General features: G+C 64.0%; 46 protein-coding genes and 1 pseudogene (1 of these 47 running past the window's edge). 24 read left to right on the top strand and 23 right to left on the bottom strand.

Annotation, left to right across the window (positions count from 1 at the left end; genetic code table 11):
• The 4 genes in view from D4765_RS19425 to D4765_RS06075 are tightly spaced (at most 47 nt apart) and all read right to left on the bottom strand, a layout consistent with a single transcriptional unit that may run on beyond the window.
• A protein-coding gene (locus D4765_RS19425; RefSeq protein WP_201799242.1) for an alpha-galactosidase crosses the window boundary here: on the bottom strand, nt 1-1,122 show its 5' portion. Its footprint begins 3,465 nt before the window's first position; only the first 1,122 of its 4,587 coding nucleotides appear in the window; the start codon lies at nt 1,120-1,122; its stop codon lies beyond the left edge, outside the window.
• 47 nt (nt 1,123-1,169) lie between these two features.
• The gene (locus D4765_RS06085) at nt 1,170-2,006 is read right to left on the bottom strand and encodes a carbohydrate ABC transporter permease (RefSeq protein WP_136641401.1); all 837 of its coding nucleotides are present in this window, start codon (nt 2,004-2,006) and stop codon (nt 1,170-1,172) included.
• Nucleotides 2,003-2,965, bottom strand: coding sequence for a carbohydrate ABC transporter permease (locus D4765_RS06080; protein WP_136641400.1), 963 nt, complete (start codon nt 2,963-2,965; stop codon nt 2,003-2,005). Before D4765_RS06080 ends, D4765_RS06085 begins: the two co-directional genes overlap by 4 nt.
• A 46-nt stretch (nt 2,966-3,011) precedes the next feature.
• Nucleotides 3,012-4,328 carry an ABC transporter substrate-binding protein gene (locus tag D4765_RS06075; RefSeq protein WP_136641399.1) on the bottom strand — a complete coding sequence of 439 codons (1,317 nt, stop codon included), beginning with the start codon at nt 4,326-4,328 and terminating at the stop codon, nt 3,012-3,014.
• Nucleotides 4,329-4,729: 401 nt separating this feature from the next.
• Here D4765_RS06075 and D4765_RS06070 point away from each other — a divergent pair, with 401 nt between their 5' ends.
• From D4765_RS06070 to D4765_RS06055, 4 genes and pseudogenes are all read left to right on the top strand, one after another.
• The gene (locus tag D4765_RS06070; RefSeq protein WP_136641398.1) at nt 4,730-5,086 is read left to right on the top strand and encodes a PRC-barrel domain-containing protein; all 357 of its coding nucleotides are present in this window, start codon (nt 4,730-4,732) and stop codon (nt 5,084-5,086) included.
• Nucleotides 4,998-5,963 carry an IclR family transcriptional regulator domain-containing protein gene (locus D4765_RS06065; RefSeq protein WP_136641397.1) on the top strand — a complete coding sequence of 322 codons (966 nt, stop codon included), beginning with the start codon at nt 4,998-5,000 and terminating at the stop codon, nt 5,961-5,963. Before D4765_RS06070 ends, D4765_RS06065 begins: the two co-directional genes overlap by 89 nt.
• Before the next feature lie 136 nt (nt 5,964-6,099).
• A complete protein-coding gene (locus D4765_RS06060; RefSeq protein ID WP_136641396.1) occupies nt 6,100-6,465 on the top strand; it encodes a hypothetical protein in 366 nt (121 codons plus the stop codon).
• Between the two features lie 201 nt (nt 6,466-6,666).
• Nucleotides 6,667-7,800: pseudogene (locus D4765_RS06055) on the top strand (IS256 family transposase); the annotation flags it as partial.
• A gap of 314 nt (nt 7,801-8,114) precedes the next feature.
• Here D4765_RS06055 and D4765_RS06050 read toward each other — a convergent pair.
• Together D4765_RS06050 and D4765_RS20110 are read right to left on the bottom strand one after the other, a co-directional pair.
• Nucleotides 8,115-8,675: a suppressor of fused domain protein gene (locus D4765_RS06050; RefSeq protein ID WP_136641395.1), complete on the bottom strand. Its 561-nt coding sequence runs from the start codon at nt 8,673-8,675 to the stop codon at nt 8,115-8,117.
• Nucleotides 8,672-8,998 (bottom strand): GH-E family nuclease, encoded by a 327-nt coding sequence (locus D4765_RS20110; protein WP_420824527.1) that lies wholly within the window; start codon nt 8,996-8,998, stop codon nt 8,672-8,674. The genes D4765_RS06050 and D4765_RS20110 overlap by 4 nt, the downstream gene beginning before the upstream one ends.
• A 100-nt stretch (nt 8,999-9,098) precedes the next feature.
• Here D4765_RS20110 and D4765_RS06040 point away from each other — a divergent pair, with 100 nt between their 5' ends.
• A complete protein-coding gene (locus D4765_RS06040) occupies nt 9,099-9,497 on the top strand; it encodes an IclR family transcriptional regulator domain-containing protein (RefSeq protein WP_136641394.1) in 399 nt (132 codons plus the stop codon).
• 100 nt (nt 9,498-9,597) lie between these two features.
• On the opposite strand, the gene D4765_RS06035 is transcribed toward D4765_RS06040, so the two are convergent.
• Complete coding sequence (locus D4765_RS06035) at nt 9,598-10,122, bottom strand: hypothetical protein (protein ID WP_136641393.1); 525 nt, start codon at nt 10,120-10,122, stop codon at nt 9,598-9,600.
• A 60-nt stretch (nt 10,123-10,182) separates the two neighbouring features.
• On the opposite strand from D4765_RS06035, the gene D4765_RS06030 reads away from it, so the two are divergent.
• On the top strand, nt 10,183-10,512 hold the full coding sequence (locus tag D4765_RS06030; RefSeq protein ID WP_136641392.1) for a hypothetical protein: 330 nt from the start codon (nt 10,183-10,185) through the stop codon (nt 10,510-10,512).
• A gap of 815 nt (nt 10,513-11,327) precedes the next feature.
• Here D4765_RS06030 and D4765_RS06025 read toward each other — a convergent pair.
• Both D4765_RS06025 and D4765_RS06020 read right to left on the bottom strand, forming a co-directional pair.
• Entirely contained in the window at nt 11,328-17,696 is a 6,369-nt protein-coding gene (locus D4765_RS06025; RefSeq protein WP_161580367.1) for an RHS repeat protein, read from the bottom strand.
• 32 nt (nt 17,697-17,728) lie between these two features.
• Nucleotides 17,729-21,118 carry a LamG domain-containing protein gene (locus tag D4765_RS06020; RefSeq protein WP_136641390.1) on the bottom strand — a complete coding sequence of 1,130 codons (3,390 nt, stop codon included), beginning with the start codon at nt 21,116-21,118 and terminating at the stop codon, nt 17,729-17,731.
• Between the two features lie 414 nt (nt 21,119-21,532).
• Between D4765_RS06020 and D4765_RS06015 the strand changes: the two genes are divergently transcribed.
• From D4765_RS06015 to D4765_RS05995, 5 genes are all read left to right on the top strand, one after another.
• Nucleotides 21,533-22,726 (top strand): CaiB/BaiF CoA transferase family protein, encoded by a 1,194-nt coding sequence (locus D4765_RS06015; protein WP_136641389.1) that lies wholly within the window; start codon nt 21,533-21,535, stop codon nt 22,724-22,726.
• Nucleotides 22,723-23,556, top strand: coding sequence for a citryl-CoA lyase (locus tag D4765_RS06010; RefSeq protein ID WP_136641388.1), 834 nt, complete (start codon nt 22,723-22,725; stop codon nt 23,554-23,556). The genes D4765_RS06015 and D4765_RS06010 overlap by 4 nt, the downstream gene beginning before the upstream one ends.
• 2 nt (nt 23,557-23,558) lie before the next feature.
• Nucleotides 23,559-24,419 (top strand): DODA-type extradiol aromatic ring-opening family dioxygenase, encoded by an 861-nt coding sequence (locus tag D4765_RS06005; protein ID WP_136641387.1) that lies wholly within the window; start codon nt 23,559-23,561, stop codon nt 24,417-24,419.
• Complete coding sequence (locus D4765_RS06000; protein ID WP_136641386.1) at nt 24,416-24,790, top strand: hypothetical protein; 375 nt, start codon at nt 24,416-24,418, stop codon at nt 24,788-24,790. The genes D4765_RS06005 and D4765_RS06000 overlap by 4 nt, the downstream gene beginning before the upstream one ends.
• A gap of 68 nt (nt 24,791-24,858) precedes the next feature.
• Nucleotides 24,859-26,343, top strand: coding sequence for an amidohydrolase family protein (locus D4765_RS05995; protein WP_136641385.1), 1,485 nt, complete (start codon nt 24,859-24,861; stop codon nt 26,341-26,343).
• Between the two features lie 31 nt (nt 26,344-26,374).
• Here D4765_RS05995 and D4765_RS05990 read toward each other — a convergent pair whose 3' ends face one another.
• Nucleotides 26,375-27,433: a ketopantoate reductase family protein gene (locus D4765_RS05990; protein ID WP_136641384.1), complete on the bottom strand. Its 1,059-nt coding sequence runs from the start codon at nt 27,431-27,433 to the stop codon at nt 26,375-26,377.
• Nucleotides 27,434-27,521: 88 nt separating this feature from the next.
• Here D4765_RS05990 and D4765_RS05985 point away from each other — a divergent pair, with 88 nt between their 5' ends.
• A complete protein-coding gene (locus tag D4765_RS05985) occupies nt 27,522-28,583 on the top strand; it encodes a ketopantoate reductase family protein (protein ID WP_136641383.1) in 1,062 nt (353 codons plus the stop codon).
• Complete coding sequence (locus tag D4765_RS05980; RefSeq protein ID WP_136641382.1) at nt 28,580-29,359, top strand: SDR family NAD(P)-dependent oxidoreductase; 780 nt, start codon at nt 28,580-28,582, stop codon at nt 29,357-29,359. The genes D4765_RS05985 and D4765_RS05980 overlap by 4 nt, the downstream gene beginning before the upstream one ends.
• Here the strand turns inward: D4765_RS05980 and D4765_RS05975 are convergent.
• Genes D4765_RS05975 through D4765_RS05965 form a run of 3 tightly spaced genes read right to left on the bottom strand, consistent with a single transcriptional unit; the run spans nt 29,356 to nt 32,649 of the window.
• On the bottom strand, nt 29,356-30,351 hold the full coding sequence (locus D4765_RS05975) for a zinc-dependent alcohol dehydrogenase (RefSeq protein WP_136641381.1): 996 nt from the start codon (nt 30,349-30,351) through the stop codon (nt 29,356-29,358). The genes D4765_RS05980 and D4765_RS05975 overlap by 4 nt on opposite strands.
• Before the next feature lie 5 nt (nt 30,352-30,356).
• Entirely contained in the window at nt 30,357-31,262 is a 906-nt protein-coding gene (locus D4765_RS05970; RefSeq protein ID WP_136641380.1) for an NAD(P)-dependent oxidoreductase, read from the bottom strand.
• A gap of 1 nt (nt 31,263) precedes the next feature.
• A complete protein-coding gene (locus D4765_RS05965) occupies nt 31,264-32,649 on the bottom strand; it encodes a M24 family metallopeptidase (RefSeq protein ID WP_136641379.1) in 1,386 nt (461 codons plus the stop codon).
• Between the two features lie 286 nt (nt 32,650-32,935).
• Here D4765_RS05965 and D4765_RS05960 point away from each other — a divergent pair, with 286 nt between their 5' ends.
• From D4765_RS05960 to D4765_RS05940, 5 genes are all read left to right on the top strand, one after another.
• On the top strand, nt 32,936-33,676 hold the full coding sequence (locus tag D4765_RS05960; RefSeq protein WP_338054626.1) for a helix-turn-helix domain-containing protein: 741 nt from the start codon (nt 32,936-32,938) through the stop codon (nt 33,674-33,676).
• 44 nt (nt 33,677-33,720) lie between these two features.
• Nucleotides 33,721-34,098, top strand: coding sequence for a nuclear transport factor 2 family protein (locus D4765_RS05955; RefSeq protein ID WP_136641377.1), 378 nt, complete (start codon nt 33,721-33,723; stop codon nt 34,096-34,098).
• Complete coding sequence (locus D4765_RS05950; RefSeq protein WP_136641376.1) at nt 34,095-35,120, top strand: ketopantoate reductase family protein; 1,026 nt, start codon at nt 34,095-34,097, stop codon at nt 35,118-35,120. The genes D4765_RS05955 and D4765_RS05950 overlap by 4 nt, the downstream gene beginning before the upstream one ends.
• A gap of 1 nt (nt 35,121) precedes the next feature.
• Nucleotides 35,122-35,646 carry a VOC family protein gene (locus D4765_RS05945; protein ID WP_136641375.1) on the top strand — a complete coding sequence of 175 codons (525 nt, stop codon included), beginning with the start codon at nt 35,122-35,124 and terminating at the stop codon, nt 35,644-35,646.
• Nucleotides 35,647-35,709: 63 nt separating this feature from the next.
• Nucleotides 35,710-36,792, top strand: coding sequence for an SDR family oxidoreductase (locus D4765_RS05940; protein ID WP_136641374.1), 1,083 nt, complete (start codon nt 35,710-35,712; stop codon nt 36,790-36,792).
• A 70-nt stretch (nt 36,793-36,862) separates the two neighbouring features.
• Here D4765_RS05940 and D4765_RS05935 read toward each other — a convergent pair whose 3' ends face one another.
• The 7 genes from D4765_RS05935 to D4765_RS05905 form a co-directional block, all read right to left on the bottom strand.
• Nucleotides 36,863-37,921, bottom strand: coding sequence for a 2,3-butanediol dehydrogenase (locus D4765_RS05935; protein WP_136641373.1), 1,059 nt, complete (start codon nt 37,919-37,921; stop codon nt 36,863-36,865).
• Entirely contained in the window at nt 37,918-39,006 is a 1,089-nt protein-coding gene (locus D4765_RS05930) for a zinc-dependent alcohol dehydrogenase (protein ID WP_201799241.1), read from the bottom strand. Before D4765_RS05930 ends, D4765_RS05935 begins: the two co-directional genes overlap by 4 nt.
• Before the next feature lie 32 nt (nt 39,007-39,038).
• Nucleotides 39,039-41,552 (bottom strand): ATP-binding cassette domain-containing protein, encoded by a 2,514-nt coding sequence (locus tag D4765_RS05925; protein ID WP_237280285.1) that lies wholly within the window; start codon nt 41,550-41,552, stop codon nt 39,039-39,041.
• 75 nt (nt 41,553-41,627) lie between these two features.
• A complete protein-coding gene (locus D4765_RS05920) occupies nt 41,628-42,746 on the bottom strand; it encodes a substrate-binding domain-containing protein (protein ID WP_136641371.1) in 1,119 nt (372 codons plus the stop codon).
• Nucleotides 42,747-42,811: 65 nt separating this feature from the next.
• The gene (locus D4765_RS05915) at nt 42,812-43,897 is read right to left on the bottom strand and encodes an ABC transporter permease (protein ID WP_136641370.1); all 1,086 of its coding nucleotides are present in this window, start codon (nt 43,895-43,897) and stop codon (nt 42,812-42,814) included.
• A 161-nt stretch (nt 43,898-44,058) separates the two neighbouring features.
• A complete protein-coding gene (locus tag D4765_RS05910) occupies nt 44,059-45,435 on the bottom strand; it encodes a dihydrolipoamide acetyltransferase family protein (RefSeq protein ID WP_136641369.1) in 1,377 nt (458 codons plus the stop codon).
• Nucleotides 45,435-47,621 carry an alpha-ketoacid dehydrogenase subunit alpha/beta gene (locus D4765_RS05905; RefSeq protein ID WP_136641368.1) on the bottom strand — a complete coding sequence of 729 codons (2,187 nt, stop codon included), beginning with the start codon at nt 47,619-47,621 and terminating at the stop codon, nt 45,435-45,437. The genes D4765_RS05910 and D4765_RS05905 overlap by 1 nt, the downstream gene beginning before the upstream one ends.
• A 166-nt stretch (nt 47,622-47,787) precedes the next feature.
• On the opposite strand from D4765_RS05905, the gene D4765_RS05900 reads away from it, so the two are divergent.
• The 3 genes from D4765_RS05900 to D4765_RS05890 are packed head-to-tail and all read left to right on the top strand — an operon-like array spanning nt 47,788 to nt 50,427.
• Entirely contained in the window at nt 47,788-48,333 is a 546-nt protein-coding gene (locus D4765_RS05900) for a VOC family protein (protein ID WP_237280284.1), read from the top strand.
• 17 nt (nt 48,334-48,350) lie between these two features.
• Nucleotides 48,351-49,013, top strand: a complete 663-nt coding sequence (locus D4765_RS05895; protein WP_136641367.1) for a GntR family transcriptional regulator — start codon at nt 48,351-48,353, stop codon at nt 49,011-49,013.
• 37 nt (nt 49,014-49,050) lie between these two features.
• Entirely contained in the window at nt 49,051-50,427 is a 1,377-nt protein-coding gene (locus D4765_RS05890; RefSeq protein ID WP_136641366.1) for an NADP-dependent succinic semialdehyde dehydrogenase, read from the top strand.
• Nucleotides 50,428-50,459: 32 nt separating this feature from the next.
• Here D4765_RS05890 and D4765_RS05885 read toward each other — a convergent pair whose 3' ends face one another.
• Complete coding sequence (locus D4765_RS05885) at nt 50,460-51,746, bottom strand: ATP-binding protein (RefSeq protein WP_136641365.1); 1,287 nt, start codon at nt 51,744-51,746, stop codon at nt 50,460-50,462.
• Nucleotides 51,747-51,759: 13 nt separating this feature from the next.
• On the bottom strand, nt 51,760-52,161 hold the full coding sequence (locus D4765_RS05880) for a DoxX family protein (protein WP_136641364.1): 402 nt from the start codon (nt 52,159-52,161) through the stop codon (nt 51,760-51,762).
• 88 nt (nt 52,162-52,249) lie between these two features.
• Here D4765_RS05880 and D4765_RS05875 point away from each other — a divergent pair, with 88 nt between their 5' ends.
• Nucleotides 52,250-53,407, top strand: a complete 1,158-nt coding sequence (locus tag D4765_RS05875) for a DNA alkylation repair protein (protein ID WP_136641363.1) — start codon at nt 52,250-52,252, stop codon at nt 53,405-53,407.
• Between the two features lie 63 nt (nt 53,408-53,470).
• Here D4765_RS05875 and D4765_RS05870 read toward each other — a convergent pair whose 3' ends face one another.
• Complete coding sequence (locus tag D4765_RS05870) at nt 53,471-54,208, bottom strand: FadR/GntR family transcriptional regulator (protein ID WP_136641362.1); 738 nt, start codon at nt 54,206-54,208, stop codon at nt 53,471-53,473.
• A 218-nt stretch (nt 54,209-54,426) separates the two neighbouring features.
• On the opposite strand from D4765_RS05870, the gene D4765_RS05865 reads away from it, so the two are divergent.
• Nucleotides 54,427-55,818 (top strand): MFS transporter, encoded by a 1,392-nt coding sequence (locus D4765_RS05865; RefSeq protein WP_420824526.1) that lies wholly within the window; start codon nt 54,427-54,429, stop codon nt 55,816-55,818.
• A 31-nt stretch (nt 55,819-55,849) separates the two neighbouring features.
• Nucleotides 55,850-57,646 carry a dihydroxyacetone kinase family protein gene (locus D4765_RS05860; protein ID WP_136641361.1) on the top strand — a complete coding sequence of 599 codons (1,797 nt, stop codon included), beginning with the start codon at nt 55,850-55,852 and terminating at the stop codon, nt 57,644-57,646.
• Nucleotides 57,647-57,671 lie beyond the last annotated feature (25 nt).

The raw sequence follows: 57,671 nt of genomic DNA, 5'->3' as shown, positions 1-57,671 counted from the left end.
GTCGATGCAGAAGACTTCGGCTCCGGCTTCTGCGGCCGCGTCGATCAGGGGCAGCAGCCGGGCGGTGGTCGGGTCGCCCATCAGCGTGTTCATATAGTCGTTGAAGACGACAGGCAGTGCCCGGGCATCCGGATGCCCACGCCTGGCCGCACGTCGATAGTCGGTCAGTGCCGCGAAGGCCGATTCGAGGTCGGTGCCTGCTGCGAGTGTCACGGGCACGGTGGTGAAGCTGTCGCCGGGCTCGAGTACGGCAAGCCACTGGTGGTCGTCGTCGGTGGGCCCGCTGAGGGCCAGGTAGCTGCCTTCGTGGTTCTCGCCGAGCTCGTAACGCCAACCGCCATTGTGCTCGATCTGCCAGGCCAAGGCGCCTCCACCGGCCGCGTCAAGAGCACCGGCGCCGACGCCAGCGCCAGCGCCGTCAACATTCGTTCTGTTTCGGGAGGCCAGAGCGCCCGTCGGCACGACCTGGCCAGACGACCACGATCCGCTCGACGCGAATGACAGGCAGCCCCGCGCATCGCTGTTCTCGTGCGACGCCAGTTCGAGTTCGACGAGGCCCGCCTGCTCGAGGCTCTCGGTCTGCCAGCGCGACTCGCCGATCCAGTCGCTCTTCGCCCACGAGAAGTCGAGGTCACGGGGCGCCGTCGCGAGATCGGTGCCGAGGCCCACCCGCAGGGCGAGCGACGTCACCGAACGCAGCACCCGCGCCTGGCCGCCGCCATTGGTCACCGTGACGACGACGCGAGCCGCCGCGGCGTGCAGCGGCACCTCGATGCTCGCCACCACAGACAGACCGGCCTCGAGCGGGTCGCCATCGCCCGTCCAACCCACGGCAGCACGCTGTTCGGCGAGTTCGACGCTCAGGATGCTCCACCCCGGTCGTTCGCTCACACTGTGGCCCACGTACCGCAGCCGCGAGCCCACCGCCGTACCCACGAGCCTCGGAGTCGAGGGCACGTGCCCGGCGTCGACGGTCAGTATCTCGACCAGCGGCTGGCCGCCGGCTACGTCGGCCGTCGCGCCGCGGAGGCCCCAGCGGGCGATGCGCAGAGGGGTATCGCCTGAGTGAACAAGAACGATCTCCAGCCGGTCGTTTCCGGTTTCGATTCGTACGTCGGGCATGAAGATCTCCAAAAGAAAGGGAAGGCGCGGATCAGGTGGGGGCGGTGTTACTTCACTGCGCCCGCCGTGATTCCCGAGACGATTCGTCGCTGGCCGATGATGAACACGACCAGCATCGGCAGACTCATCAGCACCACGTACGCGAAGATCAGGTTCCAGTTCTTGACGTACGTCGACGCGGAGGCCACAGAGAAGAGGTTCAGGGGCAGCGTCGAGGTGCCACTGCCGCCGAGCACGAAGAACGCGTAGAAGACTTCGTTCCACACCGAGAGCGTCACCAGAATGGTGGCCGTGGCGATCACCGGGCCGAGCAGCGGCAAGATGATGCGCACGTACACCTGCAACGGTTTGGCACCGTCGATGCGGGCCGCTTCTTCGAGTTCGACAGGGATGCTCCGAACGAACCCGGTCACGAAGAAGATCACCGTGGCCATGAACATGCCCATGTAGACACCGATCATGCCCACCGCGGTGCCGTTCAGGCCGATGTTCTTCAGCGTCAGCACGATCGTGATCACAGCGGGCGGCAGAACGATGCCGCTGATGCCGATCGAGTAGAGCACCGCGTTGAGCCGTGACGTGCGGCGCGCCAGCACCCACGAGGCGGCCGAGCCGAGAACCAGCACGCCGATGACGGCCGGGATAGTGACGAGCAGGCTGCCGAGAAGGCCCCCCACCACGTCACCGTCGGTGATGGCCTGTGTGTAGTTCTGCACGAGCTGAAACGTGTGCGGCAGGGTCAGGTCGGGCGATTGGGCTTCGCCGTCTGACTTCGCCGAGGTGATGAGCACCAGCCAGAGAGGGATGCCGATGACGATCAGCGTGATGATGACGACAGCGAGGGCGTGAACGCCCTTGAGCGTGGAACGGTGTGCGCGCGTCACAGTACGTCCTCCCTCTTTCTGAGATACCGGATGACCGGGAATGCGATGATCACGACGATCAGGAACAAGATGAGGCTCATCGTCGTGGCCTGGGCGTAGAGCCCCTGCCCGAAGGTTCGGTAGATGAAGATGTTGACGACCTCGGTGGTCTGGGCCGGCCCGCCGGCCGTGGCCGCCTGCACCACGTCGAACCCGTTCAGCGACCCCAGTAGGGCTGTCGCCACGTTGAACGTGAGGGCCGGGGCGAGCAACGGGAAGCGAACCGAGGTGAGCGTGCGCCACCACGAGGCGCCGTCGATTCGGGCGGCTTCGAGAACGTCTTCTGGCATCGTCTTGAGGCCAGCCAGGTAGATGAGCATGGTCAGCCCCATCCACTTCCACGACTGGATCAGCGCCACCACCACGATCGTCCAGGTGGTGTCACCGAGCCAGGGAATGGTCACGGCGCCGCCGGCGAACAGCCCGAGAATGCCGTTCAGGGCGCCCTCCGGCTTCAGCAGGGCCTGAAAGATGTACCCTACCGCCAACGGTGACAGCAGCACGGGCACGAAGAACAGCACGCGCGCCACTCGGTTCAGTCGAGTGTCGCGCTCGAGAAACAGAGCGAGCGCGAACCCGAACAGGTTCTGAAAGAGCGCCACGAGCACCGCGTAGACGAGCGTCACCCGAACGGCCTTCAGCAGCGACCCGTCAGACAGCAGAGACACGAAGTTGTCGATGCCGGCGAATGAGATACCGGAGTGGAACGCCGACCAGTTGGTGAAGGCGTAGACGAAGTTCAGAATCGTCGGAACGAAGAAGAAGATCGCCAGCACCGCGAACGCTGGAAACAAGAACCACGAAGGATACGAGCGTGCCTCGGCGACCTGGCGCCTGCCTCGCTTGGGCCGCTGGGGTGCCTGGCGGAGGCCCGGTGGCCGGGCTCCCCGCTCGGCGTCGGGGCGCGTGAGTGTGCTCATGGTTTTCGTTTCTCTCAGTGTTCGCGGTGCGGCATCCGGAGCGCGGCTAGAAGCCGGCAGCCCCTTGCGCCTTGGCGAGCTGTGCGAACTGGTTCTGCGTGGTCTCTGCCACCTGCACTGGCGTGACGGTGCCCTGGATCATGTTCGCCAGGTTGATGTAGAGGTCGGGGTTGGCGATCGCCTGCGACTGCATCGAGCCCACCGAATCGGCGAGCGAAGCCGAGATGGTCTTGGCGAGCTGCGGCACACCACTCGGGGTCGGAACCGACGGCTCGATCGACACCGAGTTCGACGCCGCGATGAAGTCGGCGTAGTCGGTCGTCATCCAGAAAGTCAGAAACTGCCGTGCGGCGGCCTCACGCTTGGGGTCGCCCGATTTGAAGGCCACGATGCCGTTCTTGTTGTCGGGAATCGAGGTCGCGGTGACGCCATCGGCTGAGATGGGAAACCAGCCCAGCTTCGCGTCGAGTTCGGCAGAGGTCGCCTTCAGCTGCAGCTGCTCGAGCAGGGCGTTCACCTGCAGAACGATGCCCGTCGATCCGGCGAGCAGGGCGGTGCTCTGGTCGTCGAACGTCGCAGTCTTGATGTCGGGGTTGAACAGACCCTGGTTGATCAGGGTGTTGTAGTTGTCGATCGCGGTCTGAACATCCGGGCTCGTGAACTGCTTCTTGTTGGTGTTGATGTCATCCCAGAGCCCGGCCTTGGCCTTCTCTGCGAGCTGCACCTGAACCCACCACTGAGTCGGCCACTGCGAACCGCCGGCCTCGAAGAACGGCGTCGTGCCGGTGGCCTTGATCTTCGACGCGTCGGCGACGAACTCGCTCCAGTTCTTCGGCGCTGCCGTGATGCCGGCCTTCGCGAACACGTCTTTGTTGTAGTAGACGCCCATCACAGAAGGTGACGTGACGAGGGCGGCGTAGCGGGTGTTGTCGAGGATGCCCGTCACATCTTTCAGCGCGGGGTCGAGCTTGTCGAGCCAGGGTGCGCCGTCGAGGCTGAGCAGGTTCGTCGAGGCCTGCAGCGCGGTGAGCTCGCTCGCGGTCGGCTGCCACGCGGCGAGGTCGGGCTTGTCACCCACGGCGACCTTTGTCAGAAGGCTCTGCTCGTACGGGTCAGGGTAGGTCACGCGCTTGATGGTCACACCGGTCTTGGCTTCGAAGGCCGTGATGACCTGATCGATCGGGCCCTTCACCGTGCCGCCGCCGAAGTTGAGGGTCACACCGGCCAGCGAACCAGTGGGGTCATTCCAGACGGCATCGCTGGTAGCGCTGCCGTTCGCGAGGTTTCCCGATGCGCAGCCGGTGAAGACGAGGGTTGCGCCGAGGGCGAGCCCGGCGGCTTTGACGAGCAAAGATTTTTTCATCGAAATTCATTTCTCTTGAAAGCGTTGTGCACGAAAGTGGCGCGGCGAAGTGCGCCGTCAGAGCTGTACGAGACGGTGGAGAAGGGTGATGCGTGGGCGCGGCGCGTGTGGCCGCGCCCAGTTCACGGTGTTGCGGGAAGAGTGTGCATAACTACCTCACTTCGTTGTGATGTGACCGCTGTGTGGTCAGGCTGAGCTGCTGGGTCAGTGCCGTGGCCTGACTTTTGAAAACGTTATCATGCGAACTGTGAAATCGCTATCATTTTTTCCCGCTGGCGCACCGGGGCGTTCAGATTCAACCGATCGGATGCCCAGCGCCGTGCCTTTCGGCTACACACCGCCGCCACCGGCTAGCGTTAGGGCAACACACCGGGAGCTCCCCGGCGAGAAAGAAGGCTGGCATGTTCGAGGCAGAGAACCTGCGTGACTGGATCGGCCTCTCGGTCGTCGACCAGAACGAAGACAAAGTCGGCTCGCTCGAGAGCATCTATTTCGACACCGCGACAGACCAGCCCTCGTTCGCGTCAGTGCACATCGGCATTCTCAACGGCCAGAAGCTCGTCTTCGTGCCGCTCGCCGGAGCAGTCGTCGCGCCCAAGTTCGTCAAAGTCATGTATGCCAAGAAACTCATCAAAGACGCCCCCTTCATTGCGACCGACGGCGAACTCGATGCGGCCAGCGAACCAGCCGTCTTCGCGCACTACGAGCTGCCCTACGAGACCGGTTCGGGCGGCGAGCGGCGCCTCGGGCGGCGCTGAGCGCCCTCGCCGCGCTACGCCCCCGCACCCACGCCCCGCCCCAGAAGGGCCCATTCGCGAAAGGAACCAGCCAATAGCCGGTCGCGGTGCCTCCGCCAACTTCGTCGAAGCCCTCGCGCGCGGGCTCGACGTCATCGGCGCGTTCGGCGATAGCCACACCAGCATGTCGCTCGCCGAGATCGCCGCAGCCACCAACCTCGCGCGCCCCACTACGCACCGCCTCCTGGCGACCCTGATCGAACTCGGCTTCGTACGGCAGAGCGGTTCGCTCTTCGAGCTGACCCCGCGCATACTCGACCTCGGCTACGCCTTCGTCAGCTCGCAAGGGCTCTGGCAGGTGGCCCGCCCGCACCTCGAAGCACTCGTCGGGCGCACCGGCGAGTCGTCGTCGATGGCCCAGCTGAGCGGAAGCGACATCGTCTACACCGCCCGCGTTGCCGTTCCGAAGATCATCGCCCTGCGGGTGGAGATCGGCACCCGGTTCCCGGCTCAGGTCACCTCGCAGGGCAAAGTTCTGCTCGCTGCGCTGGCTCCGGATGCCCTGCGGCGCACCCTCGCCGAACCCAGTTCATCACGCGTCGTCATCGCTGCCCGCGACCCCGCCGACCTGGCGCGCGAGCTCGACGGGGTTCGCGCCCGCGGCTGGGCTCTCGCCGACGAAGAACTGGCGCCCGGCGTCAGGTCGATCGCCGCCCCCGTCTCTGACAGCACCGGAACCGTACTCGCCGCCGTCAACGTCACCGTGCACGCCGCCGAGACCCCCACCGCCCTGCTCCTCGAGCGCCACCTCCCCGAGCTGCTCGCAACAGCTGCCGCCATCTCCGCAGACTGGGGCCGGCTGGATGCCCGCCCCTACGTCGAGGTGCCCGAGCACTGAGCCTTCATAGCCGAGTATCACTCGTGTTTCTGGCAAGATGGTGAAAACAAAACCCCGGCCGTGTGATCGGCCCTCCAGAGAGGGCTACAGGGACGCATCCGGGGTGTTCTTACTCATCATAAAGGGAGCCCGAAACGTGGTCAACCTCGCGACTTGGTCGTTCTACGCGCGGCACTTCGCAGAAGCGCGCCTCAGGCACTACCTCACCGAATGCGACGGTGACCATGACGCAGCAATGCAACTGTACGAATGGAACACCGCCATTTCTGCCGCGTTCTGGGAGTCACTGAGCTTTCTCGAGGTAGCTCTTCGCAACGCGGTTGACCGGCAGATGACCATCATTCATGCCAAGAAGAAGCGGCCCGGGCATTGGATCTTCGACGATGCGGCAGAACTCGGGCGAGACACGACGGGGGCAAATCGCCACAAACAGCCGTACAGCGACATCGCGACCGCGATGTTCCGGGTGCGCTCGAAGGTTGCATCCCTGGGTGTGGTGTAGTTTCTCGGGCTTGAGTGTCGCTTCGTCGACGTGATGAGCCATCGTGTGATGGTCAGTGAGAACCGATCAAAGCTACTCACAGAAAGACACAAACACACGATGGCTCTGGACAAGTCTGCCCTGCTCGAACTCCTCGCTCACCTCAAACTCACCGACGTGCCCGACCGGATCCGGACGGAGACCGAGACGCTGTATTAGCAGCTCATCGGCGCGGAAGCGACCGCGTTCATCGGGGCCGCCCCGCTCGAACGTACTGACACCCGTACCGCGCAACGAAACGGCACCCGACCGCGGACGTTAACGACGACCGCGGGGGATTCGAGTTTGTCTATCCCGAAGCTGCGCTAGGGGTCGTTCTTCCCCGCACTGCTTGAGCGCCGCCGCCGGGTGGATCAGGCGTTGTACGCGGTCGTGATGGAGGCGTACCTGCACGGCGTATCGACCCGGAAGGTCGACGACCTCGTCAAAGCGCTCGGCGCTGACACCGGCATTTCGAAGTCCGAGGTGTCGCGGATTTGGGCGGGTCTTGATCAGGAGATCGGGCAGTTCCGAAACCGTGGCCTCAACGCGTTGTCATACCCGTACGTGTTCCTCGATGCCACATATTGCAAAGCCCGCGTCAACCATCTGGTCGTGTCGCAGGCTGTCGTTGTCGCGTTCGGTGTCGCAGCTGACGGACGCCGGGAGGTCCTTGGCTTCGACGTCGGCGACAGCGAAAACGAGGCCTTCTGGACCGAGTTCCTGCGCACGTTGAAGGCCCGCGGGCTCGGTGGGGTGCGGCTGGTGATCTCTGACGCGCACTCCGGGTTGAAGAAAGCCATCGGGGTCGTGTTCCAGGGCGCGTCGTGGCAACGCTGCCGAGTGCATTTCATGCGCAACGTGCTCGCTGTCGTGCCACGGGCGTCGAAGAAGATGGTCGCCTCGATCATCCGGACCGCGTTCGCGCAACCCGACAAAGCACACGTCAACGCCCAGTTCGACGAGGTCGCCACGATGCTGGCGAAATCGCACCCGAAAGTCGCCAGCATGCTCCACGACGCCCGATCCGACCTGCTCGCTTTCGCCGACTTCCCGCCACGACACTGGCGACAGATCTGGTCAATCAACCCCATGGAACGCATGAACAAAGAGATCAAACGCCGCACCGACGTCGTCGGCGTGTTCCCGAACCCCGCCGCGTTGCTCCGCCTCGCCGGCGCCGTGCTCGTCGATCAACACGACAAATGGGAAGCCGGCGACCGCCGCTACCTATCCGAAGCCTCCATGGCCCAGCTCAACACCATCGACGACCCCATCGAACAGGAGGTTGCACTCCCCGAACTCATCGCCGCATAATCAAACAACTGAACCCCGCATGGTATCGAGAAACTCCACCACACAGCGGGACGTGACCTGGGCACCTGGCAGCCTGGCTAAGATTTCATCATCTGTCGCCATGGCGCGCTGAGGGGGCGAGACAGCGTCTATGACCAGGAATTTTCCGCGGGGGTCGTAAGCTCGTGCCCCGATTTGGGTGAGCCCGGTCAACGACGAGGTGGGATCGTCGAGGTACCCGATTTGGGAGGACCTGCAATGCTTGTGTAATCGATGCGCACGCCGAGCAGAACGTCGGGACGGGTCGCGGAGAAATGGTGTCCGAGCAAGACGGCCTATATTGCCAGCGGCTCGCGAAATAGGTCGGTTAGAAGAGGATCGAATTTCAAAAGCTGGTCTTCAAACTTGCGCCAACCATGTTTTTGAACAAAGTCTGCCTCATTCCTGGCGATCGGAACTAGCCACGCTATTACCGTCTGAAACGATCCGCCCGAGTAGGTCGCGAAAGCGTCAGGAAAATACACAGGAGATGCGGTGTAAAACGCCTCCATCGGTGAGTTTTTTACTAGCGGGCCAAGCGGGCCCACTACCTCGCCTCGAAGCAACGCGTGCTTGCTTCGAGCGACTGTGCTGACGACGTACTCAAGCACCGACAGTAACGAAACGTCCGCACTCCCAACATTTAGAGTGAGGATCAACTCTTCGTGAATTTCTTTACCAGACACGGATGAGTGCAAAGGCGTGTGGGATAGCCCCAGAGTGGCGAAGCTAGTCTGGCCATTCGACAACTCATATTTGGTAATTTGAACCGGTGCCTCGAGCGTAGGAATGTCAGTTTTCCAACCCCCGACCATCGTTCCGAGGTACTGCTCAAAATGATTCACGAGAGTGATCACTGGCCGCCAAATCTCGAATCATTGTTTCCCGCTGACCGGTTGCATTGCGGACATTCGAGCATAACGCCTTCGTTATAGTCGTCGATCACAGCGCTTCGAACAATGTCAGGCTCGAAGGTTCGGTTAGTCCAAGAGGGATTATGGGACATATCCCAGTCACGCGCGATCCCCGATTTTGGCGCTACATTAACCGTCGTGCCGCAGGATGGGCAAAACTTGCCACCCTGGGGGGCGTCAACCGCTTGGTCCCATGCGCCCTGAACCGTTTGGTCACGCCAACTCGATCGGGAGGCAAGCTGACCTCTCGCGTTCGTGCCGCTGATACTTTCGGGGTGGTCGAGAATCCACTCTTCCGCATGAGTTGCGGCGCCGTCAGAGAAAACTTCGAGCGAACCGGGTTTCGTTGGCCTGCCGAGGTGAAGATTGAACCCGGCTCAGGTCACCTCGCAGGGCAAAGTTCTGCTCGCTGCCCTGGCTCCGGATGCCCTGCGGCGCACCCTCGCCGAACCCAGTTCATCACGCGTCGTCATCGCTGCCCGCGACCCCGCCGACCTGGCGCGCGAGCTCGATGAGGTTCGCGCCCGCGGCTGGGCTCTCGCCGACGAAGAACTGGCGCCCGGCGTCAGGTCGATCGCCGCCCCCGTCTCTGACAGCACCGGAACCGTACCCGCCGCCGTCAACGTCACCGTGCACGCCGCCGAGACCCCCACCGCCCTGCTCCTCGAGCGCCACCTGCCCGAGCTGCTCGCAACAGCTGCCGCCATCTCCGCAGACTGGAGCCGGCTGGATGCCCACCCCTACGTCGAGGTGCTTGAGCGATAGCCGTTCAAACCTGGCTCGTCTGAAGCACGGTTGGTTCGATCGCGACCCGCACCGGAGCGGCAGAAAGCCTCGGGCGATTCACCGTCCGCCGCGCACATAACTACTCGAGCAACTCATTCGTCGTGTCAGGGAATCGGAAGTCCCTGTCTACGTCAACGTCACCGGTCGAGCCGAGATTGAATATCTCGACCCCTCGCTTCGATACATACGATGGCCGGCCGCGCAGAACGAGCAATCCGGTGTCGGTCGCATCGATCCAGTTCTCGACGAACGGATGATCGTCGGTCGCTGTCTCTTGAGCGTCGAGACTGTCCGTCGACTCATATCGCCACCAGCTACCGGCATCCCCGGCGACTTCCAACGCTTCCGGCTGGCTTAAGGTTTCGAAACCTCCGACGCGGTCTCGCCGGCGGATAACTATCAGAGAATTGCCGATGAGCTTGGCTGTTGCTAATTGGACAGATGGCACATATTTAAATTTGCGGTTCCAGTAGGGCCCATCCTCTGTCGGTCCTGAGACAGCATTCAGAACATCTACGAACGTGACGTCATCTGCAGACTCTCGCAGAATGATCTGCTCGATTAGGCCGAGACTGCCCCAGTGCGGTGTGGAAGTTTTATCCATCCGATCCCCCCTTCTGCTGCTCCGCTATCTCTCGTGCAGTTTTTCCCCTGTCACCTCTCCGTGCAGCCGACCCAAGCGAACCGGCAGGTCTACTTCCAGGGCTACCAGGTCTCCCTACCGACAACGTACGCCGACCGCACGTTCTATCGGACGATCACCGACGACGCGTTCTTGCTCACCGACCCCGTCACCGCTGAGATCGTGTTCTCATTCCCGCTGCCGATGGTCGCGCTGAATGTCCGAGGTCGATACGTCGCCTCGTACTCCATCCAGGGCGTCGACGTGACCCACCCGACGAAGCCCTGGACACTCAAGAAAGCGGAATATCAGACCCAATTCGCCCAACGCCAGATTGACCTCCCCGCAGTTCGCGGTCAGGCAGCACGGTAGCTGTGCACGAAGCCATGAGACCCAGCGTCCACGAAGCAATGAGATTCACTGTCCACGAAGTCACGAGATAACACACCAACTACATAGACCCCCAGTACCAAGAACGGCTACCCGCCACCCTACGACTGTTGGTGTCGGAATGAATGCGCGCCGAACAGTGTGACTGGAGGTTGATTTCCGGGATCTTTCCTCTAACCGTCACTTCTTTCGCCGCGTCGCCGATCATCAAGAACTACTAGGAGTAGGCCCACTGGTTTACTGTCGATCTCCATGACGGGGGGCCGATGCTTCCACGAAATAAAGTCGTTTGAATTCATCCATGCTGGGGGGTCCAGGTGAACGTCTAGCTCTGGCTACTTCGCGAGGATTTCTTCCTTTGAGCGAGCACGGATACCACCCCAAAGACCGCCCATGCCGTAATCGTAACCAACAAGGATCAGGTGCTTAGCGTCGGAATTCATTCGCCGAAACTCACGAATCCGAGTCCCCGAACGGTCGATCGGGCCTTGGGTAGCTCAGCGGACCATGACCAGTGGGGTATCGATAGCCTGAAATGATTCGCAAGTAACTCGTATGACGTCTCCTGACTGCATCTCGACCTGAAGCTGCTTCTCATTTGGTGAGTCCGTTACAGCAATTGAATTTATCGATACGCTGCGACCCCAAGGATATTCAACGGGAACAGCTAATGCTTTGACATTTTTTGCAAGTATCGATAGATGCAAATTCCCTGACTTTGCGGTTATCACTACTGTCCTCGTCGCCCAGGTTAGGACGATATCAATAAGGGTCGAATCGTGAAAATCGTCGAGCATCTATTTTCCAATCGGTAGGTGTGCGTCTGGGGAATCCGCGTTCACGGGGTTGCCGTCGATGTCCAGACGCTGGCCGTTGGGGTCATTCACGTGCGCGTGGCCGCCATCAGAAGAATTGGGATGCGACAACACTCGTTGTTCTCCCGTAATTGGATCAATATACGCTCCCTTACCATTCATCGGATCAGGGCCTCGGGCGAGCAGACCGGACTCCCTCGCGATCGCGTCGATTTCCGCGGGCGAGCGATCAGCGATCCGTGCGGGTTCGATTAGAGGGCTTGTTCCGCTCGCGTCGGCCGCGACGCTGACATCCGCCTCCAAGCCTGTCAGTCCGCCCACAGTGCCGGGTCCATCCGGGGTGGATTCGGCGGCGACAATTCCCAATTGGATGAAGATCGTCGCAACAAACGCATCTACCGCATTTTGCTGGTAGATCGAACACACCATCAACCCTTCCGCTTCACATTGTGAGTCGGTTTGGTTATCCCCTGCTGGATTATTAGCGAGCGACGGACTTGATGCGAAGACGGGTGCATTGCGGAATTGGACCACTGCACGAAAAGAGGACCCGTTCTTTGACTTGCTACCCGCGCTACCACCCGCAGCCGAGGGAGCTGGGTCGGCACGCCCAGCCGCGCTACCACCACTTGCGTCAGAGTTCGCCCAATTCACGTTAGTTCCGTGGGCGCCCACATGGTCTGCGGAATTGTCTCCTCCGTTCTGATCGGTGTTGCCCTGCCAGTCGTTATCGTTCTCTCCAACGGGTCTGAGGCCGGTGGGGTCGGCGAGGGTGACGGGACTGTTATGGGAGTAGTCGTACCCGTTGTTTTGTTGCGGCTGGAATGGCGAGAGCACCGAGTCGACGGTGAGGAATTTGCCGATCGTGGGGTCGTACGCGCGGGCCCCGACCTGGGTGAGCCCCGTCAACGATGAGGTGGGGTCATCGAGATAACGGTTCTGCGACGACCACGTAACGGCGGCGCCGCGGTTGTTACCGTACGGGTCCTGATACCGGTGGGTGCTCGTGCCGGTAGTGGCATCGGTTTCGAGGTCAGGGGTACCGTCTATATCGTTACCGAGCCAGAACAGGGCGCTGGTCGATGATCCTGCAGCACTGGTGCGTTCCGCAACAGGGGTACCGTTCAGCGAGTACGTACGCACCACCGACTGGGCTGCCGCGCCGGCCGCGACCCGGATCTGAGTGTCACCGAGATACAGGGTCGCACCGCTCGCGGGATCCTTTTGAAGCAGCAACGTACCCGACGCGTCGTACACATCAGTCAGTACCGATGACCCGACAGTGTCAGTCGCAACCTTCCCCGTGGGCGTGTACGTCAGCGCCTGGCCAGGCCGGGCGGTTGTGTCACCCCCAGCATCGTAACCGTAGACACTGTTCGTAGTCGTACCCGTAGTAGTGGCTGAAACCTTTGACACGGCATGTGGATGCGCCGCACCTGCGACAGGGTACGTGAACGCCTTGGCGGTGTCTGCGCCGGTACCGGAAGTTGCGTGATCGACGGCCGCGGTACGGTTCCCCGTAGCCGGATCAACCACGTAACTCTTCCAAAACGGCGCCGCACCCCCGACAGTAGTGCTCGTCGGGGCCGCAGCGCACGAAGCGCTCGTTGGCGTCCAGACAGCGGTGAGGTTCTGCAGATAATCGTACGTATAGCACTGAGTGTCGGATGCAGTGCCCGTGGTTTTGTCGGAGGTGACGTTCCCGGCGTTGTCATGGCTGTACACGCGCTGGGACTGCATCGCGTCGATGCCACCGGTGACGGTGTCGTCTGCGATGTTCGCGATCGCGCCGGTTGCGGGGTCATACCCGTATCCGGTGTATGCCGTGGTGGTGCCGTGTTTTTCGTATTGGGAGACTTGGCCAAGGGCGGTGTATGAGGTGAGACCGTAGGAGGTCAGGCCCCATGTGCCGAGGAGGTTGCCGAGACTGTCGTAGCTGTATTGAAGCGCTTCGTCGGTGATGCCACCGGCCGCGGGGTAGTCCTTTTCAGCGAGGGCGCCGTCTGGGTAGTAGTACATGTTGGTGCTGTACGTGGTGCCAGAGAATGCGGGCGCTCCGGTGGGGATGCTGATGGTTTCACCAGCGGGATCGCTGAGGCCGTCGTAGCCAGTGATGGTATCGGTGTACGCGAGGCCGGGGTGTCCGGCGGTAGAGCCGGTGTAGCTGGCCGAGCTTGCGAGTTGGCCTTTTCCTCCGGCGGCGGTGTCGTAGGTCCAGGAGGCTAGCTCGAGTCCTGTTGCGTCAGCAGCGTTTTGGTATTGCGCTATTTTGCGGTTGAGAGCGTCGTATGAGTACGCGAGAGTGATTCCCCGGCTGTCGGTCGTTGTCAGCGGGTAACCGGCGAGGGTGTAGGTGCTGTTCGTGGTGCCGGTGTCGGGGTCGACGGCTTGAGTTTGATGACCGAGAACATCGAATGTCCAGCCCCAGGCATTGGCGGCGGGGTCGGTCATCGAGGTCATGTTTCCACGGACGTCGTATCCGTAGCTGGTCGTCTCGGTAGTGCCGCTGATGGTGGGGGCGAGGTACTGCACGAGTTTTGTTTTCTCGCCGAGGGTGTTGGTGTATGTGCTAGTCGGGGTGCCTCCGGCGGGAGGTATGGTGTCGGTTCTGTCTGCTCCGGGGTAACTGACGCTGGTTCGGTACCGCTCGGTGAGGTTCTGGTTCAGCACAGTGGATGTTGCGCGGCCGGCACCGTCGTAGTTGGTGAGCACTTCAGAGGCGATGTTCTGCTCGCTGTAGCCCACGAACAACGAAGCGGACATGGTTGTCGTCGTTTCGTAGTACGGGTTGTTCGTCATGTAGACGCGGCCGGCGGGGTCATAGGCCGTGTCGGTGATGAGGGTTCCGCCGTAGGTCGCGGCTTGGGTTTGGATTTGTCGGCCGAGCCCGTCGTAGAGGGTGAATTGTTCTACGTTTTGTCCGGCTTTGATGGTTGTTGTCGAGACGGCGTTCGGTGAGCTTTGGGAGAGGGTGTACCCGTAACCAATGGACGGCGAGCCGGGGTTATCGGATTGCGACCAATTCGGCAGCCATACTTTGGTGCGATGCCCGAGGGGGTCGTAGACGGCAGTGGTGAGGTTTCCGTTCTGGTCGGTCGCGCTGGTTTCTGCGCCTCGAGACGGGTCGAGCGTTTCGGTGTTCGTCCAGCCGAGCGGGTTTGTTGTCACGACTGTGGTCAGCGCACCCGACCCGGCCGTTGCGGTTGCCGGGGTGTACGCCGTGGTGGTGGTGTGGCTCATGATGTCGGTCGTTGATGTGGCCCTGCCGAGTGTGTCGTAGGCCGCTTTCCCAGATTGGGTCCAAACGGCGGTAGCTGCCGTCGATCCGGCATACGAAGACACGACCTGCGTCGTCGTTGCGTCACCCTTCGCTGGAGCTACCGCCCAGGCGAGAGAGTCGTAGACGGTTCGGGTGTCGGAGATTGCGGCGGCCGGGTAGACGGCGGCGGCAACGTTGGCACAAGCAGTACCGATCTTGGCGGTTTCGTCGGGCAGACCGACCAGCCAGGCGGCGGTGTTCGCGGGTGTGTAGCTGGTCGTCGTGCAGGTGCTTCCTGCATCAGAGGTGGCAGTGTTGACCGCTACCGGCAGGCCGTAAGTGCTGTCGTAGCTTGTTGTTGTGTCGGTGGTGCGGTTGCCTCCGGTCGAGACGGGTTGGCTGAGCACGGATTCCTGCTGGCCCGTCATCCGAGCAGTGTTTGTGTTGTCGTTTGCAGTTACACCGCCGGCCCAGGGTGTATTGACGGTGTCGGAGATGGCGGCGCCGCCGACGCCGTTCAGGACTTTCACCTCGCGGGCACTGCCGGCGAACCATCTCGAATCTGCGAGGGTGCTGCTGCCGGTGACTTTCGCCGTCTTGGTTCCGCCGGATGCGGCAGCTCGGTCGCCGTCCATGCCTTGATAGAAGGTGTAGTCGGTTGCCGTGTTGCCGTTCCTAATTTCGACAGCGTTGTAGCCGGCGTACTGCGACCACGTTTTCTGAGCGTCGGGAGTGAGCGGTGACGTGTCGTATCGCCATGCCGGAGTTCCGGTGTAGACGTAGTCGGTTTCCTGTGGGCGATCATTGCCGCCACCGGTCTTCGGGTTGGAGATGACCGAGGTGACAACGTATTTGTGAAAAAGGTCCTCGGTTGTCGCGGCGGCGGGCACGACTTGAGGTGTCCACCATTGGGGGAAGCACCGACTGGTATTTGTCTGCGGCGATGCCTCTATGGCGGCCGCGCCAGAGGGGGTGCATTGCTGGGCCGAGTAGTTCACAGAAATGACGGCCCCAGCCGATGTCTGAATCGAGGCGATACGCCATTTGTCCAGAGGCGCGAGGCCATTGATCACCCACACCCGGTTCTGCATGGTTGTGCCGGCGAACGTGGTGGTGGGTTCTGCGAGTGAGGTTGCTCCGTCGTAACCGGTGTGGGCGACCTGGGTCAGCCAGAGAGCTGCATTGGTGAGATCGCCGGGGTCAGGGAAAGAGTGTCCGAGTGTCCACACGTCGACGTTCGTATAAGCACCTGATTTCAGGGCGCTGGTGGTGACGGTATTGAGCATTCCGGTGGTCCAGAATGTCGGCGAGAGAAGGTTCGGGCAGGTGGCGCCGTTGCAGAACTGGTCAAACGGTACGTCTGGATACGAGGTGGGGTGCGCCGCCGCGACGGCGGGCGATGTGATGGTCTCGGTTGTGCAGTTCGCATGCGTCGAGTCGGAACAGCGGCCGTACTGGTCGTATCCGTAGGCAACTTTGTCTGAAGCGGCGTTCGCTGCGTAGATCGTTGCTGACGTCATACCGTAGTCGATGTGGTCCAGCTGCCCACCACGTATGTAGGAGGTAGCGGCAGAACCGTTTTGGGCGTACTTGTTGGTCTCGGCGGCGTAGTAAAGCGCTTCGGCGTTACTGTGCACGTCGACGACGTAGTCGAGGTTCCACCGCCATGCCTGATTACAGGAGGAGGCGGCGAAGGTGGAGGCATGGCACGGTTCTCCGGCGTCATTGCCGAACACCGGAACGGTCCACGCAGAATTCGTTGTTGCTTTGCCGCTGGCCCAGCCGGGGAGCTGGTTCAGGCCGAAGAAGTACTGTGTGCCATCACGGGTGGTGAGTCGCCAGCAGTCGGTGTCGTACGTTCCGTTGGCGGCACAGCCCTGGCCGGTACCGACGAGGTGGTCGATGCGGGAACCGTCATCGGATTGGAGTTTCCACACCCCGGTAGAGGCATCTTTCACGAGTTGCCCAGTGTGTCCACCGAGCGAAAGTGTCGCGTTGTCGGTTTTCCAGCACAGGTCACCCGAGGTCGCGACAGCACCTGACGCACCGTTGTCTTGGGAACAGGAGACGTACGTGCGTTCGATGAACCCGCTGCCGCCAATCGACCAGCCGTCCCCGACCGCAGAAGGCTGGTTGTTGCTAGAACCGGTCTCACCGTCAACAGACTGCGAGTCGTATGTCAGGCCGATGCTCGGTGCGGGCCCGGCCGCTGCCGGTGGAACGGTCATGGGGTAAGACCAGGAGAAATCACCTGTCTGAGCCGACACATCCCACGACGACGCAGGCTTCAGCGATGTCGCCGAGAACGACCCTGTCCCGCTCGATGACACCGGGGCGGACATCGGGGTGAGCATCACAGCGGTCGAAGAAATCCGAGGGGTGAGAATGATCGCATTGTGATCGGTGTCGGGTGTTGCCGCGACGGCAGTTTCTGCATTCTGATCCCCGGGGGTCGCTCCGTCTGGGAGCTGCACCCATCGAGTTCGGGAAGCGAAGTCAGCTCCATACAATCCGGCCAGGACGCTGTTCGGGATGCGCACACCGACAGGTGCCGCGCCAGCGGCGTTGTCCGCGCGCACCAGTTTCAGCACCAAACCAGTGAGACCGTGTTTTGCTGCCGTGTTTTGGTCGAGCACGGTGGCTGTGACTGATTGCACGGAAGGCGTCAACGAATCGGTGACGGCTCTGGCGGTCGCCGACGTCGGCGCCACGGCTGCAGGCGCCGCAGGGGCGATGCTCAGCCCAGTCGATCCCAGCGGCGACCAGTCCCCGTTCGTCACTGCGGGCGTACCGCCGCCAGCTGCACGGGATGCGAGAAGCGTGGCAGAGGCCTTTGCCGGGGTCGAGACAGTGTAAGAGCCAGCGCTTGGCAGGGCAGACGCCGAGATGGGGGCGTTCGCCGATGACGAGGGCGGCTCAGCGGCGCTCAATGCGGGGGCGGAAGCGCCGGGCACCGCGATACCGATGAAGGGAGCCGGATGGGCAAACGCTTCTGCCGAAAGGGCACCGACCCCGGTCATCGTCACGGCCACCACCGCGATCGAGACCCCCAGCGCAGTCGGTCGCATGAACGGGCGTGTGCGGTGTGACATGGTGGTGCCTTTTCCTGGTCGAGGGTAACGGGTCACGGAAGCGGGTTCAGCCCGGCGAGTGAAGCCAGTTGGAAGCCGTCGAGCACACCTTGGAACGCCACCGGATTCGAGATTTCGCCATCCCATTGGTTGCCCGTGCTGCCGTCGGACACAGCCGACCCGACGACCAACGGCGAGGTTGCAGAGATTTCACTGGATGGAGGCACATGGCTGACGACAGACGTACTGTCTGCCGGAGTCGGACTAGCGCTGGTCAGCACCCTTACCTCCTGGTTGGTTGCATCCCAGATGCCCGTCACCATCGTCCAAGTGTTCGCAAGCGCGGGAGCTGTCACGGAGGCACAGTCCACAATGTCGATACCGGATTGCGTTCGCACACAGAAGCGCCAGTGCCCGCCGTTTGCTTTTTGGAGGTAGAACGCGGAGTTCGCGTTCGTTCCAGAACCGGATTCGCTCATCGCCGTGTAATTGCCACCGGCTAGGTTCGCGGCATCCAATTTCACCCACGCAGATACGGTGAAACTCTTCGTAGTGTCGATCGCCTGTGCCGGGGCCAATACTGCGGGGGATCCTGACGTGTTCGCGGTGACCGTCGGCGCTATGCCAGCCAGATAGCCCAGCACGATGCCGGTACCGAATCCCAGGCAGCCAACATCAGGGGCATCAAAGTGATGCCCGTTCGATGCAATGGAGCACTGGTAGAGCGGCAACGCTGGAACCCCAGCAGGAACAGCGGCAGAAGTGGGCCAGAAATACCCCATACTCACCCCGGTGACGCCGGTTCCTTCGCACGTCGACGACGTCGACGTCATATCGCCCGTAGACAACGGGCAGGAATAAAATTCCTGCATCCCCGTCACCGCTGCCGCCGAGGCCGCTAGGGGAACGTATTGTCCGAGCGCGACTTCGAAAGTGTAACCAGCCGGCGCGAACCCATCAGAGAACGCAGCATCGTCAACACCGTTGTAGTACCTCGCCAATTCGAGATACCCGGGCAAGGTCATCACGTGCCGTGCAAGCCCAGTCATCACGATGTGATCGGTCGACGTGACGTTTGTTCCGGCACCTATTTTCAGAACCTTCTGCGCAAAGAGAGACGTTCCTGTGGTGGTGTTCTTGTCTGCTACCGCTCCCACGATTGGCGTCGCGGTATTCATGGGCCACTGGTGGCCCTTTGCCGCGACAACGTTTCCCGCGTTCGGGTTCGAGGCCGACACGGCCGTGTCGGCATTCGCCAAGATCGTTTGACCCGCCGAGGATGTGGAGGCATTGCCTGCCAGATCGAAAGTAGCGACCCATAACGTCGACGTGTCAGCTCGCGGAGCGACAGTGATGAGTGGAGAAGTGCTGGACGAATCAGCACACGCGAAGCGGACACCCCCGACGGGGGCCCTTGTGCAGGTTGGGGCATTTCCCAGGGCTGGAAGCGGTGGGGTTGTGGCGGTCGAGGTATCGTTCGTCCACCAATAGGCAAACGTCGCGATGTGATCCGTTGGAGAGGATGTGAACTTGACGGTCATTGGCTGCCCGACCGTGTACGGTCCTGCAGAAACATCGCTGATCACCGGCACGGCGGGCGGGCTGTCAAGCGCATCGAAATAGCAGGGAGAGCTTGCCGGTCCCCAGTCGATGCCATCCTCGGATTGCGCATACCACGCATACCGGCCGGTGGGCAGGGTAACTGGCAGCTGCACGGACTGTGGAGCGCTTTGCGCTTGTGCAGGTGAGCCGTCGTACGGCCAACCCAGTGGGGCGAAAGTGTTCGCGCCCGTGTCGGTGTTCTTCAGGTAGAACGCGGTTCCGAGGTTCTGCTGATCCGGATCTGACACGTTTGCCTGCAAAACAATCGACTGGTTCCCATTCAGGTACGCCGGATTGTTAGGGTCGTTGCTGCACCCCCTAGGAGGGCTCGTGATCGACAATCCAGTCGGCGCATTCGGGTAGGAGTTGTAGGTGACGGTGAGCGAAGCTGCTGTGCCGAAATGCTTTCGTGTGCCCGGGTCGGACTCGTTCGCGGCGCGCAGACCGAGCTGGACATTCGGCCATCCCCCACTAGCCGCGCTGATCGCGGTCGGGAGGGCGTTGAATCCCACGTTTCCCGGAGCCGCGCACGAACTGCCGTCGTTTGTGGACTGAGTGTCCAACAGCGCGTCCCACGCGTTGGGCTCGCCGTTCCATGTGAACCCCGGCGCGTCGGCCCCGTTTCCGTATTGCCAGGCCTGGATCGCTGTGGAGGTGCAGACGTTCGACCAATAAACCGCGGTGTTGAATGCCGCGGCGAGAATATGTTTGCCAGAAAGAGGCGTGGTGTCGAACTGCCAGAACGCATGAGAGAGATAGTTCACGGGCGAGGGGCCGCCGTAACCGACGGCCTTTATGCCGCCAGAGTTTGCATTGCCGTTCAGGTACACCGTGTCAGGGAAGGCGCGGTCTGTGAACCAGTACGCCTGCGCCCCGGTGCCCCAATCTGGATCGACGTACAGCGGGTAGGTGATCTTCTGGGTATCTATGACGGCGCCGACATTCAGAGTCACATCGCTGCCGGTCGCCGCTTGGCTGACCGGGTGCGCTTCTTCCGCGCCGACGGGTCCATCGGGGCCAGAGTCCTTCACATTCGAGTCCCACCACACGGGGGCCGATGAGACCGTGTCCGAGTTGTCGGCCGCAGCAGAGGCGGTCTGTGGCTGGGCACCGTTCGGGGTTGCCGACAGTGTGTTGCCGGCACTCGGCGTGACCGTCGCGCCTTCGAGGCTGAGTTTCACCTGGTCAAGCTTCGGGTTCGCCGCCGCGTCGGGGGTCTTCACCACGAGCACCTCTGCCATACCCGCTGGAGTCGAACTCAACCGTAGGTCAACTCCGGGCAAGACGTTCGAATATAGGGCGTCATTGTCGGTCACAGTCGGTATCGGCAACGCCCCGTAGGGCCACTTCTCCGTCAACCACGCACCTGGGGTGACTTCCACCTTCGCCAGAAGATCGGTACCGCCCTCTGAAAACTGCACAGGGGAAGCGGCAGCTACTGGCGTCAACATTTTGTCTGGACCGTATGTGAGAGACGAATCGATGGGCACCCAACCGGCGTCCGTCTTTACACGAACCGGGAGCGTACTGGATTCAAGAGAAAACGACCCATTGGGCTCGACGGACACTTGTGAGGTGTCCGTCGTTTGCGAATCATCAGCAACCGGATGGTTGTACTTTCGTGCGATGGCTGCCGCAGCGATCGGGTCAGCGGCACGGTCACTATCTGGCCCGGTCGGCGTCACGGCGGCGGCAGTCGGAGTCGGTTCAGGTGTCTCCGTGGCGGGTTGCACGGTTGCGCTTACCGGGTTATCGGTCGGTAGAACCGTCGGCATGGCAGAGGCCATGCCAGCCACGCTCAGAGTCAGTGCGCCAATGATGGCAATGGAAGCAGTGGTCATGAAAACCGAACGACGAAAGCGCAACAGCACGTCCCCGACTGGCCGAAGTCAAACTTGGCCCCTAGATTTGGCGCCCCCAGGCAAAACCTAGGGCTCTCGGCAGATTCATAGCAACCCTTCTGTTCCACGCTTACGCCCGTTCGAACGCGATCCGCACTCGCTCCACCAGCCCCCTCGCCAACAATCACGCTGAATTTCACATCGGTGACGGTCGCAGTCGGAGACCAGAACCTGTGAGAAGTCTCATCTTTATGAACGGGTTTAGCGTTGAGCTGCGGCGACGCAGACCCATCTGAGGGCCGCCGATTCGGTTGTGCCGCGAGATGTCCAGCGACCGTTGACGAGAGACACGCCGAGGGGCATACTGAAGGTGTCCGCATGACGGACGTTTGTCCGTGAACAGATGTGGTGACGATGCCGAATCCAGTTTCCAGCCCTTCGGGCCCGCTCAAGGGGCTTATGGTGGCCGACTTCTCGAGGGTGCTGGCGGGGCCGTACTCCACGCAGATCATGGCCGACCTCGGCGCCACGGTAGTGAAGGTCGAGAGCCCCAAGGGCGACGAGACACGCGACTGGGCACCCCCCGAGCGCAACGGCGTCTCCACGTACTTTCTGGGCATCAACCGCAACAAGCGCGACGTGGTACTCGACTTCGGAAGCCCAGACGACCGCGCCCTCGCGCAAGAGCTCGCCGCCCGCGCCGACATCGTCATCGAGAATTTCAGGCCCGGCGGCCTGGCGAAGTTCGGCCTCGACTACGACACCGTTCGTGGCAGCAACCCGGCCGTGATCTACGCGTCGATCAGCGGTTTCGGTTCGCAGGGCGGTGCCGCACTGCCGGGCTACGACCTCATCGTGCAGGCGGCGTCGGGGCTGATGAGCCTCACGGGCGACGCCGACGGCACGGCGTACCGCAGCGGGGTGTCGGTGTTCGACATCATGACAGGCATGCAAGCCACTATCGGCATTCTCGCGGCGCTCAACCACCGCAACAGCACCGGCCAGGGCCAGCACGTCGAGGTGAACCTGCTGTCGACGGCACTCTCGGCCATGGCCAATCACAGCTCGACGTATGTCGCCGGCGGCCAAGTGCCGTTTCGCATGGGCAACTCGCACCCCAGCCTGTTTCCGTACGAACCGCTCGCTGCGAGCGACGGCGAGATCGTCATCGTCGCCGCGAACGATGCCCAGTTCGCCAAGCTGGCGACGGCCCTCGGCATCGGCGAGCTCGCGGCCGATCCGCTGTTCGCGAAGACCGAGCTGCGCAACCGAAACCGTGAGCAGCTGCGCCCGCACCTGCTGAAGGCCCTCGCCACCAAGACGGTGAGCGAGTGGTTCGACATTCTGACCGCGGCGGGCGTCGCCTGCGGGCCGATCAACACGATCGACGGCGGGGTGGCCCTCGCCGAGCGGCTCGGACTCCGACCCGTGGTGATGGTGGGAGACGGGGATGCCGCGGTTCCGATGATCAGAAACGCAATCGACTTCTCGCTCACACCTCCGGCCTATGTCAGCGCACCACCGGCCCTCGGTGCCGACAATGACGAGATCAGGGCGTGGCTGCAGGCTCCCCGAGACGCGAACACAGAGAACCGGAGCATCCAGTGACAGACCAGCCGACAGCATCCGCCCAGCCGGGCCAGCCCGCCCAGCCCACCTACCCCACCGGCATCGGCACCAGCGACCTCACCAGCATCTCCCTGCTGGGCCAGGACATCACCGGACTGCTCGGCGCCCTCACCTTCGGCGAACTCGCGTTCTGGCTGGTGGCGAAGCGCCGCCCCACGAAGGGCGAGGGCCGCGTGTTCGAGGCGGTGCTCGTGTCGCTGGCCGACCACGGCTTCACCCCCACGGCCATCGCCGCGCGGCTCACCTACTACAGCGCCCCCGACTCCATTCAGGGCGCTGTCGCAGCGGGTCTGCTCGGCGGCGGCTCACGGTTTCTGGGCGTGACCGAGAACACGGGGGTCTACCTCGACGAGATCGTACAGAGCCTCGGCGACGACACGAGCGGCTTCAGCGCCGACGCGTGGAACGACGTGGCGCGCCGGGCGCTCGAGCAGGCGAAGAGTGACGGGCTGCGCATACCCGGGCTCGGGCATCCGGTACACAAGACGGGAGACCCGCGCACACCCGTCATCATGCGCATAGCCCGCGAAGAGGGAACATTCGGGCCCCACCTCGAACTGTTCGCCGCCATCGGGCGGGTGCAGCAGGAGGTGTTGGGCAGGAACCTTCCGCTGAACGGGGCCGGGGTGGCCGGCGCCGCGCTGGCCGATCTGGGGCTGCCCGTAGCCATGCTGCGAGGTTTCGCGCTGCTCGCCCGCACGGCCGGGTTGCTCGGCCACATCGCCGAAGAGCAGGTCACGCCCATCGGCCCCGACGTGTACTTCTCTGTCGACCGCAATGCGGTGTACGTGCCGCCGGAAGGAGTCTGAGCATGGCAGAACTCGCCGCCGTACTGGCGACCACCCACCACCCGTTCTACCTCAAGGCCACCACCGCGCCGCCAGAAGACCGGATGGCCCAGGCCGACGAGTGGCAACGAAAGGTCGAGGCGTACCGCGAGACCCTCACGGCTGCGAAACCCGACATTCTCGTCATGGTGGGCGCCGACCACTTTCACCAGTTCTTCTCCGACAACTACCCCGCCTTTCTGATCGGCAAGCAACCGAAGTACGACGCCATCTTCTACAACGAGGAACGCGAGTTCGGTATCCCGAAGTATCTGCTCGACGGCCACGAAGACCTGTCGGGCTTCATGCTTCAGGGGCTGCTCGACCGCGGTTTCGACTTCGCGGTGAGCCACGAGCTGAAGCTCGACCACTCGATCATCTGCCCCATCATCACCACTAGGCCGGGCGCTGACCTGCCCGTGGTGCCGATCTACACGAACATCTTCGCGCCGCCGCTGCCGAGCCCGAAACGGTTCTACGACCTCGGCCGGGCCATTCGCAGCATCATCGATGAGTACCCCTCCGACCAGCGCATCGCCGCCGTGGGCAGCGGCCATCTCTCGCTCGAGCTCGGCGGCCCACGCCAGTTCGGCGAGACAGGGCCCGACCCGGTGTTCGACCGCAAAGCCATCGACTGGTTGGCCAGCGGCGACATCGACGCGATTCTCGAGAACGTGACCCACGAGAGCATGGCCGGCGCCGGCAATGCCACCCACGGCTTCATGGATCTCATCTTGATGATGGGCATCGCCGGCGCCATTCCGGCCGACTACGTCGACGAACTCGACCTCTTTCACACGCGCGAGATGTACATGACGTGGTACCCGAAAGGTGACCCCCGATGAGCAAGTACTACGTGAACAAGTTTCTCTACCAGGTCGACCGCGACCCGGCGCTGCTGGCCGCCTACAAGGCCGACCCCGCCAGCCTCGTCGAACGCTGGCAAGACGAGTACGGCCGATGGCTCGGCGCGAGCAACCGTGTCGAACAGACCACGTGGCTCTCGTTCACCGACGGCGAGCGCACGGCCCTCATCGAGCACGACTACGCCACGCTCTTCGAGCTCGGCGCCCACTTCTTTCTCACCCTCACCATCTTCATCGCTCTCTACAACGACGACTACGAGACGAAGGCCGGCCCGCTCGCCTTTCAGCGCGAGTACGCCGAGAAGCTGTCGCACTGGCTGGGCCGCGACTACCCCACGGTCGCCCTCTAGCTCTTCTTTCACCGCCCCAAGTCTTTCACCACCCCACGTTTTTCACCGCATCGCCGAAGGAGTCGAAAATGCCTGAACACACCACCCCCGAGTTGCCGACGGATGCCCGCCCCACCGTCTTTCGGCACGCGACCGTCGTCACCGTCGATGCCCAGAGACGCGTACTCCAGAATGCCGACGTTCTGGTGATCGGCACCGATATCGCCGCCATCGGAACAGGCCTCGCCGTGCCCGACGGCACCTTCGAGATCGACGCCACCGGCGGCATCGTGATGCCCGGCATGATCGACACCCATCGCCACATGTGGCAGACGGCCATGCGCGGGTACGGTGCCGACTGGACCCTGACGCAGTACTTCGTCTGGTACTACCTTGAGCACGGTAAGAGTTTTCGCCCCGAAGACGTGTACGCCGGCAACCGCTTGTCGGCGCTCGACGCGATTGATGCGGGGGTGACCACGACGGTCGACTGGTCGCATGGGCTCCGCACGATCGAACACGGCGAAGCCGCGCTGGAGGCTCTTCGGGCATCCAGTGGCCGCTTCGTACTGGCGTATGGCAACATCTTCGCGGGGCCGTGGGAGTGGTCGGCCGACCCCGACGTGGTGAACTTTTTGAAGAAAAACAACACGGGGGCCGAAGACCTGAAGTTTCAGCTGGCGTTCGACGTGACAGGCGACCCCGCATTTCCCGAGCGGGCGGCATTCGAGGCGGCCCGTGAGCTCGGTCTGCCCGTCACCACCCACGCTGGAGTATGGGGCGCGACGAACGACGACGGCATCAGGCTCATGCACGAGAACGGGTTCATGACCCCCGAGACCGTCTACGTGCACGCGGCAACGCTGACCGACGACTCGTACCAGCGCATCGCAGCCACCGGCGGTTCGGTCTCACTCTCGACCGAGAGCGAACTGAGCTGCGGGCAGGGCTACCCGCCGTCGTGGATCCTGCGCCAGCACGGCATTCCCGTGTCGCTGTCGGTCGACACCTCGGTCTGGTTCTCGAGCGACCTGTTCTCGGCGATGCGCTCGACCCTCGGGGCCGACCGCGGCTGGGAGCACATGCGCGCGCACGAGAAGGGCGACACCGTCACCCATTCGCACCTGCGGGCCGAGCACGTGGTCGACTGGGCCACCCGCGGCGGTGCCGAGAGCCTCGGCATGGGCTCGATCGTCGGGTCGCTCGAGGTGGGCAAACGGGCCGACATCGTGCTGATCAAGAACGACGCCTCGCCCACCATGTACCCGATTCTGAACCCGAGCGGCCACATCGCGCTACAGGCCGGGCGGGGCGACGTTCACACCGTCATGGTGAATGGGGTCATCGCCAAGTACGACGGCCGGCTGCTCGGCGACGAGCTCAGCTCGGTGAAGAAGCAGGTCGAGTCGACCGTCGAGTACCTGCAGGGCGAGCTGGGTGAGCCGGCGTGGACGCAGGGTATGAACCCGGATGCTCCCGAAGCGAAGATGCTCGACAACCCCTACACGTATACGCAGTACAAAGACTCGTCGACGCACCAGGCCGACGCGGAGAGGGCTGACGCGGAGGCGTGAGCGGGCGATTCCTGTCGTAGCCGGCTGACCTTCACCGAGGAAGGGGGCGCAGCTCGGCCACCCGCTGCCGCAACGGGCCGCCGAGATGACGACCCCGATTGAGCTCGCCCCGCTCAATCGCATGTGCGAACTCAACCATCGCCGTATTCGCGGGCGCCTGCTCGCCGTGGCGCGCCAGGGTGTCGACAACATAACCGTTGAGTTCGTCGACCTCGCTGTGGCGGTCTTTGATCCAGTCTTGCAGCACAGTTGATCGCGAGTGGCTGAGTACATAGTGAGCCAGCAACTCGTCGAGCACCGTTTCGACGAACGTTTCAGGGGTGGTCGCTGCCATGCCGAAGATGGGCCGGATGCTCGCCCCCTCGAGCTGCGCGGCCCGCACTGCCTCGTTTCCAGCCTCGAGCATCAGCCCCCGCATCAGCGGGTCTCTGGCGCAGTCGGCTATCGAGAGGTCGACGATGGCCGAGGGAACGAGTTCGGCCGCATTCAGGATGAGCTTCATCCACTTGGCCGACACAATGTCGTCGGTGACCTCTACCGTTCCCGCATGACGGAGTACGGCTGCGACGGCCTCTGCGTGCGGGGCAGCGTCTGGGTGCACGGGCCCCACCGCGAACCACGATCGTTCGTGACTGCTGTGCCGCTCGACGATGCCCGGCGTGTACATGGCCGACGTGATTTCGATGACGGCACCGAGGGCGCGGTTCGCGCCGAGAACCTCCGCGATGGTGTCGCCGGTCATCCCGTTCTGCACCCCCACCACCACACCGCCGTCGGCAACGTAGGGTTTGATGAGTTCGCACGCCCACCGCGTGTCGTAGGCCTTCACCAGAAGCAGCACGATGTCGAACTTCGAGCGCAACGTGGCCACCTCGCAGAGGTGCAGAATCGGAGGCCTGGTCACCGTCTCGTGACCTGCGAGCTGCACACGCACGCCGTCGAGCCTGATGGCCTCGACATTGGCGGGCCATTGGTCGATGAATGTGACATCGAGCCCGGCGCGGGCCACATCGACGCCGATGGCTGAGCCGTTGGCGCCGTTGCCGAGCACTGCGATCCGTGGCTGGGCGTTTTCAATTGTGTGCTCCATCGCACCTCCATTTGTACAGTCAGAATACACAATCGACAGTCAGGGCGTACGATATTAACGTCAGTTGAACTCATAGATGAGGTGCTCGGTGTCCCCAGCAAAATTCGCGGTCGTTGGCACCGGCGCTAACGGAGCCTCTATCGGCGCCGACCTTGTGCGCGCCGGGCTCGATGTCACGTTCATCGACCAGTGGCCGGCCCACGTAGAGGCGATGCGCGCCGATGGCCTCACCGTGCACCTGCCCGACAGAACCGAAGTCACCCCGGTGACGGCCTACCACTTGTGCCAGGTTGCAGAACTACGCGACACATTCGACGTGGTCTTCATCTCGGTCAAGTCATACGACACTCGCTGGGTGTGCGAATTGATCAAGCCGCTTCTGCAGCCCGACTCGGTGGTGGTGGGCCTGCAGAACGGCATGACCATCGACGACATCGCCGAGATCTGCGGCGAAGAACGAACCGTGGGGGCCGTACTCGGCATCGCCGCAAACATGTTCGAACCCGGGGTAGTGGTTCGTCAGTACGACAAATCCGAGACATGGATGACCGTGGGTTCGCCCGGCGCAGCCGCTGTGTCCGGCGTGGCTCTCGCGGCCGAGGCCCTCGGGCACGCGGCTATTGCGAGCGTCACCGACGACATTCGTGCAGCCAAGTGGATGAAGCTCATCGCCAACATTCCCGAGATGCTGCCCTCGGCTATCCTCGACGTTCCTCTTCTCACCGCGGTCTCATTCGATGGCATCCGGCCCGTGATGGATGCCGCCTCTCGCGAGGCCTACGCGGTGGCTTGTGCCCTCGGCATCACCATGGTTCCCATTTTCGGCATGACAGAGGCCGATGTCGACCCTGACGACGCCTACTCACTTCGCCTGCTCGACCAGGTTCTGGCCCATTATTCGAGGCCCGACACCCGCGTAGCTGTGCTGCAGGACTGGATGAAAGGCCGTCGCGCCGAACTCGACGCGTTCAGCGGGTACATCGTTCGGCGCGGCCACGAACTCGGCGTTCCCGTTCCCGTGAACGAGGGCATTCTGGCCATTGCCGAACGCATCGAGGCAGGCGAGCTGCGCCCCGATACCGCCAACGTGGCCGAACTCACCGCACTTCTTGACACGCGACCACCCACTACTGCGCAGGAGCAGAAATGACGAACCGTCTCACAGCAAAAACCATCATCGTCACCGGAGGGGGCTCGGGTATCGGGGCCGGCATCGCCCGCGGACTCGCCGCTGAAGGCGCCAACGTAGTTCTCGCCGACCTCGACCTCGAAGCAGCCCACAGCGTGGTCGACCAGATCACGACTGCGGGCGGCAGCGCGCTGGCCGTGCGGGTCGATGTATCCGACCGCGTAGCCGTCGCGGCCGGCATCGCCGCCACTGTCGAGAAGTACGGGCGCCTCGACGCCTACTTCAACAACGCAGGCATGAACTCCCCCATGAAGTTTCTCGAGATCACCGAGAGCAACTTCGAGCTGATCATGCGCATCAACGCCCTGGGAGTGCTCATCGGCACCCAAGAGGCAGCGAAGCAGTTTCTTGCGCAGGGCGGGGGCGGCAAGATCATCAACACCGCATCTATTGCGGGGCGCACGGCGTTCGCGAGTTTCGCGCCCTACAGCGCCTCGAAGGCCGCGGTCATCTCGCTCACCCAGGCGGGCGCCCGTTCGCTGGCCGGCGACGGAATCACCGTGAACGCCTTCGCACCGGGTGTGGTGGCCACCCCACTCTGGACCAAGCTCGACTCCGACCTCGAGAAGATGGGTGAGGGTGACGCCGGCTTCGACTCGATGGCTGCGGGAATTCTGCTCGGGCGCCCGGCCCAGCCCGAAGACATCGCCCCTACAGCCATCTTTCTGGCGTCGAGCGACTCCGACTACATCACGGGCCAGGTCATCGCCATCGAAGGCGGCATGATCCTGGTCTAGCGCGGCACGGGGTCGCCGAGCAGGGGTGCATCGAATTCGATGTGAGCCTTGATGGTTGTCTGCGGCGAGTGCGCCGACTCCAGCGCCTGCAGGGCGTCGGCGGCAGCAAAGACGTTGGTGATGAGCGGGCTGAGGTCGATCTTCGTGTTGGCCAAGAAGCGAAGCGTGGCCGGCCACAGCCCCTCTGAACCGATGACCCCCGTGATGGCGAGCTCTTTCGACTGGATGAGCCCGAGCTTGGCGGGAGCCGACCGGCCCACGTCGATGCCCACGTAGCAGACGCGCCCACGGTTGGCCACGTATTCGAGCGCCAGTGCCATGACCTCGGGGCGGCCGCTGCACTCGATCACCACATTCGCACCCCGACCGTTTGAGAGGTCGGCGATGAACTCGGCTGCGGCATCCGGATGCACGGTGTGGGCGGCCCCGAGCTTCGTTGCAGCGACGCGGCGGTCTTCTGACGGCTCGACGACCACCGTCACGGCGCCCAGAGCTGCAGCGCCAGCTGTCACCGCAAGCCCGATGGGCCCGGCTCCGAGAACGACGAGAATGTCGCTGGCGTTGACGTTGCCGACCTTCATCAGCGCAGAGTAGGCCACGCTGAAGGGCTCGACGAGGGCCGCATCGGCGAACGACAGGCCGCTCGGAACCTTGTGCAGCCAGGCCGGCTTGGCGACGAAGTACTCGGCTCCGGCGCCGGAGATGGAGAACCCGAAGTGGTCATCGCCGATCACGCACTCGCCCACCACCGTGTCGCCGACAGTGAACCCGGTCACGTCGGAGCCGAGCGCTGCGACCTGGCCCGACCACTCGTGACCCGGGATGATGGGGTAACTGAACGGAATGATGTAACGACCCTCCAGCAGGTCGATGTCGGAGTGGCAGACGCCCACCCGTCGGGCTGCGATGAGCACCTCGTCACGGGCGATCTCGGGTGTGGCCAGCTCGAGCACTTCGGGCTGGTCTTGCGCGGTGAACTGCAGGGCCTTCATTGACGTCAACTTCCTTGTTCTGATGTGCGGTGCTCAGTGCGCTTGCGCGTCACTTCGGCGATGGATGCCCAGTCGAGTGCGGCCTGACCGTCAGCGATGGCCTCTTCGAAGACCTCGCGGAGAGTGTCTGCGCTCGGCAGCACCACACCGGTCTCGCCGGCAGCATCGATGGCCAGCCTCAGGTCTTTGAACCCGAGTTCGGTCGTGAACCCAGCAGGGAGATAGCGGCGTTCGACCATGGCCTGGCCATACCCCGAGTAGACGGGGCCGGGAAACAGGCTGTCGGCGGCCAGCTCGACGAACCGGCCCGCGTCGATCTGGCGTGACTCGAGAATGGCGACCGACTCCGAGATCGACTGCAGGGCGTGGATGATCATGAAGTTCATGCCGATCTTCACGACGTTGGCGTCGCAGGGGTTTGTGCCGAAGTGCCAGGTTCTGCGGCCCAGATCGGTGAAGAAGGCAGTGGCGCGCTCGATGGCCGACGGCTCACCGGCGACGAGAATCGAGAGCGCACCGGCGGCGGCCACCGTCGAACGGCCGAGCACTGGGGCCGCGACGTAACTGACCCCGGCGGCCGCGTGCGCTGCGGCCAGCCGGTCGGCAGCATCCGCGCTGACCGTGGCCATGTTGACGTGCACGGAGCCCTCGGGCGCAGACGCGAGCACCTCTTCGGAGAAGACGTCGAAGACGGCCTGTTCATTCGACAGAATCGAGAACACCAGTGTTGTCGCGAATGCCTCGGCAACCGATGAAGCTGCTGTCGCGCCCTTCTCGACGAGGCGTTCGACAGGCGGAGCAGATCGGTTCCACACGACCACGTCGTGGCCCGCCCCGACGAGCACTGCGGCCATGGCTTCACCCATGGTTCCGAGCCCGACGAAGGCCACCTTCTGCGGCGTTTCCGCCATCTCAGGCGCCCGCTTCGCCGCGACCCGCTGCTGTGTTCAGGTTCGACTGGGAGTCACGAAGGGTCGAAAGAGGGCCTTCGACGGTGTAGTACCGTTTGCCTGCGACCAGCAGTTCTTCGGCTGGAAACTTCGTTATCACTTGGCAGCCGGTTGCGGTGACCACAACTTCTTCTTCGATACGCGCGGCTCCGATGCCATCGGCAGAGGGCCAGTAGGTTTCGAGCGCGAACACCATGCCCTCTTCGATGATCTCGGGGTTGTCGAGAGAGACCAGCCGAGAGAAGATGGGCTTCTCCCAGATAGACAGCCCCACGCCATGCCCGTACTGAAGGGCGAACGCCGCCTCCTCGTCGCCGAAACCGAACTCCTGGGCGGTCGGCCAGACCTGCACGATGTCTGCAGTCGTCGCGCCCGGCCGAACGAGCGCGATGGCCCGATCCATGTATTCGCGCGCTCGGGTGTAGGCGTCACGCTGACCCCTGCTTGCCGAGCCGACAGCGAACGTGCGGTAGTAGCAGGTGCGATACCCGTTGAAGCTGTGCAGAATGTCGAAGAAGGCTGGATCACCGGGGCGGATCAATCGGTCGGAGAACACATGCGGGTGGGGCGAGCAGCGTTCGCCGGAGATGGCGTTCACACCCTCGACATATTCAGAACCCAGGTCGTACAGCTTCTTCGAGACGAGGCCGACGCACTCGTTCTCGCGCACACCCGGTTTGAGGAACTCGTAGAGGTCTTCATAGGCCGCATCAACCATCGATGCCGCTGTGGTCAGCAGAGTGATCTCGTCGGCAGTCTTGATGCGGCGAGCCTCGAGAAACACTTGCTGACCGTCGACAACAGTGATGCCCGCTCGCTGCAGAGCGAAAAGAATAGGCAGCTCGATAACGTCGACACCCAGCGGCTCATCGACCACGCCGAACTTCTCGAGTTCGCGTTTGATCTTCGCCGCCACTTTGTCGGCGATCTCAGAGTCGGGGCTGAAGGCCCCCCGAAGCGTCGAGATTCCAGCGCGAGAGCCCGACTCCAGGCGCGGCCTGACCGCGCCATGATGCGGTGCGTGCGGGTCGGCATCGGCCTCTGCCGTGGTGGTGTCGAGCCACGGGTTGAACAGCGAGTGGTGCTTTGCTGCCGAGCCGAAATCCCACATGATCGGATCGGTGCGGCGGGTGAGCAGACTGAAACGAATGAGCTTGTCCATGGCCCAGGTGCCGATGTGGGTCGAAGTCATGTACCGGATGTTGGCGAAGTCGAAGGCGAGCACGGCACCCAATTCAGAGGTGTCGAGCTGAGCCTTCAGCCGCGCAAGCCTCTCCGAGCGGAGCCGATCGAAGTCGACCCGCTGCTCCCAGTCGACCGACATTGTTCCTCGCGTTGCAGTACTCATCTGAGCCCTTTCACCGAACATCACTGTTCGGATTGCGTTCCTCGCACTGATCGTTCAGCGACACTTACAATTCGAAAGCCGAGTCGCCTCATTTCGAGGGTTAAATGATCACAACATGTACAGTGGAGCTTGTCAAGCTGTTCATTGATACACCAAAATAGGTGAAGCAAACTGCTCCGATCCGCCCCAATCCGCCTCAGACCCGCTCTACCGAGCGAACAGGCGTAAACTCTCGACACGATCGCTACACGGCGCATCATCGTAAACCAGAACTGCACAGCGCGAGCTGCGCAGCGCATCAGACAGGGAGTTCATCATCGACGGTGATATCGGTCCAAAGCTCCGCGCGGCGCGAATGTCACAATCGCTCAGTCTGCGTACTGTGGCGTCGGCCGTGGGGGTGTCGGCCAGTCTGATTTCGCAGGTGGAGACAGGAAAGACCCGCCCCTCGGTGAGCACGCTCTATGCCCTCGTCAACTTTCTCGGCATCTCGTTCGATGAGCTCTTGAGCACAGGTGCGGCTGCAGTCGACGACCAGGTTCGAGGTTCAGCTCCGGTGTCGGCTGCACCGGGGATACGAATGCAGACCACAACGGCAGTTCAGACGAGCAGTGACAACCCGGTGCTCGAAATGGAGAATGGCGTGCGGTGGGAACGGCTTGCCACCGGCGCCGGGGGGCCCGTCGACCCGCTCTTGGTGACCTACCAACCTGGCGCATCGAGCTCGGTCGAGGGGCGGCTGATGCGGCACACCGGAGTCGAATACGCGTATCTGTTGTCGGGTGAACTGACGGTGCATCTCGAATTCGACACCTTCGTCATTCGGGCAGGCGATTCGCTCAACTTCGATTCGATTCGCCCCCACATGTATCTCAACAACGGCGTTGTTCCCGCTCAAGGGCTGTGGTTCGTCGTTGGGCGGCGGGGCGAGGCGGAGGGCCTTCCGCTCGCAGCTGTTGCGGCACCCAATCCCGACCACCTCACGTCAGCAGTCGATGTCCTGAAGGCTATGGACCGGCTGGCCTAGGCGAATACCCAGCACTACCCAGCACTACTCAGAGACGAGGAAGCATGAGCATCGACGCAGAGATCACCACGCTCGAGCAGCGGCGATTCGCCGCCATGCTCGAGGGCGACACCGAGGCACTCAGGGGGCTGTTTCACGACGACCTCGGTTATGGCCACTCGAATGGTACGCGCGAGACCAAAGAGAGCCTGCTCGCCAAGATCTCCGACGGCGTGCTCGACTACGCGCGCATCGACCACCCCATCAGCGAGATACTGCTGAGCGGCGACACCGCCGTGGTGGTGGGCGCCATGAGCGCGAGTGTACGAATCGCTGGAAACGCGGTGGAGCTGAACAGCAGCACGATCTCGGTGTGGGTGCGTTCAGGTGAGGCGTGGCAGTTGCTTGCCTTCCAGCCGACGCCTGTTGCGGCTGCTGTATGACCGGGCCCCGTGTCGCCGTGCTCGGAGCCGGAGCGAATGGTGCAGCAATCGGCGCCGACCTCACCCGGGCCGGAGTCGATGTGACACTCATTGAGCAGTGGCCGGCGCACGTGGAGGCCATGCGGGCCAACGGCGTCGAGGTGCGCACCCCGACGGGCACCACCATCACTCCGGTCACAGTGCTGCACCTCTGCGAGGTAGCCGAACTACGCCGCCCGTTCGACATCGTGTTCGTCGTCGTGAAGGCGTACGACACCCGCTGGGTCTGCGAACTCGTCAAGCCCCTGCTCACCCCCACGAGTCTCGTCGTCGGCCTGCAGAACGGCATGAGCCTCGACGACATGGCGGATGTGGTCGGCCACGAACGTACGCTGGGCGCCGTGATCGAGGTCGCCGCCAACATGTTCGAGCCCGGCATCGTCAATCAGCAGGCTCCTGCGTGGTTTGCGATCGGCAGTTTTCACCCATCGACCGAGGGTCGTGAGAACGAAGTTGCCGCCGTGCTCAGGCATGCCGGCGCCGTGGAGATCTCGCCAGACATCCGCTCGTCGAAGTGGATGAAGCTTGTGGTGAACGCCGCAGAGCTTGTACCCTCGGCGATTCTCGATCTGCCGTTGGCCGACGCCGAGAAGGTGCCCGGCATGCGCGATTTCATGGTCGAGACCGGCAAAGAGGCGGTCCGAACGGCGGTGGCTCTGGGCAGCCGTACCATTTCGATCTTCGGAATGGAGGATGCCGACGAAAGCGACCCCGATCGGTTCGCCGAAGCACTACTCGAGGTTGTACTCGACCGCTACACCCTGCCCGACACCATGACGACCGTGCTGCAAGACTGGCGAAAGGGGCGGCGGTGCGAGGTCGACGAGCTGAACGGCCTCGTTGCCGACGAGCAGCGCCAGCTCGGCGGCAGCGCGCCGAACAACGAACTCGTGGCCTCTCTCGCCCGGCGCATCGAACTCGGTGAGCTGTCGGCTTCGCCTGCGAATATTCGCCTTCTCGTTCCAACAATTGCAGAGGTATGACATGAGTCTCATCGGCAGCCACCACGTCGGCATCATCGTGAAGAACCTCGATCGCTCGATCTACTTCTATCACGACCTGCTCGGCCTCGAATTCGACAACGAACCGAGCCCCTGGTTCGATGGTGACGAACTCGCACGGGGGGTCGGAGTTCCCGGGGCCCGACTACGACAGGTATCGCTGCGCTCGCCCGATGGCGTGATTGTCGAGCTCATCGAATATGGCAACCGCCCCGCCGACAACGACCAACCGATTCAGCAGAACTACCTCGGCGCCATGCATCTGGCCTTCCGCGTCGATGATGCGCGCGCCACCCGGTCAGCTCTGGTTGCCAAGGGAGTCGACTTCCTCTCCGACGTCAACGTTGTCGATGAGGGCGTTCTCGCGGGCTGGCGCTGGGTGTATCTGCACGACCCCGACGGAATCCCCATCGAGCTGGTCGAGGTCGCCTACGTGAACCGCGAGGCGCGAGCGGCGGGCATCGCCGAGTACCTGGCGAACAGGCCCGCGCTCGACTCGCTGCTCTGAACGACTTCTCCGAACCGTCTCACCGAAGTACAGAACCACCTACACCGACGAAAGAAACGGACTATGGCACAGCTCACTACCTCACCCGGGCGCGCACTCATCGTGGGCGCCACCGGCATCATCGGCCAGACGGCCGGCCGGCAGCTCGCCGATCTCGGCTGGGAGGCCTTCGGCCTCTCCCGAAGCGGGGCGCTCTCTGTACCCGGTGTCACCTCGGTCACGGCCGACCTGCTCGACCCCGAATCGCTCGCCACCGCCCTGGCCGGCACCCGCCCCGACATCGTGTTCATCACCGCGTGGATGCGCAACGCCACCGAGGCCGAGAATATTCGGGTGAACAGCGCGATGGTGCGTAACGTGCTGGCCGCCCTCGAGCCCGAGAAGTCGGTGAAGCATGTGGCGCTGCTCACGGGCCTGAAGCACTATCTCGGCCCGTTCGACAACTACGCCACCGGCGTGATGGCCGACACTCCCTTTCACGAAGACGAGCCCCGCCTCGACTCACCGAACTTCTACTACGCCCAGGAAGACGAGCTTTTCGCCTCGGCGGAGAAGAACGGCTACACCTGGAGCGTGCACCGCGCCCACACCGTGTTCGGTTACGCGGTGGGCAACGCAATGAACATGGTGCTGACGCTTTCGGTGTACGCCACGATCTGTAAGGAGCTGGGCTTGGTTTTCACCTTCCCCGGCTCTGAGACCCAGTGGAACGGGGTCACCGATGTCACCGATGCCGACCTGTTGGGCGAACAGCTCATCTGGGCCAGCACGCACCCGGAGGGGCAGAACGAGGCCTTCAACATCGCCAACGGCGACGTGTTCCGCTGGCGCTGGCTCTGGCCGCGCCTCGCGAACATCTTCGGTGTGGAGTGGGCGGGATTCGAGGGCGAGCCTCGGCCGCTCGCCGACCAGATGGCGGGTATGGAAGACACCTGGAAGGGCATCGCCGACAGGTACGACCTCGTCGAGAGCGACCTCACCAAGCTCGCCTCGTGGTGGCACAGCGACGGCGACCTCGGTCGCAACATCGAATGCCTCACCGACATGAGCAAGAGCCGCAAGGCCGGCTTCCTGAATTTTCGTGCGACACCCGACAGCTTCACAGACAAGCTCGAGCGATACCGGGCGGCGCGCATCCTGCCCTGATTGCTCACCCCACGAACGATGAAGCCCCCGCGACCGGATGATCACGGGGGCTTCATCGTTCAGTGAGCGGTCACCCTCGAGCGTTGACCAGCACCTTCACCTGGTCACCGGTGGGCGACAGCAGCGTCTCGAAACCCTTGGCAACGATGTCATCCATCGCGATCTGCGCGCTGACCACCTTCTCGACCGGGTACCGACCACGGGAGATGAGGTCGATGATGCGGGGCCAGTCGGTAACGGGGTAGCACCACGTTCCGGTCAGCGTGATGTCGTGCTCTGAAAGCACCATGGGGTCGATGGAAGCAGCCTTCGTGTGCAGGCCCGTCTGCGAGATGCGGCCGGCCGAGCGCACGGCGGCAATGGCCGTCTGCAGCGCTCGTTCGTTACCCGAGCACTCGATGACGGCGTCGGCGCCGATGCCGCCGGTCAGGTCTTTGAGCCATTCGGCCACATTCACCTTCGACGGGTCGAGCACCTCCCCCACGTCGAGGCTTCGCGCGAGGGCCGCTCGGGTGGGGTTCAGCTCTGAGATGAAGACGTTTGCTCCGAGCGAACCCGCGTACAGCGCTGCGAGCGCGCCGATGGGGCCGGCCCCCGTGATGAGCACGGTGTCGCCCGGCCGCACCTGGGCCGTGTCGACTCCATAGGCCGCTACCGCGCCAGGCTCCACAAGGGCGCCCTGCAGTTCGCTCATCGAATCGGGGAGCACGCTGACATGAGTGGCGGGCACGACGGCGAGCTCGGCGATGCCGCCCGATTGGTAGCTGAGGCCCACGCACGCCATCGACTGGCAGAGGTGGTTGAGCCCGCGGCGGCAGTAGTAACAGCGGCCGCAGTACAGAAGCGGCATGACCGAGACCCGCTGGCCCACCGTGACGTTCGTCACACCGGCGCCCACCTCGACGACTTCTGCCGAGAATTCGTGGCCGAGCACTTGAGGAGCGGTAGTGCCAGTGAGCGGGTGCGGCGACGACGGGATGACGATCGGGCCCATGGCGTACTCGTGCAGGTCGGTACCGCAGATTCCGCACCAGTACGGTCGCAGCAGAACCTCCCCCGCCTCTGGCCGCGGGGCCGTCACGTCTTCGATGCGAATGTCGTGTGCTTTGTGAAAGACTGCTGCCTTCATTTTTCCATCACCGTTTTCGTCGAGTCGGTTTGTGTCGAGGCGCCCGGGTCGAACAGCACCTTGCCTTCGAGTTTGCCGGTGGCAAGCCGCTCGAGTTGGGCGGCCAGGTCATCGAGTGGCAGAACGCCCTCGAGCAGCTCTGTGCCGATGTTCGTCGTCGCCAAGACGTCGAGCGCCGGCCCCAGGTCGTCGCCGCACACGTGGGCCAGCGTTGTTCGCACCGTGATCTCGCGCATCACGAGCGCATGGATGTCGACGGGCTGCTGCGCCGACGGCAAGCCCACCTGCAGAATGGTTCCGCCGTTGCGCACAAGCGAGATGGCATTGTTCAGTTGCCCGGGTGCCCCGCTGGCTTCGATGACCACGTCGGCCCCGCGCGGGCCGACAGCGCCCAGAACCGCGGCCCGAGCATCCGGGCCCGCCGGTATGACGCGGGTGGCACCGAGCCTCAGCGCACGCTCAAGCCTGGTTCCCGGAAAGTCGATCACCGAGACATCGACTTCGGCCAGCGCGGTGACGCCGGCGAGCACGAACGAGCCGATGGCCCCCGCCCCGATGATGACCACGGTGTCGCCGTCGGTGGCGCCAGAGCGGCGGGCCGCGTGAAGGCCCACGGCCAGCGGCTGGGCGAGACCCGCACGATCGAGCGACAGGCCCGCGGGAATCTCGACGAGCGCCCGTTCGGGGCACGACACGTATTCCGCCATGCCGCCGTCGATGTTCAAGCCGAGCGTGTAGTACTTGAGGCAGAGATTGGTGCGCCCCTCGAGGCAGCGCGCGCAGTGCCCGCACGAGATTCCGGCGCCGCTGGCCACGAGGTCACCGACGGCGAATCGGCTGTCAGGCCCCGCCTCGACAATCTCACCGACGAATTCGTGACCGAGAATCATCGGGCCACTGTGGTGACTGACGGGGTGCTCGTGGCCGATGGGAAAGATGATCGGCCCGGCCTTCCATTCGGTGGCATCGGTGCCGCACATGCCGCTCCGCAGCACTTTGATGAGGGCTTCGCCCTCACCGCGTACCGGCGTCGGCACGTCGGCCACGCGAACATCGTGGTCACCGTAATAGATGGCTGCCTTCATTGGCATTTTCCTTTCGTTTGCAGACGCCGCTCTCACAATTGTTCTGCAGCGCGGCGCTTGCGACTACGTGCGACCGAGTAGACAATGGCCGCCACGAGGATGAGCAGGCCCTGGAAGACATACTGAAACACACTTCCGAGCCCGAGCACCGTGGTGGCGTTCAGAACCTGGGTGAGCAGCACCGCACCGAGCAGAGAGCCGATGAACGTACCGCGGCCACCCAAGAGACTGGTTCCGCCGAGAACGACGGCGGTGATGCTGGTGAGCGTGTAGCTCGGCCCCGCTGCTGGGTCGCCGATTCCGATCTGGGTCATCAGAATGACGGCACCCAGAAAGACAAAGAGTGACACGAGGATGTACCCCAGAATGACGGTTCGATTGATCGAGACACCGACGCTTCGTGCTGACTCCTCGTTCGAGCCCACCGCGCGAAGGTTCCAGCCCCAGCGGCGCTTGCGGAGAAAGTATTCGGCAACCAGTGCGATGACGACGAGAGCGATGAACGCAACGGGCACCGGGCCGACGGTAGACGAGAGATTCGTGACGAAGTCGGTGCTGATGTAGCCGCCCTGCGTGTCGCGAAGGAGAAAGGCGAAACCACCGAGGGCGATGTACAGGGTGAGCGTGGCGGCGATGGGCGTGAACTTCAGGTAGCGGATGAGAACACCGTTCACCAATCCCACGACAATGGCGGCCACGACCATCAGCGCCAGACCGAGCACGATGGTGCCGGTGGAGGCCCCGTCGTTGATGAAGTACGAGGCGATCACCACCAGGAACCCGGCCAGCGGGCCCACCGACAAGTCAATGCCGCCCAGCAGCAAGGCGATGGTCTGCCCCATGGCGATGGCGCCCAGGCCACAGGCCGTCATGAGCATCGAGAAGATATTGAAGCTGCCGAGGTACTGCGGGTTCTGGGTAAGCACATACGCGCCCAACAGAATGATCACGGCGACCAGCAAGGCCGATGGCGCATAGTCGCCCTGCAGAAACCGGCGCACCCCGGTGGAGCGTTTGACGGTCGATTTTCCGGTACCGACCTGAATCGACTGTGTGGTCGAACTCACGGCCGCCGAGACGATGATCTCTTCGGTGATCTGGTCTCCCGAGAGTGTCGCGACGACGTGCCCGCGCGACATGACAATGACCCGGTCGCAGAGACCCTCGAGTTCTTTGGCGTCGGAGGAGGCGATGATGACGGGAATGCCGCTCTCGGAGGCCTCGCGCAGAATGCGGTAGATCTCCACCCGGGCACCCACGTCGACGCCCTGCGTCGGCTCATCGGCAATCAGCAGTACCGGCTCAGAGAGCAGGGCGCGGGAGATGACGACCTTCTGCTGGTTTCCGCCCGAGAGGGCTCCGACCGGGGCATCAAGCGACGGCGCTTTCACCGACAGCTCGGTGAGCGAGGTCGACACGGCATCGAGCTCTTTCGAGCGACTCACGAGGTACGTCGACGTGAACTTCTTCAGCGCAGACACGGCGGCGTTCTCGCGAACGCTCAGCGACATCATGAGGCCTTCGCGGTGCCGGTCAGCCGGCATGAACGCGGCGCGGTGCAGCAGGTCGCGAGGCGTGTAGCTGGTGCCGCCGACGCTCACCTCGCCTTCGAAATTCTCAAGCCCCGCCAGCGCGCGCAACAGTTCGCTCTGCCCGTTGCCCACCACACCGGCGACGCCGATGATCTCGCCGCGGCGGCCGGCAATCGAGACGTCGACGAAGCCGGGGCCCGAAATGCTGGCGACGTCGAAGTTGACCTCGGTATCGAGGGGCAACAGGCTCTTGGGCGGGAACGTCGATTCGAGCTTTCGACCAACGATGAGGGCGAGAAGTTCGTCGTCAGTGATCTCGTCGACCACGGCGGTGCCGCGCACCCTGCCGTCGCGAAGAACCGTCACCCGGTCGGCGAGTTCGCGCACTTCGGCCAGGCGATGAGTGATGTAGACCACCGAGGTACCGGCGGCCACTGCTTCGCGCACCCGCCCGAACAGCAGGTCGACGGCCTCCCGCCCGAGCGGCGCTGTCGGCTCGTCGAGAATGAGCAGCCGAGGGTGTCGCGCGAACGCTTTGGCGATTTCGAGCAGATGCTTCTGAGCGAGAGTGAGTGTCTCGACGCGGTCTTTGAGGTGAGCATCCAGCCCCACCCCGTTGAGCAGCGCACGGGCCACCTCATCGTTCGAACCGTCAGCGAAGACCGAGTCGGGCAGCGCCACACGCAGGTTCTCTTCGACGGTCATGTCGCCGAGCACCGCGGGGTGCTGGTGCACAATGGCTACACCCAGGGTTCCAGCAAGCGTGGGGGTGAGGCTGTCGTACGATTCGCCATTCATCAGGATCGAGCCAGCGCTGGGGGGCGTGGAGCCCGAAGCGATGTTCATCAGGGTCGACTTGCCGGCGCCGTTCTCCCCGAGAATCGCATGCACCTCGCCCGGGCGAATCTCGACCGAAACGTCGGTGAGGGCCGCGACACCGGCGTAGAACTTCGAGATGTGCGACATTTCGAGAGTGGCGGAACGGGTCGCGGTTGTATCGTGCAAGGTGTTCACGGTGCGCCTTTGGGAGTCGTGGCCTAGAAAGTCAGGGTTGTGGATGGTCGAACAGAGGTGCTGTACTGAGCGGTACTACTTGCCCAGTGCGGCCTGATCGGTACCCGGCATCTGTGCCGAGAGGTAGACATCGCCCGGCAGAGAACGGTCGCACTTGACGCCGTTCGGCTGCTGGCTCACCGAGTCTTCGAAGATCGGGCCCTTGAACGAGTCGGCCGTCGGAATCGCTCCGCCGGTGGCCTTCGCCACGGCGTAGTCGACCGCGAGACGCACGTTGTCGTTACCCGTGGCCACCGTCATCAACTTGAAATCAGGGTTGGCTGCGTGATTGTCTTCCCAGAAGCAGCTCAGCGAGTTGCCGTCAGAGGTGGCCAGTGCGGGAATCGAGCGGCCGCTCTGCGGAAACAGGGGCAACGAGCTCACCAGAGTGGGGCCGAAGTCAGAGACGATCACGTCGATCTTGGGGTACTTCGCGATGTCTGCGGTCAGAAGCTGCTGGGTGAGGGTCGGGTCCCAGTTGGTGGGCTGGAACGGGGTCTCACCGATGAACGAGTACGACGTGCCGAGCACCTTCGTCATGGCGTTGTACTCATCGGTGCTCTGGCTGTTTCCGGCGGGGCCGCCGAGGAACAGGATGTTGCCACCCGACGGTACATTCTTCTGGATCCAGTTCGCCCAGTTCGTGCCATCGTTCGCGAAGTCGTCACCGATCCACTTGTCGTAGTTCGTACCGGCTGCTCCACCTGGGTCGACGCGGTAGGGCACCGTTACGACACCGGCGTTGTAGGCCGCCGTGAGAGCGGGCAGCATCGCCTTGCCGGCGTCGGGGAAGACCACCATGGCGTTGACGCCGCTCGAGACGAGGCCCTTGATGTCGGAGCTGGCCTTCTCTGTCGATCCCTGTCCGTCGGCGTACGAGAATTTGGTGACGCTCGGGCACAACTGCGCCTCTGCCTTACCCGACGCGGTGGTGACGAGCCGCCAGCTGTTGCCGCCGAAGCCATCGAGCAGTGCGAACGAAATGGGCTTCGTTCCACACCACGCCGGTGCCCCGTCGACATGGGTGACGGGGCCGGCGCTGGCGGTGTTTCCGCCACCGGCCGATGCTCCGCCTGCGGTGCCACACCCGGTGAGGATGAGGGCCGCTGCCACTGCCGCTGCGGCAATGGATGCAAATCTGGTGCGAGGTTTCATTTTGTTCCTCCAGTATGGGCGTGACGCCTCTGTCACGCTTCGACCCTGCGGCCGAAGATCGGGTGTTAGACCGCGTCTGCCGATGCAGCTGCGGGGGTGGTGTTTTCGAGAGAACTCGGTGCGGGCGGTGCTGCTGTGGGTGGTGGTGGTACCGAGGGCGTGCGCGAGAATCGAGCGAAGACGGCGCGCCAGTTGACGGTGTACAGCGAGACACCAACCGCGAGCGCAGCTGCCTGCACCAGGGTCTGGATGGCCGTTGAAACACCGAGCGTGATCACGAACTGCGTCAGCTGCTGCAAGAACACCGCAGCGATGAGGGTGGCGAGCGGAAATCCGCGACCGCCCAGCAACGATGTTCCGCCCAGTACCACGACGGCCACCGAGGGCAGCAAGAACTTGTCACCTTCGAAAGCCGACGGCTGGGCGGTGATGCCGGCGATCATGATTCCGGCAAGGCAGTACAGCAGTTGGGCCCAGACATAGGCAAGCGTCTGGTGGCTGCGCACGCGCAAGCCGATGGCCCGTGCCGCCTCGGGGTTCGCGCCCACTGCCTCGAACCGACGGCCGGCCACTGTCTTCTTCACAAGTACCGACACGACGATGAGCACTCCGAGGGCGAAGAACACCGCGTTGGGAATACCGAACGTCTGCCCGCCAGAGATGGTCTGCATGAGCTTGGTTGTGATGCGTGGGCGCCCACCCGATATAGCCAGGTCTGCGCCGTAGAGCAACGCATTCGTGCCGAGCGTGGCGATGATGGGGTTCAGCCGCAGGCTGCCGATCATCAGGCCGTTCGCAAACCCCGCCACTACGGCGAATACCAGGGCAAGAGCGATGGCTGGCAGCAACAGGGCATCGTTGCCGTCAGGGTTGTGAGTAACGATCACGGCCGTCAGCGAGATCATGCCGGGAACAGAAAGGTCGATGCCGCCCTGCTGCACAACCAACATCTGCCCGAGACCCGCTACCGCTAGAACGCAGGCGATGGGAAGCATCCCTGAGAGCGACGTGCCCGAGATACTCGACGGCGCGAGTACTCCGCTGATGAGAAAGAGAATCACGGTAGCGCTACCCACCGTGATCAAGCCCTTCGACACAGAGAAGCGGGCGCTCGTCAGTGCGGGTGCGTTTCGCGCCAGTGCGTCAACCATGATTTCTCCAGATTTCCATTCGCACAACGATGTTCGAGTGGGTGTTCAGCGTTACTTTACAAAAGTCTCATTGCGTTCACAAGGGGTTTCGAGAAACGCGATAAACTCGCTGTATCGAGTGAATTTTAAGCTTGGGTAAACACTCGACAGCGCATGGTCGGTTAGATGAGGATGCTCAGCGGATTCTCGATGCGCTTGACGAACGCCGCGAGCCACTGTGCCGCGAGCGCCCCGTCGAGCACACGGTGATCGGCCGACATCGTCACCGTCATCACCGTCGCCACCGCGAGCTCACCATCGACGACCACCGGGGTCGGCCGCGCCCGGCCCACGGCCAGAATGGCCGACTGGGGCGGGTTGATGATGGCAGAGAACTCGGTGACTCCGAACATGCCGAGGTTCGACACAGCGAAGCTGCCTCCCTCGAGCTCGTGCTGCTTCAGTCGGCCGGCACGCGCCCGTTCGGCGAGTTCGACGACGGCGCGCGCCACCTCCGTGAGCGGCATCCTCTCGACCGATCGCAGCACCGGGGTGACCAGTCCGCCCTCGATCGAGACCGCGACCGACATGTCGACGGTGTGGTAGCGGCGAATGGCCGCGTCGCTCCACGTCGCGTTGGCCTCGGGAACGTCGGTGAAGGCTGCCGCGGCGGCCTTCAGCACGAAGTCGTTCACCGACACCTTCACCGGCGAAGACGCGTTCACCCGGCCCCGTAGCTCGAGCAGGGCGTCGACCTTACAGTCGGCGACGAGGTAGAAGTGCGGCACCGTCGACTTGCTCTCGGTGAGTCGCCGCGCGATCGCGCGGCGCATGCCGGTGTGCGGGATGTCGGTGTAGCCCTCGTCTGACGATGAAGCGGTGGCGGGGGCCGCGGAGGCTGCGGGGGCCGCGGAGGCTGCGGGGGCCGCGGAGGCTGCGGGCGCCGCAGCAGGCGCAGCAGGCGCAGCAGCCACAGCGACCGCAGGAGCGCTGACGACAACCGCAGCAGCAGGCGCTTCGAGGCCGTCTATGTCGCGCCGCACGATGCGGCCACCCGGCCCAGAACCGTTGACCCGAGACAGATCGAGCCCGCGTTCCTTTGCGAGCCTTCGCACGATCGGGCTCACGAACACTCTCCCGCCGGCAGACGCGTCAGCAGACGAGGCGACAGGAGAACCCTGCACCGGGGAAGACTCCGACGGGGGCAACTCGGTCGGGGCATCCTGCAGCACGGGCGTTGCCGCCTCAGGCGCCGTCTCCGGCTCGGGGGCTTCGACGGTGGTCTCGTCGGGGGCCGCCGGAGCCGGGCTCACCTGTTCGCCCGCCACCCCGACCACGGCGATCGGGTCGCCGACGGCGATCGAGTCGCCCTCGAGCACGAGCAGCTCGAGCACAACCCCGCCGGTCTCTGCCGCGTACTCCACGACGGCCTTCTCGGTCTCCACCTCGGCGAACGGCGCACCCACTTCGATCTCGTCGCCGAGCTTCACCAGCCACGTTTGAATCGAGGCCTCTGTCGTGTTGGCCAAAACCTCGGGCATCCGGATGATCGTTGACATCACTTGCCTCCCATTGCCTGTCGTACGCGCTCAAGACCCGCTACGACCTCTTCGGTTCTGGCGATGGCAGCTCGCTCGAGCACCCGAGAGATGCTCGGGCTCGCCTCGCCGCCGGTGACACGCTCGATGGGCTGGTCGAGGTAGTCGAAGAACCGCCGCTGAATCTCATCGGCTAGCCATCCGCCATACGAGGTGCCCTGGGCACCCTGTTCGACGATCAGCACGGCATTCGTCTTCTTGATGCTCTCGCCCAGTGTCTCCCAGTCGAGGGATGCCCGGTCGAGCCAGCGCAGATCAATCACTTCAGCGTCGATTCCGGTCTGCTCCACCGCTTCGAGGGCGTGGCGCACCATCGACAGGTAGCTGATCACCGTCACATCGCTGCCCTGGCGACGCACTCCGGCCTTGCCGAACGGCAACTGGTAGTCGAGATCTCCGGCCGGAATCTCGTCGGCCTGGGCGTAGAGGTCGACGTGCTCGATGACGAGTACGGGGTCTTGCAGTGCAAGCGCCGCGTTCATCAGACCGATGTAGTCGGCGGCCGTCGACGGAGCGACGATGCGCCACCCCGGGCTGGTGGCGAAGATTCCCGCCGGGTCCATCAGGTGCTGCGAACCGTAGCCCGAGCCCATGGCGATCTTGGTGCGCAGCACCAGCGGCACCGGGTTGACCCCGCCGAACATGTGCCTGGCCTTGCCGATCTGGTTGAAAACCTGGTCGGCGGCCACCCACATGAAGTCGGGGTACATGAATTCCACGACCGGCCGGTACCGCCCGTCGAGCGCCATTCCGCCTCCCAGACCGGCAAAGGCATTTTCGGAGATGGGCGTGCCCAGTACGCGGTCGTCGAACTCCTTCTTGAGGTTCTTCGTGGCACCGTTCGTGCCGCCGGCGAGCTTGTGCACGTCTTCGCCGAGCACCACGATTCGGTCGTCCTGCTCCATGCGCCGGCGCATTACGCCAGACACAGCGTCGACGAACCTCGACTTGGTGAGGGCACCGGTGTAGTCGAGCGGATCGAGGGTGCGGGCATCCGCAAGCTCGCTGGTGTCGCCGCGCACACCCACGTTCACGAAGTCGGTGTCGGGCCACAGGTTGGGCTTGATGCGGCGTTTGCCTTCGGCCTCGGGGTCGGGCTCGACGAGTTCGGCGACCGCCGCCTTCATGGCGGCCTGCGCCTGGGCACGAACGCTCAGAACGCCGGCCTGGTCGATCTGGCCGAGCGTGATCATCTCCTTTGCCACCCGCTCGAGCGGGTCGCGCGCCCGCCATGATGCTTCTTCGTCTTTGCCGCGGTACCCGAACGCGCTTCCCGGGTAGGGGCCGTTCTGATGGAAGAACCGGTAGACCTCAGCCTCGATGACGGTCGGGCCGCCGCCCGAACGCATGATCTCTTCGGCCATGCCGGTGACGAGGTGCACGGCGAGCGGGTCCATTCCGTCGACGCGGAACGACGGGATGCCGAACCCCAGGCCGCGAGCCGAGAGCCGTGGCTCACCCGTCGACTCGGCAACGCTGGTCGAGACGGCGTAGCCGTTGTTCTCGATGAAGAAAGCGAACGGCAGCTTCCACGCCGACGCCAGGTTCATGGTCTCGAGCACGGAGCCGATATTGACGGCCCCATCTCCGAAGTAGCTGATGGTCAGGTCGGTGGTCTTCGCGTGCTTCTGGGCCCAGGCGTTGCCCGCGCCGAGCGGCACTCCGCCGCCGACGATGGCGTTCGTGCCGAGAGCTCCCGCTTCGAACCACTGCAGGTGCATGGATCCCCCGCGACCGGCGCAGTAGCCCTGCGCCAAACCGAGAATCTCAGCGAGTGTGCGCTGCAGCACTGCCTGAACGGGCTCGGTGACGAGGTTCGTGAGATCGAACGACGCGCCGGTGACGTGCGTGAGCGCCTTGGCGAGAAACTGATGGTGACCCCGGTGCGAGCCGTTGATGGCATCGGTCGAGCGCAGACCCACAATCGAGCCGACCGCGCCGCCCTCCTGGCCGATGCTCGAGTGAGCCGGTCCGTGCACGAGACTCTCGCCGGCGAGTTCGAGAACCGTCTCCTCGAAAGCCCGAATGAGGTGCAGCTCTGCCAGCATCGCCGCCAGCAGCTGCGGATCGGCAGCCTTCCAGTCGGCAGCCGTGGTGGTGACCTGAATCCACGGCTCGGCTGGATCCAATCGGCGCTGTTTGGGCATCGTGCCTCTCTCCATTGATGGGGCCTGCACACGCTGAGCGGCGCAGTACAGCAAGAATAGACACACATTGAATCCAATTACAACGTGGTTGCGCCCCAAATACTGGTTTTATGGTGATTTCTGGGTAACAATGGATCCAACAGCAGCATCTCGTTGCTCTAACCACATGACAAGGGAGTCACAGATGGCGCTGCCCGGCCTGCGTGGCACAGAACACATTGGCTTCACCGTGCCCGACCTCGACGAAGCCGACCGTTTCTTCGTCGACATCGTCGGTGCCGAACGGGTGTACTCGCTCGGCCCGTTCGCCCACGAGACGGGTGACTGGATGCTCGAGCACATGAATGTCGACCCCAGAACCGTCATGCGCCGCCTCACGTTCTACCGGGTCGGCACCGGCGCCAACTTCGAGGTATTCGAGTTCGATGCTGCCGACGGTGCGCGCCCCCAACCCCGCAACAGCGACATCGGCGGACACCACCTGGCGTTCTACGTCGACGACCTCGACGCGGCCGTCGACTATCTGAGGGCCAACGACATTCGTATTCTCGGCGAACCGACCGCCTCGGGCAATGCAAGCAGCGGCCAACGCTGGGTGTACTTTCTGAGCCCGTGGGGCATGCAGTTCGAACTGGTCAGCTTTCCCGACGGCAAGGCCTACGAGCGCGACTCGCCCGTTCTGCTCTGGCATCCCGCCCACCCGGCAGAATAGGTCGTGGAAAGAGAGCCATGCCCACAATCACACGAGACGGTATCGCAAGCGCCCGCATCGCGGATTCCCTTCGCGAGGCGATCCTTCGCGGCGAAATCGCGCCCGGCGAACGCATTCGCCAAGAGCAGGTCGCGGCCGACCACGACGCGAGCCGACTGCCGGTGCGCGAGGCGCTTCGCACGCTCGAATCCGAAGGTCTGGTCACCCTCGTCGCCAATACCGGCGCGTGGGTTTCGCACCTCAGCCTCAGCGAGTGCGACGAGTTGTACCAGATACGCGAACGCATCGAGCCGCTGCTACTCGGGTACAGCATCCCGAACCTCGACGAAACGACCATCGCCCGGCTCGACTCGCTGGCTGACGAAATGCAGAACGCGGCCGACGTGGCCCGGTTTCTGCACCTCGATAGAGAATTTCACCTCCTGAGTTACTCGGGGGCCAGCACCCTGCTGCTCGGCGACACCGTCAGCCGCCTGTGGAACCTGACGCAGCACTATCGCCGCGCCTACTCGATGCGGCTCGACCGCGACGGCAACCGAATTCTGCACGACGAACACCACATGCTCGTGCGTGCCATAGAACTGCGCGATGCGGATGACGCGGGCCGGGTGCTGCTCGGCCACATTCGGCGCACGCGGCTCGAGCTCGCTCGCCACCCCGACCTCTTCGAGCTGCGCTGACCGGCGCGCTCACCAACCCGTACCAGAGAAGGATTCCATGGCCATCGCAACTATCAACCCGGCAACCGGCGTCGTCGAGCAGACATTCGAGCCGCACGGGCCTGAAGAGATCGAGCGGCGCATCGCTCTCGCCGACGCGGCCTACCGAGCGCTTCGCCTCACCACCTTCGCCCAGCGGGCCGAATGGATGCGCGCCGCCGCAGACCTCATCGAGGCCGACGTCGACGACGTGGCGCGGTTGCTCACTCTCGAGATGGGCAAGCCTCTCGCGCAGGCACAAGGCGAGACACTGAAGTGCGCCAAGAACATGCGCTACTACGCCGACAATGCCGAAGGCTTTCTCGCGTACGAGGCGCTTGAGAACCCGGCCTCAGTCAATGCCTCAGCCGCCGGCGCCCACTACGAACCGCTCGGCGTGGTGCTGGCCGTCATGCCGTGGAACTACCCGCTCTGGCAGGTCGTTCGCTTCGCGGCACCCGCCCTCATGGCCGGCAACACCGGGCTGCTCAAGCACGCCTCGAACGTGCCCCAGTCGGCGCTCTACCTCGGCTCGCTCTTCGAACGCGCCGGGTTTCCCGACGGATCGTTCACCGCACTGCTGATCGGTTCACGTGAGGTGGAGGCTGTACTCGACGACTGGCGAGTGAAGGCCGTCACCCTCACCGGGTCGGAGCCGGCCGGGCGTTCGGTAGCCTCGATCGCCGGCCGCAACATCAAGAAGGCCGTGCTCGAATTGGGTGGCAGCGACCCGTTCGTCGTGATGCCGAGCGCCGATCTCGAGAAGGCCGTCGCCACGGCCGTCACTGCCCGCACCCAGAACAACGGCCAGTCGTGCATCGCCGGAAAGCGCTTCATCGTGCACACCGAGGTCTACGACGCGTTCGCCCGGCTGTTCACCGAGCAGATGGCCGCTCTTGTTGTGGGCGACCCGTTCGATGCAGCCACCCAGGTGGGCCCGCTCGCCACCGAGTCGGGGCGCGACGACCTGGCCGAGTTGGTCGACGATGCGAAGCTGCATGGCGCGAGCATCCTCACCGGCGGAACCACCCCCGACGGCCCCGGCTGGTTCTACCCGCCGACCGTCGTCGCCGATCTGCACGACGGCATGCGGCTCGTGCTCGAAGAGGCGTTCGGGCCCGTTGCCACGCTGTACAGGGCCGACAGCCGCGAAGAGGCCGCGCGCATTGCGAACCAGACCACGTTCGGGTTGAGTTCGGCGGTGTGGACGACCGACCCCGACGACGAGGAGTACTTCGTCAACGAGCTCGATGCGGGCGCAGTGTTCATCAACGGAATGACGGTGTCGTATCCGGAGCTGCCCTTCGGTGGCATCAAAGATTCGGGGTACGGGCGCGAGTTGGCTGCGGCGGGCATCCGGGAGTTCTGCAACCTGAAGACGGTGTGGAAGGCGTAGCGTCGGTCTGCGGTTGAGAGAGGCAGCCGCCGCTACAGCCTCGCGATACTTTCGATGTCTTCGAGGAACGCCTGCGCCACCTCTGCCGACACGGTAGCCCGGGTGGCGCCGATCGCGGCGAGGTAGTCGGCTGTGCTCGGCCCTGAGATCGCGGCCAGCTCGCGCTCGGGGTAGAGCGCCTTCTCGAGGGCGCTCTGCGAGGCTTTGCGGGCTGCGTACTCGATATCGGCGGGTGAAAAACCCTCTGTGCGTTCGACGAGCGCCCCGAGATCGATTCCGGCCAGGGCCTGGGCCGGAATGTAGCGCGCCCAAATCGACTCACGGGCATCCTCGTCGGGCAGGCCGATGGGAATCACATAGTCGAACCGGCCGTGCCGCAGAAACGCCGTGTCGAGCGACCGGATGAAGTTCGTCGCACACACCAGAAGCCGGTTCGGCTGGTCGCGGAACGTCGGGATGATCTTCAGCAGCTCATTCGTCACGCCCTGCATGGCCGACGGCGGTTCCCCGCCGCGTTGCACGGCAATCTCCTCGACCTCGTCGATGAACACCACTGCGTGTTCGAGGTCGGCGATCTTGGTGAACGTCTCACGCAGCGCCCCCGCGAGCCCGGCAGGGTCTGACGCGAGCCGCGACGGAAACACCTCGACGAACGACCATTCGAGCCGCGACGCGATGGCGCGGGCGAACGTGGTCTTGCCTGTTCCGGGCGGCCCGAACAGCACCACGGCGCTCGGCGGCACGACCCCGAACTGCTCGGCGAGGTCACTGTTCGCGAGAGGCATCACGAGGCGACGTTCGAGCAGTTCCTTCTCTTTCTGCATGCCGCCGATGGCCGTCCACAACCCGCGGGGCAGCACGCGGCCGCCCAGCTCCGACAGCGCGCTCAGCTCGTTGCGCTGCACGGGAATGCGCCGCTCGAGGTAGAGCAGGTTCTTTTTGGTCTCGAACCCCTGCTCGCTGAACGCATCGACCGGAACCGTGGTCTCAGGCAGCAGTACCGAGAGCTTCGACAGCCCGAGCGGCGCCATGCGTTTCTCGAGTGCGGCGAGCAGGGCTCCCCCGACCCCCTGACGCTGGTACGCGGGCGCGGTCGAGAGAAAGACGATCCAGCCCTGCGCGTGCGCGGCGCGACCGACTGCGGCTCCGATCACCACGTCGTCTAACACCGCAACCACCGCGTGGTCTTGCTGGCACGAGGCCAACACCTCGGGCAGGCTGTACACCGGCTCGGTCTGAGCTCGGCGCATGTCTTCCCAGAGGCGCAGAATACTGTCGATGTCGTCGGGGTGAAAGTCCCTGATTCGCACGTTGGTCACGGGATGGAAGCTATCAGCGTTTCTGGCGCGTCGACCAGAGCGAGACCGCAATGAGTACCGGCTGGCCGAGCAGCCTGAGCGCGCGCTTACGGTCGGTGTCGAGCCCGAACGCGTCGCGGTGATGGATGAGCTGGGCGATGTTGCCCGGGAACACCGCCGCAAAGAACCCCGCCGCAACCGCCCCGACGGCCTCGCGGTGGGTGCGGGCGAACAGCAGCGCGGCCCCCAGCGTGATCTCGGCCACCCCCGAGGCCAGCACGGTGGTGTCTTCGGGCAGCGGAACGAACTTCGGCACCTGCGCGCGAAAATCGTCACGCGCGAAGGTGAGGTGGCTCGTGCCCGCGAACACCAGGGCGCTGCCGAGCAGAATGCGGGCGAGCGTGCGCGAGGTCGATCGTGTCTTCGTGGTGGTCATGGCGGCATCCCATCGTTCGGCCGAAACTGCTTCGTCGTTCCATTCTCGTACGCCGTCGCGGTGTCGGGGCGCGCGGCAGAATGGGGGGATGCCTACTGCCGACGAACTACTGGGGGCCGGGGTCGCTCTGCGCCTGGCCGAGGTGATGGGGCGCGCGGTGCCGGGCAACGGGTTCGCAGCGACCTCGGCGAGCGTGGCCGAGTTGGGGCCGCTGAGCCTCCGCCAGCGCAGTGACCTGCTGAAAGACGCGTTGCTGAGCGACCTGCCGGGGTCGGCCGCCGCGCTCGACGCGGCGATCCGCAGCGCTCTGTCCGACGCCGCGTTCACCGGGTGGATGATCTGGCCGGTCACCGAGGCCGTCACCTCCCGCGCGCTCGAGGCCCGCACAGGGTTCGAGGGCGGGAGCAGGGGCGGCAGCGGCAGCGGCAGCAGCGCCGACGCAGACTCCACGTTCGACGCCGCGATGGTGCTGCTGGCCGACCTCACACCGCGTCTGACGGCGGAGTTCGCGATCAGGCCGCTGCTCGAAGCCGATCTGGGGCGGGCGCTGCCGATCATCCGGAGCTGGAGCCAGAGCCCGAACGAACACGTGCGCCGGCTCGCCAGCGAGGGTACGCGCGCTTTTCTCCCGTGGGCGAAAAGGGTGCAGGCGCTGCTCGCGCAACCCGAGAGCACGCTGCCCATCATCACCGCGCTCTACCGCGACGAGAGCGAGTACGTGCGCCGGTCGGTGGCAAACCACCTCAACGACCTGAGCCGACAGAACCCCGACCTGGCGGCGCGGGTGGCGGCGGAATGGATGCATTCGCCCGACCAGAACACGCCGAAACTGGTTCGGCACGCCATGCGCTCCCTCATCAAGAAGGGGCACCCGGCCGCCCTCGCACTGTTCGGGTTCGCTGAGGCGCACGGTGTCGAGGTCTCGGGTTTGACGCTCGGGGCTTCAGCGGTGGCGGTCGGCGGCGAGCTGCCCTTCACCGTGACCCTCACGAACCCGACGGCGGCGCCGGTGAAACTCGTGGTCGACTACATTGTTCACCACCGCAAGGCGAACGGCTCGCAGACCGCGAAGGTGTTCAAGCTGCAGGCTCTGACTCTGGATGCTCTGCAATCGGTCACCCTCACACGCCGCCACTCGTTCAAACGCATCACCACTCGCGTGTACCACTCGGGCGCGCACGCTATCGAGGTTCAGGTCAACGGATCCGCCTCCGGGCGCTCAGCCTTCACCCTCACCGCCGACTGACGCCGCGCGCCGCCCGCGCCGCCTCGCGCCGCACTGCGCGGCCCCGCGCCGCCCCGCGAGACGCTACGCGGTGAGCGCCGCGCGCAGCCGAGCGCTGGCGGTCTGCATGTGCTCGGTCATCGCGCGACCGACAGCGGCCGCGTCGCCCGAGACGAGCGCACGGTAGACGGCCTCGTGTTCGGCGAGCGCCGCCTCGGCCTGGGGGCGATCGCGCAGACCCCGTTCCACCCACACCCTCAGCAGTGCCCGGATGCTCTGCAGCAGGTTGTTCAGAACCTCATTGTCAGCCGCCACGGCGATCTCCACGTGAAAACGCACGTCGGCGTCGATGAAGGCTGTGAGATCACCCATCGAATCGCGCATGGTGTCGACGAACGATTTGAGGCGCGCGAGCTGGGGCGCCGTGAGCCGTTCGGCGGCGAGGAGGGCCGCGGTGACCTCGAGCGACGAACGCACCTCGATGAGCTCGCGGGTGCGGGTCTCGCCCACCATCAGGCCCCAGCTGAGAGATTCGGGCAGCAGCTCGGAGGCGCTGCCGCGGAGGTACGTACCCGAGCCTGGACGCACTTCGACAATGCCGAGAATCTCGAGGGCGGCGAGGGTTTCGCGCACGGCCGACCGGCCGATTTTCAGCGTCGCGGCGAGTTGACGCTCGGGCGGTAGCCGCGTGCCGGGCTCGATGTTGCCGCTGGTGAAGAATTCGAGCATCTGCCGGGCGATCTCGGGCACGGTATTGCCGGGAGCGAATCGGCCGAGCGCCTCACTGATGCGATCAGTGGACTCGTCGGAGTAGGCAGGCATAGCTCGAAGGCTATCAATTGCGGGGCGCCCAGCACGCCGTGCGAGGCTGACCCGGAAGCCAAATTCACTCCTTTTTGGTCAACCGGTTGACAGGTTGACCAATTTGTTTGCATACTGGTGTTCAGAACCGAGCCTGGCGAGAGCCAGCCACCCGACATCCGGCCGTGGGCGACGTTCGAAACAGTGTTGTTGCGAATCAGAACCCAGAAGGAGTCAAAGTGGACACCCCCCTTGTCACCCATTTAGAAGAATCAGCGCTCGAGAAATCAACCATTCGTAAGGTCGCCTTTCGGGTCGTACCGTTCGTCGCGTTGATGTTCTTCATCAACTACCTCGACCGCACGGCGGTCGGCTTCGCCGCACCGAACGGCATGAACACCGACCTCGGCCTCACCGCCGCGCAGTTCGGTTTCGCCTCTGGCGTGTTCTTCATCGGCTACATTTTGCTCGAAGTGCCCAGCAACGTGGCGCTGGTTCGCTTCGGCGCCCGCCGCTGGCTCGCCCGCATCATGGTCTCGTGGGGCATCGTCGCCGCCCTCTTCACCTGGGTGCAGAACTTCGAGCAGCTCACCGTTCTGCGCTTCCTGCTCGGCGTCGCTGAGGCCGGCTTCTTTCCCGGTGCGATTCTCTTTCTGAGCCTCTGGGTGCCGTCGAAGCACCGCAGCAAGATTCTGGCGCTCTTCTACATCGCCCAGCCCCTCACCTCCGTCATCGGGGCCCCGCTCGCCGGCGTGTTGCTGCAGACCCACGGCGTGTTCGGCCTCGAGGGCTGGCGTTTCATGTACCTCGTCGTGGCTATTCCGGCCATCGTGGTGGGCATCATCGCCTGGTTCTACCTGACCAGCCCGAAAGACGCCAAGTGGCTCACCGGCCCCGAACGCGAATGGCTGCTGACCAGCCTCGACGATGAGAACATCGCCAAAGAGAAGGCCGAAGCCGCCAAAGCCAAGGCAGGCGCCAAGAAAGCCAGCACCTTCAGCGCCCTCAAGATGGGCCGGGTCTGGATGCTCGCCTTCATCTACTTCGGATTCATCTACGGCCTCTATGCCCTGGCCTTCTTCCTGCCCACGATCATCGACGGGTTCCAGGCCACGGCCGGCGTCAAGTTCGACTTCATTCAGAAGGGCCTGATCACGGCCATCCCATACCTGCCGGCGGCCTTCGTGCTGTATTTCTGGTCGCGTGACGCCACGCGCCGTGGCGTGAAGACGTGGCACATCGCGATTCCCGCCCTGGTCGGTGGCGTGAGCATCCCGATCGCCCTGCTCGCCGGTTCACCCATCGCGACGATCGCCATCATCACCGTGACGGCCTGCGCGATCTTCGCTGCCCTGCCGAACTTCTGGACCGTTCCCACCCAATTCCTGACCGGCGTCGCCGCCGCGGCAGGCATCGCCCTCATCAACACCATCGGCAACCTCGCCGGCTTCTCGGCGCCGTTCATCACCGGCTGGGTGCACGACTGGACAGGTAGCTACATCGTGCCGATGTTCATCGTCGGTGGCTTCATGCTGCTCTCAGCCCTGCTCATGGTGCTCCTCGCCCGCAGTGGCCGCGTTCAGGCCTCTGGCCTCGTGAACCAGCCCGACCTGGCAGCGCAGCTGCACTGACACCCGGCTCACCCGCACAGAAAGAACGCTCATGACACGCCTGTTCAATGAACCGTCACAGTTCGCCGACGAACTCGTCAAAGGGTTCGTGGCGGCCAACAGCCAGTGGGTTCGCCCGGTCGCTGGCGGCGTCGTACGCCGCGCGCCCACCGTCGAGGGCCAGACGGCCGTCGTCGTGGGCGGCGGCTCTGGCCACTACCCCGCGTTCGGCGGAATCGTCGGCCCCGGGCTCGCCCACGGGGCCGCCATGGGCAACCTGTTCGCCTCCCCTTCTGCCCAGCAGGTTCACTCGGTCGCGGTGGCGGCCGAGAACCGCGGCGGCGTTCTGCTCACGTTCGGCAACTACGCCGGCGACGTGCTGAACTTCGCCACCGCCGAGGCACGGTTGAACTCCGAAGGCATCGTCACGCGCACGGTGGTCGTCACCGATGACATCTCGAGCGCGCCGGTGGGCCAGGAGCACAAGCGCCGGGGCATCGCCGGCGATCTCACCGTCTTCAAGGCCGCCGCCGCGGCTGCGGAGGCCGGCTATTCGCTCGACGAGGTCGTGCGCGTGGCAACCGAGGCGAACGACCGCACCCGCAGCATCGGCGTCGCCTTCTCGGGCTGCACCCTGCCCGGCCAGACCGAGCCGCTCTTCACTGTTCCTGCGGGCCGCATGGCGGTCGGCATGGGCATCCACGGAGAGCCCGGAATCGCCGAGACCGACGTGCCCACCGCGAACGAACTCGCCGAGCTTCTCGTGTCTAGTCTGCTTGCCGAGCTTCCCCCGAGCATCGCTACGGCTCAGGATGCCCGGGCCGCTGTCATTCTGAACGGACTCGGCTCCGTCAAATACGAAGAACTCTTCGTGGTCTACGGCCGCGTGGCCGAACTGCTCGAAGCGGCCGGAATCACCGTCGTGGAGCCCGAGGTCGGCGAACTCGTCACGAGCTTCGACATGGCCGGCGTCTCGCTCACCCTGTTCTGGCTGAACGACGAACTCGAGGGCTTCTGGCGCGCCGGAGCCGACACCCCCGCCTATAAGAAGGGGCGGGTCGGTTCACCAAGCAGCGCTTCCACTGCCGCTTCCACCGCCGACACACAGTCATTCGCCGAGGCCGACCGGCTGACGCTGGCGGCCGAGACCGCGGCGAGCCTGCCCACCGAACTGCCGGATTCGTCTGATGCCTCACGCGACGCCGCCCTGGCGATCGCCGACGCCATCGAAGCCATCGCCGAGGTGATCGACGAACACGCCGACGAGCTCGGCCGCATCGACGCCGTTGCCGGCGACGGCGACCACGGCATCGGAATGCAGCGCGGCTCCCGAGCCGCAGCCACCGCCGCCCGGTCGGCAGCGCTGAACGGTGCCGGTGCGCTCAGCGCACTTTCACTGGCGGGCGACGCCTGGGCCGACCGCGCCGGGGGAACCTCTGGCGCACTCTGGGGCCTCGCCCTGCAGAGCGTGGGCGCGGCCCTCGGCAACACGACCGAGGTGACCGGCAGCGCCGTGGCCACGGGTGTGAGCGACGCGGTTTCGGGCATCCAGTCGTTCGGTAAAGCCGTTGTGGGCGACAAGACGATGGTCGACGCCATGGTGCCGTTCACCGAACGGCTGAGCCGAGAGGTGAACGCAGGAGGCGACCTCGTGACGAGTTGGCGCGCCGCCGCCGAGGTCGCGACCGCTGCAGCCGCCGGCACGGCAGACCTGCTGCCGCGCATGGGCCGCGCCCGCCCGCACGCCGAGAAGAGCCTGGGCACGCCCGACGCCGGGGCGCACTCGTTCGCGCTCATCGTGGTGCGCGTCGGCGAGGTGCTGGCCAGCCGGCACTCCGAATTCGCCTGACCCGCCCACACCCCCGAACCTGACC

The sequence above is a fragment of the Subtercola vilae genome, from assembly GCF_004923255.1.
Lineage (GTDB): Bacteria > Actinomycetota > Actinomycetes > Actinomycetales > Microbacteriaceae > Subtercola > Subtercola vilae.
The sequence above is the reverse complement of the archived record's forward strand: the minus strand, read 5'-3'. Positions and strand labels throughout refer to the sequence as shown.

Coding starts and splice junctions, on each gene's coding strand:
- D4765_RS06080 (WP_136641400.1), bottom strand. CDS start 2,965: ATGAGCACACTCACGCGCCCCGACGCCGAGCGGGGAGCCCGGCCACCG.
- D4765_RS06075 (WP_136641399.1), bottom strand. CDS start 4,328: ATGAAAAAATCTTTGCTCGTCAAAGCCGCCGGGCTCGCCCTCGGCGCA.
- D4765_RS06070 (WP_136641398.1), top strand. CDS start 4,730: ATGTTCGAGGCAGAGAACCTGCGTGACTGGATCGGCCTCTCGGTCGTC.
- D4765_RS06065 (WP_136641397.1), top strand. CDS start 4,998: ATGCGGCCAGCGAACCAGCCGTCTTCGCGCACTACGAGCTGCCCTACG.
- D4765_RS06035 (WP_136641393.1), bottom strand. CDS start 10,122: ATGGATAAAACTTCCACACCGCACTGGGGCAGTCTCGGCCTAATCGAG.
- D4765_RS06025 (WP_161580367.1), bottom strand. CDS start 17,696: ATGTCACACCGCACACGCCCGTTCATGCGACCGACTGCGCTGGGGGTC.
- D4765_RS06020 (WP_136641390.1), bottom strand. CDS start 21,118: ATGACCACTGCTTCCATTGCCATCATTGGCGCACTGACTCTGAGCGTG.
- D4765_RS06015 (WP_136641389.1), top strand. CDS start 21,533: ATGCCGAATCCAGTTTCCAGCCCTTCGGGCCCGCTCAAGGGGCTTATG.
- D4765_RS06005 (WP_136641387.1), top strand. CDS start 23,559: ATGGCAGAACTCGCCGCCGTACTGGCGACCACCCACCACCCGTTCTAC.
- D4765_RS06000 (WP_136641386.1), top strand. CDS start 24,416: ATGAGCAAGTACTACGTGAACAAGTTTCTCTACCAGGTCGACCGCGAC.
- D4765_RS05995 (WP_136641385.1), top strand. CDS start 24,859: ATGCCTGAACACACCACCCCCGAGTTGCCGACGGATGCCCGCCCCACC.
- D4765_RS05990 (WP_136641384.1), bottom strand. CDS start 27,433: ATGGAGCACACAATTGAAAACGCCCAGCCACGGATCGCAGTGCTCGGC.
- D4765_RS05980 (WP_136641382.1), top strand. CDS start 28,580: ATGACGAACCGTCTCACAGCAAAAACCATCATCGTCACCGGAGGGGGC.
- D4765_RS05975 (WP_136641381.1), bottom strand. CDS start 30,351: ATGAAGGCCCTGCAGTTCACCGCGCAAGACCAGCCCGAAGTGCTCGAG.
- D4765_RS05970 (WP_136641380.1), bottom strand. CDS start 31,262: ATGGCGGAAACGCCGCAGAAGGTGGCCTTCGTCGGGCTCGGAACCATG.
- D4765_RS05965 (WP_136641379.1), bottom strand. CDS start 32,649: ATGAGTACTGCAACGCGAGGAACAATGTCGGTCGACTGGGAGCAGCGG.
- D4765_RS05955 (WP_136641377.1), top strand. CDS start 33,721: ATGAGCATCGACGCAGAGATCACCACGCTCGAGCAGCGGCGATTCGCC.
- D4765_RS05950 (WP_136641376.1), top strand. CDS start 34,095: ATGACCGGGCCCCGTGTCGCCGTGCTCGGAGCCGGAGCGAATGGTGCA.
- D4765_RS05945 (WP_136641375.1), top strand. CDS start 35,122: ATGAGTCTCATCGGCAGCCACCACGTCGGCATCATCGTGAAGAACCTC.
- D4765_RS05940 (WP_136641374.1), top strand. CDS start 35,710: ATGGCACAGCTCACTACCTCACCCGGGCGCGCACTCATCGTGGGCGCC.
- D4765_RS05935 (WP_136641373.1), bottom strand. CDS start 37,921: ATGAAGGCAGCAGTCTTTCACAAAGCACACGACATTCGCATCGAAGAC.
- D4765_RS05930 (WP_201799241.1), bottom strand. CDS start 39,006: ATGAAGGCAGCCATCTATTACGGTGACCACGATGTTCGCGTGGCCGAC.
- D4765_RS05920 (WP_136641371.1), bottom strand. CDS start 42,746: ATGAAACCTCGCACCAGATTTGCATCCATTGCCGCAGCGGCAGTGGCA.
- D4765_RS05915 (WP_136641370.1), bottom strand. CDS start 43,897: ATGGTTGACGCACTGGCGCGAAACGCACCCGCACTGACGAGCGCCCGC.
- D4765_RS05910 (WP_136641369.1), bottom strand. CDS start 45,435: ATGTCAACGATCATCCGGATGCCCGAGGTTTTGGCCAACACGACAGAG.
- D4765_RS05905 (WP_136641368.1), bottom strand. CDS start 47,621: ATGCCCAAACAGCGCCGATTGGATCCAGCCGAGCCGTGGATTCAGGTC.
- D4765_RS05900 (WP_237280284.1), top strand. CDS start 47,788: ATGACAAGGGAGTCACAGATGGCGCTGCCCGGCCTGCGTGGCACAGAA.
- D4765_RS05895 (WP_136641367.1), top strand. CDS start 48,351: ATGCCCACAATCACACGAGACGGTATCGCAAGCGCCCGCATCGCGGAT.
- D4765_RS05890 (WP_136641366.1), top strand. CDS start 49,051: ATGGCCATCGCAACTATCAACCCGGCAACCGGCGTCGTCGAGCAGACA.
- D4765_RS05880 (WP_136641364.1), bottom strand. CDS start 52,161: ATGACCACCACGAAGACACGATCGACCTCGCGCACGCTCGCCCGCATT.
- D4765_RS05875 (WP_136641363.1), top strand. CDS start 52,250: ATGCCTACTGCCGACGAACTACTGGGGGCCGGGGTCGCTCTGCGCCTG.
- D4765_RS05870 (WP_136641362.1), bottom strand. CDS start 54,208: ATGCCTGCCTACTCCGACGAGTCCACTGATCGCATCAGTGAGGCGCTC.
- D4765_RS05860 (WP_136641361.1), top strand. CDS start 55,850: ATGACACGCCTGTTCAATGAACCGTCACAGTTCGCCGACGAACTCGTC.